Origin of the sequence: Curtobacterium sp. MCBA15_008, from assembly GCF_001865065.1 — a bacterium.
In the GTDB taxonomy this organism is placed as follows: Bacteria; Actinomycetota; Actinomycetes; order Actinomycetales; family Microbacteriaceae; genus Curtobacterium.
In genome coordinates this window covers 1-54,412 of the sequence record NZ_MJGN01000017.1, presented here as the reverse complement: position 1 = coordinate 54,412, position 54,412 = coordinate 1, and the positions used below count along the sequence as shown (strand labels likewise).

The 54,412-nt window shown below is 72.7% G+C and carries 61 protein-coding genes (1 of these 61 cut by a window edge); 33 read left to right on the top strand and 28 right to left on the bottom strand.

What is annotated here, in order from left to right:
* Window positions 1-323, top strand: the 3' portion of a protein-coding gene (locus BIU96_RS09400) for an MOSC domain-containing protein (RefSeq protein WP_071292339.1). Its footprint begins 241 nt before the window's first position; 323 of the gene's 564 nt are visible here — the last part of the coding sequence; the start codon falls outside the window, past its left edge; it ends in the stop codon at window positions 321-323.
* A 67-nt stretch (window positions 324-390) separates the two neighbouring features.
* On the opposite strand, the gene BIU96_RS09395 is transcribed toward BIU96_RS09400, so the two are convergent.
* Window positions 391-1,035, bottom strand: a complete 645-nt coding sequence (locus BIU96_RS09395) for an MOSC domain-containing protein (RefSeq protein ID WP_083402790.1) — start codon at window positions 1,033-1,035, stop codon at window positions 391-393.
* An 82-nt stretch (window positions 1,036-1,117) separates the two neighbouring features.
* Between BIU96_RS09395 and BIU96_RS19810 the strand changes: the two genes are divergently transcribed.
* Genes BIU96_RS19810 through BIU96_RS09380 form a run of 4 tightly spaced genes read left to right on the top strand, consistent with a single transcriptional unit; the run spans window position 1,118 to window position 2,797 of the window.
* Window positions 1,118-1,270, top strand: coding sequence for a hypothetical protein (locus BIU96_RS19810; RefSeq protein WP_175477502.1), 153 nt, complete (start codon window positions 1,118-1,120; stop codon window positions 1,268-1,270).
* A gap of 53 nt (window positions 1,271-1,323) precedes the next feature.
* The gene (locus BIU96_RS09390; RefSeq protein ID WP_071292338.1) at window positions 1,324-1,878 is read left to right on the top strand and encodes an RNA polymerase sigma factor; all 555 of its coding nucleotides are present in this window, start codon (window positions 1,324-1,326) and stop codon (window positions 1,876-1,878) included.
* A complete protein-coding gene (locus tag BIU96_RS09385) occupies window positions 1,875-2,492 on the top strand; it encodes an Asp23/Gls24 family envelope stress response protein (RefSeq protein WP_071292380.1) in 618 nt (205 codons plus the stop codon). The genes BIU96_RS09390 and BIU96_RS09385 overlap by 4 nt, the downstream gene beginning before the upstream one ends.
* Window positions 2,489-2,797: a hypothetical protein gene (locus BIU96_RS09380; RefSeq protein ID WP_071292337.1), complete on the top strand. Its 309-nt coding sequence runs from the start codon at window positions 2,489-2,491 to the stop codon at window positions 2,795-2,797. Before BIU96_RS09385 ends, BIU96_RS09380 begins: the two co-directional genes overlap by 4 nt.
* A 127-nt stretch (window positions 2,798-2,924) precedes the next feature.
* Here BIU96_RS09380 and BIU96_RS09375 read toward each other — a convergent pair whose 3' ends face one another.
* The 8 genes from BIU96_RS09375 to BIU96_RS09340 form a co-directional block, all read right to left on the bottom strand.
* On the bottom strand, window positions 2,925-4,073 hold the full coding sequence (locus BIU96_RS09375) for a low temperature requirement protein A (RefSeq protein ID WP_254786064.1): 1,149 nt from the start codon (window positions 4,071-4,073) through the stop codon (window positions 2,925-2,927).
* 99 nt (window positions 4,074-4,172) lie between these two features.
* Complete coding sequence (locus BIU96_RS09370; protein ID WP_071292336.1) at window positions 4,173-5,039, bottom strand: hypothetical protein; 867 nt, start codon at window positions 5,037-5,039, stop codon at window positions 4,173-4,175.
* Between the two features lie 286 nt (window positions 5,040-5,325).
* Window positions 5,326-5,796: a MarR family winged helix-turn-helix transcriptional regulator gene (locus BIU96_RS09365; RefSeq protein ID WP_071292335.1), complete on the bottom strand. Its 471-nt coding sequence runs from the start codon at window positions 5,794-5,796 to the stop codon at window positions 5,326-5,328.
* 175 nt (window positions 5,797-5,971) lie between these two features.
* Window positions 5,972-6,622, bottom strand: a complete 651-nt coding sequence (locus tag BIU96_RS09360; RefSeq protein WP_071292334.1) for a GntR family transcriptional regulator — start codon at window positions 6,620-6,622, stop codon at window positions 5,972-5,974.
* 117 nt (window positions 6,623-6,739) lie between these two features.
* On the bottom strand, window positions 6,740-7,174 hold the full coding sequence (locus BIU96_RS09355) for a DUF1810 domain-containing protein (RefSeq protein ID WP_071292333.1): 435 nt from the start codon (window positions 7,172-7,174) through the stop codon (window positions 6,740-6,742).
* The gene (locus BIU96_RS09350; RefSeq protein ID WP_175477501.1) at window positions 7,171-7,926 is read right to left on the bottom strand and encodes a YqjF family protein; all 756 of its coding nucleotides are present in this window, start codon (window positions 7,924-7,926) and stop codon (window positions 7,171-7,173) included. Before BIU96_RS09350 ends, BIU96_RS09355 begins: the two co-directional genes overlap by 4 nt.
* Window positions 7,927-7,952: 26 nt before the next feature.
* Window positions 7,953-8,351, bottom strand: coding sequence for a hypothetical protein (locus tag BIU96_RS09345; protein WP_071292331.1), 399 nt, complete (start codon window positions 8,349-8,351; stop codon window positions 7,953-7,955).
* An 84-nt stretch (window positions 8,352-8,435) separates the two neighbouring features.
* Entirely contained in the window at window positions 8,436-9,758 is a 1,323-nt protein-coding gene (locus BIU96_RS09340) for a phosphopantothenate--cysteine ligase family flavoprotein (RefSeq protein WP_071292378.1), read from the bottom strand.
* A gap of 65 nt (window positions 9,759-9,823) precedes the next feature.
* On the opposite strand from BIU96_RS09340, the gene BIU96_RS09335 reads away from it, so the two are divergent.
* Window positions 9,824-10,612 carry an NRDE family protein gene (locus BIU96_RS09335; protein ID WP_071292330.1) on the top strand — a complete coding sequence of 263 codons (789 nt, stop codon included), beginning with the start codon at window positions 9,824-9,826 and terminating at the stop codon, window positions 10,610-10,612.
* Between the two features lie 57 nt (window positions 10,613-10,669).
* Window positions 10,670-11,404: an SGNH/GDSL hydrolase family protein gene (locus BIU96_RS09330; protein ID WP_175477500.1), complete on the top strand. Its 735-nt coding sequence runs from the start codon at window positions 10,670-10,672 to the stop codon at window positions 11,402-11,404.
* Between the two features lie 159 nt (window positions 11,405-11,563).
* Here BIU96_RS09330 and BIU96_RS09325 read toward each other — a convergent pair whose 3' ends face one another.
* Window positions 11,564-12,472 (bottom strand): SDR family oxidoreductase, encoded by a 909-nt coding sequence (locus tag BIU96_RS09325; RefSeq protein ID WP_071292329.1) that lies wholly within the window; start codon window positions 12,470-12,472, stop codon window positions 11,564-11,566.
* Window positions 12,473-12,555: 83 nt separating this feature from the next.
* Between BIU96_RS09325 and BIU96_RS09320 the strand changes: the two genes are divergently transcribed.
* From BIU96_RS09320 to BIU96_RS09310, 3 genes are all read left to right on the top strand, one after another.
* A complete protein-coding gene (locus BIU96_RS09320; RefSeq protein ID WP_254786062.1) occupies window positions 12,556-13,665 on the top strand; it encodes an LLM class flavin-dependent oxidoreductase in 1,110 nt (369 codons plus the stop codon).
* Window positions 13,666-13,838: 173 nt separating this feature from the next.
* Window positions 13,839-14,468, top strand: coding sequence for a hypothetical protein (locus tag BIU96_RS09315; RefSeq protein WP_071292328.1), 630 nt, complete (start codon window positions 13,839-13,841; stop codon window positions 14,466-14,468).
* Window positions 14,469-14,893: 425 nt separating this feature from the next.
* Window positions 14,894-15,385: a pyridoxamine 5'-phosphate oxidase family protein gene (locus BIU96_RS09310; protein ID WP_071292327.1), complete on the top strand. Its 492-nt coding sequence runs from the start codon at window positions 14,894-14,896 to the stop codon at window positions 15,383-15,385.
* Between the two features lie 129 nt (window positions 15,386-15,514).
* Here the strand turns inward: BIU96_RS09310 and BIU96_RS09305 are convergent, their stop codons facing one another.
* On the bottom strand, window positions 15,515-16,759 hold the full coding sequence (locus BIU96_RS09305) for a hypothetical protein (protein ID WP_083402786.1): 1,245 nt from the start codon (window positions 16,757-16,759) through the stop codon (window positions 15,515-15,517).
* A gap of 270 nt (window positions 16,760-17,029) precedes the next feature.
* On the opposite strand from BIU96_RS09305, the gene BIU96_RS09300 reads away from it, so the two are divergent.
* Entirely contained in the window at window positions 17,030-17,419 is a 390-nt protein-coding gene (locus tag BIU96_RS09300; protein WP_071292326.1) for a RidA family protein, read from the top strand.
* Window positions 17,420-17,444: 25 nt separating this feature from the next.
* Here BIU96_RS09300 and BIU96_RS09295 read toward each other — a convergent pair whose 3' ends face one another.
* From BIU96_RS09295 to BIU96_RS09275, 5 genes are all read right to left on the bottom strand, one after another.
* Window positions 17,445-18,977, bottom strand: coding sequence for an amidohydrolase family protein (locus BIU96_RS09295; RefSeq protein ID WP_175477499.1), 1,533 nt, complete (start codon window positions 18,975-18,977; stop codon window positions 17,445-17,447).
* 98 nt (window positions 18,978-19,075) lie between these two features.
* Window positions 19,076-19,741, bottom strand: a complete 666-nt coding sequence (locus tag BIU96_RS09290; RefSeq protein ID WP_071292325.1) for a bifunctional 4-hydroxy-2-oxoglutarate aldolase/2-dehydro-3-deoxy-phosphogluconate aldolase — start codon at window positions 19,739-19,741, stop codon at window positions 19,076-19,078.
* Between the two features lie 49 nt (window positions 19,742-19,790).
* Window positions 19,791-20,768 carry a sugar kinase gene (locus tag BIU96_RS09285; protein ID WP_139199945.1) on the bottom strand — a complete coding sequence of 326 codons (978 nt, stop codon included), beginning with the start codon at window positions 20,766-20,768 and terminating at the stop codon, window positions 19,791-19,793.
* Window positions 20,765-21,607: an IclR family transcriptional regulator gene (locus tag BIU96_RS09280; RefSeq protein WP_071292324.1), complete on the bottom strand. Its 843-nt coding sequence runs from the start codon at window positions 21,605-21,607 to the stop codon at window positions 20,765-20,767. The genes BIU96_RS09285 and BIU96_RS09280 overlap by 4 nt, the downstream gene beginning before the upstream one ends.
* The gene (locus BIU96_RS09275; RefSeq protein WP_071292323.1) at window positions 21,607-22,836 is read right to left on the bottom strand and encodes an alanine racemase; all 1,230 of its coding nucleotides are present in this window, start codon (window positions 22,834-22,836) and stop codon (window positions 21,607-21,609) included. The genes BIU96_RS09280 and BIU96_RS09275 overlap by 1 nt, the downstream gene beginning before the upstream one ends.
* A gap of 157 nt (window positions 22,837-22,993) precedes the next feature.
* Between BIU96_RS09275 and BIU96_RS09270 the strand changes: the two genes are divergently transcribed.
* Both BIU96_RS09270 and BIU96_RS09265 read left to right on the top strand, forming a co-directional pair.
* Window positions 22,994-24,400, top strand: coding sequence for an MFS transporter (locus BIU96_RS09270; RefSeq protein ID WP_217642251.1), 1,407 nt, complete (start codon window positions 22,994-22,996; stop codon window positions 24,398-24,400).
* Window positions 24,401-24,635: 235 nt separating this feature from the next.
* Window positions 24,636-25,412 (top strand): endonuclease/exonuclease/phosphatase family protein, encoded by a 777-nt coding sequence (locus BIU96_RS09265; protein WP_083402783.1) that lies wholly within the window; start codon window positions 24,636-24,638, stop codon window positions 25,410-25,412.
* 262 nt (window positions 25,413-25,674) lie between these two features.
* Here BIU96_RS09265 and BIU96_RS09260 read toward each other — a convergent pair whose 3' ends face one another.
* From BIU96_RS09260 to BIU96_RS09250, 3 genes are read right to left on the bottom strand one after another with little or no spacing between them, the layout of a single operon-like run.
* A complete protein-coding gene (locus BIU96_RS09260; protein WP_071292322.1) occupies window positions 25,675-26,346 on the bottom strand; it encodes a methionine ABC transporter permease in 672 nt (223 codons plus the stop codon).
* Entirely contained in the window at window positions 26,343-27,383 is a 1,041-nt protein-coding gene (locus tag BIU96_RS09255) for a methionine ABC transporter ATP-binding protein (RefSeq protein WP_071292321.1), read from the bottom strand. Before BIU96_RS09255 ends, BIU96_RS09260 begins: the two co-directional genes overlap by 4 nt.
* Entirely contained in the window at window positions 27,383-28,339 is a 957-nt protein-coding gene (locus BIU96_RS09250) for a MetQ/NlpA family ABC transporter substrate-binding protein (protein ID WP_071292320.1), read from the bottom strand. The genes BIU96_RS09255 and BIU96_RS09250 overlap by 1 nt, the downstream gene beginning before the upstream one ends.
* 195 nt (window positions 28,340-28,534) lie before the next feature.
* Here BIU96_RS09250 and BIU96_RS09245 point away from each other — a divergent pair, with 195 nt between their 5' ends.
* On the top strand, window positions 28,535-29,032 hold the full coding sequence (locus BIU96_RS09245; protein WP_254786060.1) for a 2'-5' RNA ligase family protein: 498 nt from the start codon (window positions 28,535-28,537) through the stop codon (window positions 29,030-29,032).
* 54 nt (window positions 29,033-29,086) lie between these two features.
* On the opposite strand, the gene BIU96_RS09240 is transcribed toward BIU96_RS09245, so the two are convergent.
* The 3 genes from BIU96_RS09240 to BIU96_RS09230 all read right to left on the bottom strand — a co-directional run bounded on the left by BIU96_RS09240 (window position 29,087) and on the right by BIU96_RS09230 (window position 32,323).
* Complete coding sequence (locus BIU96_RS09240; RefSeq protein WP_071292318.1) at window positions 29,087-30,334, bottom strand: D-arabinono-1,4-lactone oxidase; 1,248 nt, start codon at window positions 30,332-30,334, stop codon at window positions 29,087-29,089.
* A gap of 97 nt (window positions 30,335-30,431) precedes the next feature.
* Window positions 30,432-31,910: an MDR family MFS transporter gene (locus tag BIU96_RS09235; protein ID WP_071292317.1), complete on the bottom strand. Its 1,479-nt coding sequence runs from the start codon at window positions 31,908-31,910 to the stop codon at window positions 30,432-30,434.
* 131 nt (window positions 31,911-32,041) lie between these two features.
* Window positions 32,042-32,323 (bottom strand): acylphosphatase, encoded by a 282-nt coding sequence (locus BIU96_RS09230; RefSeq protein ID WP_175477498.1) that lies wholly within the window; start codon window positions 32,321-32,323, stop codon window positions 32,042-32,044.
* Window positions 32,324-32,427: 104 nt separating this feature from the next.
* On the opposite strand from BIU96_RS09230, the gene BIU96_RS09225 reads away from it, so the two are divergent.
* From BIU96_RS09225 to BIU96_RS09195, 7 genes are all read left to right on the top strand, one after another.
* The gene (locus BIU96_RS09225) at window positions 32,428-33,147 is read left to right on the top strand and encodes an NUDIX domain-containing protein (protein WP_071292316.1); all 720 of its coding nucleotides are present in this window, start codon (window positions 32,428-32,430) and stop codon (window positions 33,145-33,147) included.
* A gap of 7 nt (window positions 33,148-33,154) precedes the next feature.
* Window positions 33,155-34,537 (top strand): quinolinate synthase NadA, encoded by a 1,383-nt coding sequence (nadA, locus tag BIU96_RS09220; RefSeq protein ID WP_254786058.1) that lies wholly within the window; start codon window positions 33,155-33,157, stop codon window positions 34,535-34,537.
* 16 nt (window positions 34,538-34,553) lie between these two features.
* Window positions 34,554-36,173 (top strand): L-aspartate oxidase, encoded by a 1,620-nt coding sequence (gene nadB, locus BIU96_RS09215; protein WP_071292369.1) that lies wholly within the window; start codon window positions 34,554-34,556, stop codon window positions 36,171-36,173.
* Entirely contained in the window at window positions 36,170-37,084 is a 915-nt protein-coding gene (gene nadC / locus BIU96_RS09210; protein WP_083402782.1) for a carboxylating nicotinate-nucleotide diphosphorylase, read from the top strand. Before nadB ends, nadC begins: the two co-directional genes overlap by 4 nt.
* A gap of 2 nt (window positions 37,085-37,086) precedes the next feature.
* Window positions 37,087-38,226 carry a cysteine desulfurase family protein gene (locus BIU96_RS09205; protein ID WP_071292315.1) on the top strand — a complete coding sequence of 380 codons (1,140 nt, stop codon included), beginning with the start codon at window positions 37,087-37,089 and terminating at the stop codon, window positions 38,224-38,226.
* Window positions 38,227-38,327: 101 nt separating this feature from the next.
* Window positions 38,328-38,594: a hypothetical protein gene (locus tag BIU96_RS09200; protein WP_139199943.1), complete on the top strand. Its 267-nt coding sequence runs from the start codon at window positions 38,328-38,330 to the stop codon at window positions 38,592-38,594.
* Window positions 38,595-38,829: 235 nt separating this feature from the next.
* Window positions 38,830-39,120, top strand: coding sequence for a hypothetical protein (locus BIU96_RS09195; RefSeq protein WP_071292367.1), 291 nt, complete (start codon window positions 38,830-38,832; stop codon window positions 39,118-39,120).
* On the opposite strand, the gene BIU96_RS09190 is transcribed toward BIU96_RS09195, so the two are convergent.
* On the bottom strand, window positions 39,080-39,556 hold the full coding sequence (locus tag BIU96_RS09190; protein ID WP_071292313.1) for an MSMEG_6728 family protein: 477 nt from the start codon (window positions 39,554-39,556) through the stop codon (window positions 39,080-39,082). The genes BIU96_RS09195 and BIU96_RS09190 overlap by 41 nt on opposite strands.
* A gap of 88 nt (window positions 39,557-39,644) precedes the next feature.
* On the opposite strand from BIU96_RS09190, the gene BIU96_RS09185 reads away from it, so the two are divergent.
* The gene (locus tag BIU96_RS09185; protein ID WP_071292366.1) at window positions 39,645-40,241 is read left to right on the top strand and encodes an NAD(P)H-dependent oxidoreductase; all 597 of its coding nucleotides are present in this window, start codon (window positions 39,645-39,647) and stop codon (window positions 40,239-40,241) included.
* 255 nt (window positions 40,242-40,496) lie between these two features.
* Here the strand turns inward: BIU96_RS09185 and aroQ are convergent, their stop codons facing one another.
* Window positions 40,497-40,940 carry a type II 3-dehydroquinate dehydratase gene (aroQ, locus tag BIU96_RS09180; protein WP_071292312.1) on the bottom strand — a complete coding sequence of 148 codons (444 nt, stop codon included), beginning with the start codon at window positions 40,938-40,940 and terminating at the stop codon, window positions 40,497-40,499.
* Window positions 40,941-41,078: 138 nt separating this feature from the next.
* On the opposite strand from aroQ, the gene BIU96_RS09175 reads away from it, so the two are divergent.
* The 5 genes from BIU96_RS09175 to BIU96_RS09155 all read left to right on the top strand — a co-directional run bounded on the left by BIU96_RS09175 (window position 41,079) and on the right by BIU96_RS09155 (window position 45,991).
* Entirely contained in the window at window positions 41,079-42,749 is a 1,671-nt protein-coding gene (locus BIU96_RS09175; RefSeq protein WP_071292311.1) for a sodium:solute symporter family protein, read from the top strand.
* A 36-nt stretch (window positions 42,750-42,785) separates the two neighbouring features.
* A complete protein-coding gene (locus BIU96_RS09170; protein WP_133518830.1) occupies window positions 42,786-43,115 on the top strand; it encodes a hypothetical protein in 330 nt (109 codons plus the stop codon).
* A gap of 962 nt (window positions 43,116-44,077) precedes the next feature.
* Entirely contained in the window at window positions 44,078-44,494 is a 417-nt protein-coding gene (locus BIU96_RS09165; RefSeq protein WP_071292310.1) for a VOC family protein, read from the top strand.
* 31 nt (window positions 44,495-44,525) lie between these two features.
* Entirely contained in the window at window positions 44,526-45,143 is a 618-nt protein-coding gene (locus tag BIU96_RS09160) for a DNA-3-methyladenine glycosylase I (RefSeq protein WP_071292309.1), read from the top strand.
* Window positions 45,144-45,181: 38 nt separating this feature from the next.
* Complete coding sequence (locus tag BIU96_RS09155; protein ID WP_083402780.1) at window positions 45,182-45,991, top strand: DJ-1/PfpI family protein; 810 nt, start codon at window positions 45,182-45,184, stop codon at window positions 45,989-45,991.
* Between the two features lie 26 nt (window positions 45,992-46,017).
* Here the strand turns inward: BIU96_RS09155 and BIU96_RS09150 are convergent, their stop codons facing one another.
* Window positions 46,018-46,818 (bottom strand): LysR family transcriptional regulator substrate-binding protein, encoded by an 801-nt coding sequence (locus BIU96_RS09150; protein WP_071292363.1) that lies wholly within the window; start codon window positions 46,816-46,818, stop codon window positions 46,018-46,020.
* A gap of 33 nt (window positions 46,819-46,851) precedes the next feature.
* Here BIU96_RS09150 and BIU96_RS09145 point away from each other — a divergent pair, with 33 nt between their 5' ends.
* Both BIU96_RS09145 and BIU96_RS09140 read left to right on the top strand, forming a co-directional pair.
* A complete protein-coding gene (locus tag BIU96_RS09145; RefSeq protein ID WP_071292308.1) occupies window positions 46,852-47,241 on the top strand; it encodes a DUF5997 family protein in 390 nt (129 codons plus the stop codon).
* Between the two features lie 40 nt (window positions 47,242-47,281).
* On the top strand, window positions 47,282-47,788 hold the full coding sequence (locus tag BIU96_RS09140; protein ID WP_071292307.1) for a hypothetical protein: 507 nt from the start codon (window positions 47,282-47,284) through the stop codon (window positions 47,786-47,788).
* Here BIU96_RS09140 and BIU96_RS09135 read toward each other — a convergent pair whose 3' ends face one another.
* The gene (locus tag BIU96_RS09135; RefSeq protein WP_071292306.1) at window positions 47,789-48,244 is read right to left on the bottom strand and encodes a phage holin family protein; all 456 of its coding nucleotides are present in this window, start codon (window positions 48,242-48,244) and stop codon (window positions 47,789-47,791) included.
* A gap of 311 nt (window positions 48,245-48,555) precedes the next feature.
* Window positions 48,556-50,031: an MFS transporter gene (locus tag BIU96_RS09130; protein ID WP_071292305.1), complete on the bottom strand. Its 1,476-nt coding sequence runs from the start codon at window positions 50,029-50,031 to the stop codon at window positions 48,556-48,558.
* A gap of 109 nt (window positions 50,032-50,140) precedes the next feature.
* Between BIU96_RS09130 and BIU96_RS20395 the strand changes: the two genes are divergently transcribed.
* Both BIU96_RS20395 and BIU96_RS09120 read left to right on the top strand, forming a co-directional pair.
* Complete coding sequence (locus BIU96_RS20395; protein WP_071292304.1) at window positions 50,141-50,713, top strand: TetR/AcrR family transcriptional regulator; 573 nt, start codon at window positions 50,141-50,143, stop codon at window positions 50,711-50,713.
* A gap of 9 nt (window positions 50,714-50,722) precedes the next feature.
* Window positions 50,723-51,250 (top strand): Lrp/AsnC family transcriptional regulator, encoded by a 528-nt coding sequence (locus BIU96_RS09120; protein WP_071292303.1) that lies wholly within the window; start codon window positions 50,723-50,725, stop codon window positions 51,248-51,250.
* A gap of 38 nt (window positions 51,251-51,288) precedes the next feature.
* Here BIU96_RS09120 and BIU96_RS09115 read toward each other — a convergent pair whose 3' ends face one another.
* Window positions 51,289-51,720, bottom strand: a complete 432-nt coding sequence (locus tag BIU96_RS09115) for a GNAT family N-acetyltransferase (RefSeq protein WP_071292302.1) — start codon at window positions 51,718-51,720, stop codon at window positions 51,289-51,291.
* A gap of 111 nt (window positions 51,721-51,831) precedes the next feature.
* On the opposite strand from BIU96_RS09115, the gene BIU96_RS09110 reads away from it, so the two are divergent.
* Both BIU96_RS09110 and BIU96_RS09105 read left to right on the top strand, forming a co-directional pair.
* The gene (locus BIU96_RS09110) at window positions 51,832-53,229 is read left to right on the top strand and encodes a hypothetical protein (RefSeq protein WP_139199942.1); all 1,398 of its coding nucleotides are present in this window, start codon (window positions 51,832-51,834) and stop codon (window positions 53,227-53,229) included.
* An 86-nt stretch (window positions 53,230-53,315) separates the two neighbouring features.
* Window positions 53,316-54,412 (top strand): hypothetical protein (locus tag BIU96_RS09105; protein WP_071292300.1); only part of this gene is annotated, 1,097 nt, incomplete at its 3' end.

Sequence of the window (54,412 nt, the reverse complement as noted above, 5' to 3'; positions counted from 1 at the left end):
CGGGGTTCACCGTGGCGCCCGGTCAGATGGGCGAGAACGTCACCACGCGTGGCGTGGACCTGCTCGGGCTGCCGGCCGGCACGCTCCTGCACCTGGGCGACGACGCGTGCGTGCGGGTGACGGGGCTGCGGAACCCGTGCCAGCAGATCAACGACTTCGAACCGGGGCTGCTCCGCGCGGTCCTCGGTCGGGCCGACGACGGGACGGTCGAGCGCAAGGGCGGCGTGATGAGCGTCGTGGTCGCCGGCGGCGTCGTCCGTGCGGGCGACCGCATCCGCGTCGAGCTGCCGGCGGGGGAGCTGCAGCCGCTCAGCCCCGTCTGACCGCAGCCCCGTCTGACCCCAGCCCCGTCTGACCTCAGAACCGGACGAGCAAAGGAAGCGCCCCGCGTCAGCGGTCGAGGACCCGTCCGCGCGCGAGGAACCGGGACACGTCGCGCACCACCTTCGGGGCCAGGCCCGTCCCCGAGTCGAGCACCGCGCGCGCCTGCTCCGGCGACAGCCCGGCGAAGATCTGCCCGATCGTGACGCCGTGGTCCGGTCGGTGCGTGACGACGACCGGATCACCGGCGGCGACCGGGCCGGAGCGCAGGACCCGGAAGTACGCCCCGGGCCGTCCCTCCTCGGCGAACCGCTTCACCCACCGGTCGACCTTCATTCGTCGGGCGAAGGTGCCGCACGGCGTGCGCGGGATGGTGACCTCGAGCTCGAGGGTCGCACCGATGCGCCAGCGCTCACCCGTGACGGCACCGGTGACGTCGACCCCGCTCGTGCGGAGGTTCTCCCCGAAGAGCCCCGGCGGGACGTCGCGCCCGAGCGACTCGGCGAAGTACGCGGCGTCCTCGTCGGCGTAGGCGTACACGGCCTGGTCCTCGCCGCCGTGGTGCTTGCGGTCGGCCTGCACGTCGGCGTGCAGCCCGAGCGGCCGCACCCGGACGGGGCCGTCGACGGGGCGCTTGTCGATCGCGGTGATCCCGATCGTGCCGGAGTCGCGGTGCAGGCGGTCGACGCGGCAGACGGCGGTGACGAGGGACATGCGACCACTCTGCCGCAGAAGTGTGACGAACTCCGTCCTCGTCACGTCTCACCGGTGCAGGACCACACCCGAGGAGACCACCATGACCGACACCGCCGCCCCGCAGCAGCCGTCGCACGCCCGCGTCGCCCCCGCACACCTCCTGGCGACGGCACGGGTCCGTTCCCTCGCGGCACGGCCCGCCGGTCCGTTCCGTGTGCGCCGCGCACCGGGCGTCCGCACCGGCCGGGAGTGACGCCCGAGACCGACGCCCAGCAGACCCCCATCCGCCACCAGTAGAAGGAATCCGTGCCACACCCGCCCCTCTCCGACCTCGACGACGCCGTCCTCGCGGATCGGTCGTCCGACGGCGACGTCCGTGCGTTCGAGGTGCTCATCCGCCGGTACACCCCGCTCCTGCGCGCCTACGCACGCCGGACGCTCGGGTCGACCGACGAGCTCGACGACGTCGTGCAGGAGACGTTCATCACCGCCTGGAACCGGATGGACCGCCTCGACGACGGGGCCCGCGTCAAGGCGTGGCTGATGCGCATCCTCAGCCGCAAGTGCCTCGACCGGATCCGCGCGCGACGCTTCCACGACGACGTGACCGAGCTCGAGGTCGAGGCGCCCGCCGACGACGCCCCCGACCGCGTCGCCGAGGCGCGCTCGCGTGAGGAAGCGGTGGAGACGGCGCTCGCCGAACTGCCCGAGGCGCAGCGGCGGTGCTGGCTGATGAAGGAAGTCCTCGAGTACTCGTACGACGAGATCGCGGAGGAACTCGACCTTCCCGCCTCGACCGTCCGCGGACTGCTGTCCCGGGCACGGAAGAACATGATCCGTCTCATGGAGGGATGGCGATGACCGAACCCGATCCCGTCCGGCTCGACTCCCTCGAACCCGACGACCTCGACGGCCACACGATCGACGAGCTGGCCGATTACCTCGACGCGGGCATGCAGCCCGCCGACCCGAGCATCGACGAGTCCGCCGCGTGTCAGAACGCGCTCGCGGCGATCGTCCGCCTCCGCCACTCGTCGCTCGGTTCCCTCGAGGCAGCCGCGGCGAACGAGGCCCCAGCCGACGAGTCGTGGATCAGCGGCGTGCTCGCGAACATCTCGATCGAGGCGCGGTCCGGTCGCGACGTCCCGCTCCGACCGGAGGCCCCGACCGAACGACCCGTCATGACCGAGGGCGCGATCCGCTCGCTGGTCCGCAGTGTCGGCGACGGCGTGCCGGACGCCCTCATCGCCCGGTGCCGGCTCGAGGGCGACGTCGTCGAGCTCGGCGCGCCGGTGCGGGTCGTGGTCGAGATCGCCGTCCGCGCGGGAGCGGCCATCCCGGCGGTGGCGTCCGAGGTGCGCGAAGCCGTCGCCGAGGTGCTCGCCACCCAGACCGACCTGCTGGTCGAGTCCGTGGACGTCGTGGTCCGCGACCTGCTGCCCCCGACGACCGACGACGAGGAGGACCGCGCATGAGCGCCGACGACGACGTCCTGACCGCCGTGGAGACCGCCGTCCTCGCGGTCCCCGGCGTGACCGAGATCTACCACGCACGGCCCACCCTGGGCGCCACGATCGACACCGCGAAGCGGCTCGCGACGCGCGCCGCCCTGGCCCGGGTCGTCCTCGACGACGACGTCCTGCGCGTCGTGATCGGCACCGACGGAGCACGTCCGGCACCGGAGACCGCCCGCGCGGCGCACCTCGCGGCCCTCGCGGTGGCCGAGGCCCACGGCCTCGCCCTCAGCCGGGTGGACGTCCGGGTCGCGCGCGTCGGCTGACGGATCCGCCTGACGGCCTGGAGGCGCGGTGCGGGCCCGCACCGCGCCTCCAGGCCGCGTTACGGTCGCCTGTTCGGACCGCCACCGGTGCGCAGACCGGGTCACGCTCTGCGGGTGCGGCCCCAGCTCATCCCCGCCGGTCCGCGACCTCGAGCACGACCACGATCGCCACGACCAGCGCCGCCGTCGCGACGAGCGACACCGCGGGCACGGCGATGCTCGCGAGCACCGCCAGGGCGAGCACCACGACCGCGACGTTCCACCCGGTCGTCAGCGACGGGCGGAGCGCGAGCCACCAGATCGCGAGCACGAACAGCGCGACGGGCACCGCGATCGTGCCGGCGACCGAGGCGTGGGACAGCTCGGCCTCACCCGCGTCCGCGCTGACGGCGACCTCGATGCCGGCGGGCAACGCGCCGGCTGCTGCGAACACGAAGTAGTGGCCGTAGCCGAACACGAGGGCGGTGGGGAGCGACCGGATGTGGGCGTGCTGCTCCCGCGAGAAGTAGATCCACCACATGCCGACGACGATGACGAGGCCGCACGCCGCGAGCACGAGGAGCGACGCCAGGTGGTCGGCGTGCGCGATGCCGTCGATGACCGCGTTCGCGGACGCGACGAGCCCCTCACCGAGGACGATGAGCGTGAAGAGGGAGTAGCGCTCGGCGATGTGCCGGGTGTGCCACGGCGTGGTGTGGGCGCCGGCCTCCGCGAACGGCGGGACCAGGACCTCGAGGAGGATGAGGACGGGGATGACGAACCGCTCGACCTCCCACGGCAGCAGCACGGCGAGCACCCACAGCGCCTGCACCACCACGATCCCCGCGGCGTAGCGGAGTGCCGTCCTCCGGTACTCGGGCGACGACGCCGCGACCCGCAGCCACTGTCCGACCAGGGCCAGGCGCATCACGACGTACCCGATGACGACGACGAGGGTGGAACCGTCGACCATCACGGCGTGCACGCCCGCGGCGAGGACGAGCACGCCCGCCATCTGCACGACCGTCATCACCCGGTAGAGCCAGTCGTCGGTGTCGAACGAGGTCGCGAACCAGGTGAAGTTGATCCACGCCCACCAGATCGCGAAGAACACGAAAGCGTACGCGACCACGGCGGAGGTGACGTGCCCCTCGGCCTCGATCTCGTGCAGGTTCGACGCGGCGAACCCGACGGCGACGACGAAGACCAGGTCGAAGAGGAGCTCGAGGGGGCTGGCGGCACGGTGCCCCTCGGTGGGGTCGCGGGGCGCCATGCGGCGGAGTCCGATGGTGGTCACCCGGTATGCCTACACGAAGAACGCAACGACGAACGAACGAAGAACGGCCCCGGGAGCGATCCCGGGGCCGTCGGCGTCACCTGCGTCGCAGAGCCGAACTCAGTAGAAGTTCGACGCCTGCGAGTGCGCCCAAGCAGCGCACGGCGTGCCGTACGACTGGCTGATGTACTGCAGCCCCCACGTGATCTGCGTGGTGGCGTTGGTGCGCCAGTCCGCCGCGATCGTGCCCATCTTCGAGCCGGGGAGTGCCTGCGGGATGCCGGTCGCGCCGCCGTTCGCGTTGACGGCCTGGTAGTTCCAGCCGGACTCCTTGGTCCAGAGGTTGTCGAGGCACTGGAACTGGTCGGAACCCCAGCCGTACTTCGACGCGGCGAGCGAGCTGGCCGTGGCCCTGGCCCCGGCCGGGGTGTTGGCTGCGGCCTGCTTCCGCGCGGCCTCGGCTGCGGCGGCCCGCTCGGCTGCTGCCTTCTGCGCTGCCGCCTCGGCTGCTGCCTTCGCGTCGGCGTCCCGCTTGTCCTGCGTGGCGCTGGCGTTCGCGACGTCGGTGCTCGCGTCGACCGTCGAGGAGATCCGCGAGGTCAGTGCCGCGCCGGACAGCTTCCGGTAGTCGCCGAGCGCGTCGATCCGACGCTCGAGCGCGGTGGTGTCGGTCTTCTCGTTCGCGGTCGAGATGACGGTCTGCGCCGTGGTGATGGTCGCGGCGGCCTGCGCCCGGTCGAGCGCGGTGCCGTCGAGGGCCGGTGCCGGGGTGGCGCTGGCCGTCGGCATGCCGAGCGCCTCGCCGATCGCGGGCTGCGTCCCGACGGTCGCGATGCCGCCGGCCACGGCGAGGACGGCGGCGCCACCCACGATGAACGTCGTGGGACGGCGGAGCGCCCGGCGGAGGCGCCGGTCGCGGGTGTTCAGGGCCTCACGTCGGGTCGAGGCAGTGGTGGTGGGGAGGTCGGTGGTGCTGTGTCCTGTCATCGATTCCGGTGGTCGGCCGGCTCGTGGTGCGTGGCTGTCGACGCTGCGCGCGGGGGTGGGGGAGCGCGCCGGTGTTCCGTGACGTGGGGACGTCCGTCGTCGAGAGCTCGCGAGCCGGGGGAGGACCGGACGGTGGTGTGGGGCCCGTCCGTCCGCCGGCCGGCAGCCGTGGGGTGGCCGCCGATGGGCGAAGCCGCCACGATGACTCCCGAGCCTGGACGGCGCGTCCAGGGAGGCTGGCAGAACCGTCCGTCCACCCGTCGGTAACGGTTCGGTAACGACGGGATCAGGCCTGCGCGCTGTGCGCTTCCTGGGAGCGATCGTGCCGCTCGCCCTGGGCCACGCGCTCGAGGGCTTCGAGTGCGGCGGCGATGGCGTCGACGTCGTGGTCGGGCAGCTCGGCGATGAGCTCGGCGACGATGCCGGTGCGGTCGGCGCGGGCGCGTTCGACGGCCGCGATGCCCTCGGGCGTCGCGGTCACCATGAAGGCCCGTCCGTCGCGCGGGTCGGCTTCGCGCTCGATGAACCCGCGCTGCTCGAGCTCGGTCAGGATGCGCGTCATCGTCGGCTTCGTGACCACCTCGATCCGCGACAGGTCGCCGGGGCGCAGGGGTCCCTCGCGCTGGATGGTCGCGAGCGCGGACACGATGCCGTACCCGAGGGCGGCCGAGTCGGTCCGGGCCCGGCGGTTGATGCGGCCGACGGCGGCGGCGAGGCGCGCGGCGATCTCGGTGCGGTCCGGCTGGCGGTGGCTCATGCGGTGCTCCGGGTGGTCCGACAGGTGGTCGGAGCGATGCTACCGGCTTCCGTCGGCACGTGACGGCGCGCGCCCGGCGCGGTCGGACGCGGACCGCCTGGAGGCACGGGGAACGCGGACCGCCCGCCTCGCGTGGACGAGACGGGCGGGTTCCTGTACGGCTGTTCAGCCGGGGTCAGCGCTTTTCCCCCGGGAGCAGGTGGATGGCTTCGGTCGCGAGCTCCGCGGCGACGTTGTCGCCCTGCTCGGTGGCCTCGCGCAGCAGGCGGAAGTCCGCCGTCATCCGGTCCCAGTCGACGAGCTCGTCGAGGTTCGGCAGGCGCAGTCGGAACGCCAGGCCGTCCATGGTGTCGCGGCACACCCGCTGCAGGTTCTCGTTGCCGCACTCCGCGACGTACAGGGCGAAGACCCCGAGGGCGTCGTGGTTGACCGCCGCGACGTCGTGCGCCTCGAAGTCCGCGATGGCCCTGTCGAGCTGGGCCAGGATCTTCTTCTTCGATGCGGCGCCGAGCCGCGGGACGGCCAGGCGCACCACGCCGCCGAACAGCACGCCGAGCGTCTGCATCGCCTCGACGACCTCGGACGGGTTCGGGGTGGTCACCCGGGTGTACCGGTTCGGTGCCATCTCGATGAGACCGGCGCGGGCGAGCTGGCTGAGGGCTTCGCGGATCGGGGTGCGGGAGACCCCGAGCCAGGCGATCAGCTCGTCGTCGTTCAGTCGTTCGCCCGGTTCCAGCGTGCCGTCCATGATCGCGTCGTGGATCTTCTCGCGGACGGTGTCGCGGAGCAGCTGGTGCTCGGTCGGTGCGCTGCTGGGGACCGGCATGCGGGTTCCTCCGGGTCGTGGTGGACGGGCGACGGGTTGCGCGGCCGACCGGTCGGTACGGACGCATGGTTCACCGTACCTGATATACGAACGGCGTTGCGATCGGATCGAGGCGTGTCAGTCGTCGAGGTGCAGCAGGCGCACCGTCACCGGGTCCTCGCGGCCGCCGTACCAGCGGTCGATCACCGCGCGGAAGGGGCCCGGATCGGCGGCGGCGTGCGCGAACAGGGTCATCGAGGGACGCAGCTTCAGCGCATCGATGCCACCGAGCAGGTCGTCGGCCGAGCGCGCGGGAGCGGCGGCCACCACGTCGGTCGCCTCGAGCAGCCGCGGGCCGAGCACCGGGTGGTCGAGGTACGCACGGGCCTCCGCCACGCCGTCGAGGGAGTAGTGCTGCGCGGTCGCGCTCCGTCCGAGCCCGGCCAGCTGCGGGAAGACGAACCACATCCAGTGCGAGGTCTTCCGGCCGGCCCGGAGCTCGGCGAGCGCCGTGTCGTGGACGCCCTCCTGCGCGTGGACGAAGCGGTCGAGGTGGTGCGGGTCGTCGGTCACCGGACCACGTCCCCCCACGCGTACCGGACCGTCGTGCCGTCGACCACGAGCAGCGAGTCCGGTTCACGGTCGAACAGCCCGGACATCCCGACGGCGTCCGGCAGGTCGCCGTCCAGGCGTTCGAGCCGCGCCGACCGGACCGTCAGCGGCGGGTGCTGCCGCTGCCAGAACAGCGTCTGCGCGAGCAGGCGGGCGTGGATGCCCTGTCGGGTCGTGAGCTCGGCGGCCAGCGGGCTGTCGACGACGTCGCCGGCCACCACCCGGACGGTGGCCGCGTGGCGGGGCTGCACCGCGCCTCCAGGCCGTGCCCGCAGCCACCGGACCGGGTGCAGCGCGCGTGCCCGGGCCGGGTGCCGGACCGAGTGGTGCGCGATGGTGTCCCCGCGCCGGCGCGCCCGAGCGTGCGCGAACGTGTAGGGGACGCCGAGGAGCGCGTGCGCGGCGACGATCGCCGGCACGTTCGCGGTGTCGACCGTGCGGTACGCGACGCCGCGCCGACCGCGGTCGTCGACGGTCAGGATCTCGATCGTGACCTCGGTCATCGAGCCGAGCCGGCCGGACGGCGGGAACGGCGGGACGCGGGTCTCGCGGAACACGTACGCCGACAGCCCAGCCCAGGCACTGCCGTCGACGACGTCGGGGCGGGTACCGGGCGGGACGAGCGCGGCCAGGGACTCCGGGTCGTGGCGCCAGTGCGCGAAGACGATGTCCTCCCAGGCGTGCACGGTCACCGGGCGGTGCAGCAGCGGCACCGCGGCACGGTCCCGCGTCGCCCCGGTCACCGCTTCGGCGCGTGCCGGCCGACGCGCACGGCCCAGGCGACGAGGGGTGCCTGCAGCGGCAGGCGGAGGACGGAGCCGAGCCGCATCCCGCGGGTCGACCGCGGGCTGTCGAGCAGGTCGTTCGCCATCTTGAGGTTCGCGGGGAACACCGCGAGGAAGAGCGCGGCCGCGGCCCAGCCGGCGCTCCGACGGGTCGACGGCACCAGCAGGCCGGCCGCGATGCCGAGCTCTGCGGCACCGGAGGCGAGGGTCGTGATCCGTGCGGGCAGGGCGTCCGGCACGATCCGGTCGTAGCCCCGCGGTCGGAGGAAGTGGGTCACACCGGCCCCGCCGAGCACGACGGCGAGGAGGGTGGCGGTCCGGGTGGCGCGTCGTGCACGCTCGCGTCGTCGCATGCCCCCATCGTGCCCGGCGGACACCGCGCACGCACGGAGACCGCTCAGGTCCGGTGGCTCGCGCCGGCTGCTCGGGCCGGCAGCTCAGGTCAGCGCGGTCGCCACGAGGTCGAGGACCGCCGTCGCCACCTCGGCCTTGCTGCCCGAGGTCTCGCGGACGACCTCGCCGCCCGGCACGAGCACCTCGATCGCGTTCTCCTCGCGCTCGAACCCCGCCGACCAGCCGACGTGGTTCACCACGAGCAGATCAGCGGGCTTCCGGGTGATCTTCGCGCGGCCGAGCTCGATCCGTGCGGCCCGGTCGGGTTCGGTCTCGGCGGCGAAGCCCACGATGATCTGTCCCGTCCGGCGCGCCGTCACGAGGTCGGCGAGGACGTCCGGGTTCCGCACGAGCTCGAGCGTCATGGTGTCGCCCTGCGACTCCTTCTTGAGCTTCTCGGCACGGACCTCGGCCGGTCGGTAGTCCGCGACCGCCGCCGTCATCACGACGACGTCGGCATCGGCGGCCGCGGCGTGCACGGCCTCGGCGAGTTCGAGGGCGGAGCCGACCGGCACGACGGTGGCGTCGAGTCCGGCGGTGAGCGACGACTCGACGTTCGCGGCGACGACCGTGACGGTCGCGCCGCGGCGGGCGGCGTCGGCGGCGATCGCGACGCCCTGGCGGCCGCTCGAGCGGTTGCCGACGAAGCGGACCGGGTCGAAGGGCTCGCGGGTCCCGCCGGCGCTGACGACGACGCGGACCCCGGCGAGGTCGCCCTGCTCGCCGCGTGCGCCGGTGCCGGCGATGTCCGTGGTGCCGGCCTGGAGGCGCGGCTCGGCCCCGGCGGACCGCTCGCCGTCGGTCCGTGGTGCGGTCCCGCCCGCGTGGCCGGCGGTCGGTCCGTGGTCCAGCACGGCGAGCGCCGCGGTGACGATGTCCTCGGGCTCCGCCATCCGGCCGATCCCCGCGTCGTCGCCCGTCAGGGCCCCGACCACGGGGCCGACGAAGCGGACGCCGCGCTCCCGCAGCGTGGCGACGTTCGCCGTGGTCGCGGGGTGCTCCCACATCTGCGGGTGCATGGCGGGAGCGACGACGACGGGGGCCTCGGTCGCGAGCAGGGTCGTGCCGAGCAGGTCGCCGGCCATGCCCGCGGCCATGCGGGCGAGGGAGTCGGCGGTCGCGGGGGCGACGACGACCAGGTCCGCTCGACGGCCGAGGGAGACGTGCCGCACCTCGGCGACGTCCTCGAACACGCTCGTGGTGACCGGGTTGCGGCTGAGCGCCTCGAGCGTCGGCAGGCCGACGAACCGGAGGGCGCCCTCGGTCGGCACGACGTGCACGTCGTGGCCGCGTTTGACGAGGTCGCGGACGACGCCCACGGCCTTGTAGGCGGCGATGCCCCCGGTGATCCCGACGACGACGGTCAGACGGCCCTCTGCTGCTGCGTTCACGTCGGTCACGCTACCCGGGGGCCCGTGCGAGGATCGACCCCATGTGCACCGTCGTCGTCCGCGTCGATCCCGGTTCCGACTGGCCCGTCACGATGCTCGCCCTGCGCGACGAATCGCCGGACCGACCGTGGGACCCGCCCGCCGCGTGGTGGCCGGAGCGCGACCCGTCGGTGCGCGGCGTCCGCGACCGCTCGGCGGGCGGTGCCTGGCTCGCCGCCTCGGACGACGCCGGACTCGCGGTGGTGCTCAACCGTGCCGAGCCGGTCGCGAGTGCCGACGGCACCTGGACCACCCGCGGGGTGGTCCCGCTCGACGCCGTCGACGGGGTGCTCCCGGGGCACGACGGCACGGTGCCGACCACGCGGGCGTTCAACCTCGTCCGCGCCACCGCCGACGGTGCCGAGGTCGTCACGTGGGACGGCGCAGCGGTGCGCACCACGGCCCTCGGCCCGGGCGTGCACATGGTCACGCACGGCGAACCGGACGACCCGACCGCGCCGCGCATCGGCCGCTGGCTCGAGGCGTTCCGCGGGGTCGCGGCGCCGGTCGGGCCGCCGGAGCTCGGGCCGTTCGACGAGCTCCGCGCCGCCGACGCAGGCGACGACGCTGGCGACGGGTGGAGCGGGTGGTTCGGGGTCCTCGCCGCGTCGGCCGCACTGCCCGCGGACGACCCCGACGCGATCCTGCGCGACGCCCACGAGCACGAGGGGCACGTCGCGACGCTCTCGATCGTCGCCGCTGCGGTCGGACCGTCCCGCACGGTGCTGCAGCACGCGCGCCTCACCGAACCCGGACGCCTCGACGGGTCGGTCGAGCTGCACCGCTCCTGAGCCAGGCCTCAGCGGGACCGCGGTCCGTCCATCGAGACGCGGCGTACCGTCCCCGTCGTGACCTCACCCCACCTGGTCAGCAGTGCCCGTGCGGCTGCGGCGACCGCTCTGGCGCTCGCCGTGTCGCTCGGGCTCGGCGCCTGCGCCGAGGGCTCCGCGTCGGCGGACGGCACCGCCACCACGAGCCGGGCGAGCACCGCCAGCGGCCGACCGTGGAACGCCGCCCCGGGTGCGCGGGTCGTCGTGGTCGGCGACTCGATCAGCGGCGGGCACGGCCTCCCCGCCGAGCAGGCGTGGCCCGCGGTCCTCGCCCGGACGGAGCGCTGGCAGCTGACGAACCTGTCGTGCGACGGCGCCGGCGTGCTCACCGAGGGTGACAGCGACTCGTGCGCGAGCGCGTACGAGGGGCTCGTCGAGCGGGCGGTCGCGCTCCGGCCCGCGGTGGTGCTCGTGCAGGCCAGCTCGAACGACCTCGGTCAGGACGAGGACGAGGTCGACGGCGCCACCGAGCAGCTCGTCGCCGACGTCCACCGACTGCTGCCCCGCGCGCGCGTCGTCGGACTCAGCGCGATCTGGAACGAGGACGCCCCGCCCGCGCAGCTCGGGGCGGTGTCCGCGGCGCTCCGGACCGCGATCGACGAGGACGGCGGTACCTACGTCGACATCGGCCAGCCGCTCCGCGGGCACGCCGACTGGATGCAGTCGGACGACGTGCACCCGACCGCCCGCGGGCAGCGCGCCGTCCTGGCGGCGGTGACCACGGCCTTCGAGCGCGACCACGTGCGGTTCTGACGGCCGGGCCGACGGGAGTGCGCCGCGCCTCCAGGCGGGATGCGCCGCCGTCGGGCAGGACGGTGGACCGGGCAGGACCGGTGGACCGGGCAGGACGGTGGACCGGGCCGGACCGGTGGACCGGGCCGGACCGGCCGGCCTCCGCCGCTCGGGCGGGTGTCAGACCGGCGGGCGCGTGCCGGTCAGGTCCTCGGCGACCGCCCACAGCGAGCGGGCCAGGTCGGCGCTCCGCGCGGACCGCGGGATCGACGCGACCGTCGTCGGTCCGGTCAGGCCGAACGCGCCGGACGGGCCGTAGTAGGCGCCACCGACCGCTGCCGGTCCGACCGCGGCGTACAGCAGCGGCTCAGAGCCCTGCTCGACCGCCTGCGTGAACGGCACCGCGCGCTTCATGGGTGCCGCCTGCTTCGCCTTCCCGAGGGACCGCCCCGACGACTGCAGGTTCGTGCGCGTGAAGCCGGGGTGTGCCGCCGTGCTCATCACGGGCCAGTCGAACTCGACCGACAACCGGTGCAGGTGCAGTGCGAAGAGCAGGTCCGCGAGCTTCGACTGCGCGTACGCGCGCCACGTGTTGAAGCCGTGCTCCCACTGCAGGTCGTCGAACCGGATCCGTCCGCCGACCGCGGCGATGCTCGACATCGTCGCGACGCGGGCGTCCGGCGACCGGAGGAGCGCCGGCAGCAGCAGGTTGGTGAGGGCGAACGGGCCGAGGAAGTTCGTGCCGAGCTGCAGCTCGAAGCCGTCGACCGTCTCGAACCGCTTCGGCGGCGCCATCACGCCGGCGTTGTTGACGAGGACGTCGAGGGAACGGTCGTCGGCCAGGATCCCGGCGGCGAACCGGCGGACGCTCGCGAGGTCGGCGACGTCGAGCTCACGGACCTCGACGTCGGCGCCGGGGTGGGCGGCACGGATGCCGGCGGCGGCCTCCTCGCCCTTCGCGATCGTGCGGACGGCGAGCACGACGGAGGCGCCCGCGGCGGCGAGCCGGGTCGCGGTCTCCTTCCCGGCCCCGCTGTTGGCTCCGGTGACGACGACGCGGCGTCCGGTCTGGTCGGGGATCTGCGGCATGCCGGCGACCGTACACGGGAGGCCTGGTCAGGGCGGGTCCGTCGTGCTATGTTTATGCAAACGCATCGATCTGGGAGAGCAGCATGAGCAACGCATTCGGCACCGACCGCCCCTCGGACGTGCCGCCGCCCGCACCCGAGCGGATCGGCCCCGTGCAGCTCGGCCTCGACACCTTCGGCGACGTCACCGAGCTCGCCGACGGCAGCCTGAAGTCCGACGCGCAGAGCCTCCGCGACGTCGTCGACCAGGCCGTCCTCGCCGACCAGGTGGGCGTGGACTTCATCGGCGTCGGCGAGCACCACCGCGCCGACTTCGTCGTGAGTGCACCCGAGGTCGTCCTCGCCGCGATCGCCGTCCGCACGGAGCGCATCCGGATGGGCTCCGCCGTCACAGTGCTGTCCTCGGACGACCCGGTCCGCGTCTACGAGCGCTTCGCCACCGTCGACGCGCTGTCGAACGGCCGCGCCGAGGTCATCCTCGGCCGCGGGTCCTTCACCGAGTCGTTCCCCCTGTTCGGCTTCGACCTGTCCGACTACGAGGTCCTGTTCGAGGAGAAGCTGCAGCTCTGGGCATCCCTCCGCGGCGGCGACGCCGTCACGTGGTCCGGCACGAAGCGCGCCTCCCTCACCGACCAGGACGTCTTCCCGAAGCTCGAGCACGGCGCCATCCCGACCTGGATCGGCGTCGGCGGCTCGCCCCAGTCGGTCATCCGAGCGGCCTCGTACGGGTTGCCCCTGTTCCTCGCGATCATCGGCGGCCAGCCCGCCCAGTTCGCCCCGTTCTCCCGCCTCTACCGGCAGGCACTCACGCAGCTCGAGCTGCCGCAGCAGCCGATCGCGATGCACTCGCCCGGGTTCATCGCCGCGACCGACGAGGAGGCCGCCGAGCGCTACTGGCCGTACCACAAGGCCGTCACCGACCAGCTCGGCCGGGAGCGCGGCTGGCCGCCCCTCGACGTCGCCGGCTACCGCGCTGGCCTGTCGGCCGGCGGGTCGCTGTACGTCGGGTCGCCCGAGACCGTGGCGCGGAAGATCGCGCGGAACATGCGGATCCTCGGCGCCTCGCGGTTCGACATGCGGTATGCGACGGGTCGCCTGCCGCACCAGGACATGATGCAGTCGATCGAGCTGTACGGCACGCAGGTGGCCCCGCGGGTGCGGGAGTTGCTGGCCGAGCCGGTCCCCGTCCCGTAGGCGGGGCTGGCCGTCGGCTCGCAGGCGTCGAGGGAGCAGGAATCGTCGAACGGCCTCGCGTCGCTCGACGATTCCTGCTCCCTCGATCACGTCCCCGGCTGGTCAGCGTCGGCCGGGAGGCACGACTCGCCTCGCCGACGCCCCTCACGGGAGCGCCGGGTACGGTCCACGGCATGCCGTCACGTCCCAGCACCCCGTCCGTCGAGCGCCGGTTCCGCGGCCGGATCGCGGGCGTCGGGACGACCTCCGGCGTGCGTCTCGTCGTCGGGATGTGGGAGCGCTCGCCGTTCGGGGCGTTCACCGACGTGTTCGTCGAGCTCCCCGACGGCTCGAGCGTGCTGCTCGCCCCGGACGAGATCGTCGCCGCCTACGTGTCCGGCACCTACCGGTTCGACACGGTCTCCGTCGTCGACGTCTCCGCCCGCCGCACGGCCGCCGGGATCGAGCTCTCCGCCGGGGCCCTGCAGGCGACGATCGACGTCGGCACGATCTCGCCGCTCGGCCGCGTGCTCCGGATCGTGCCGAAGTCGATCGCGCGCGACCCCCGCTGGCTCGCCGTCATCGACCCCGTCGCGCGGCTCGTGGCGCCAGGGTCGGGCACGGCGGGGTCCGCGGGCAACGGCCGCCGTGAGTACTACGGCGTGACCGGGGCGCACGACGTCACCGGTGTGCGCGGGACCTGGGCGGGGGAGTCCCTCGGTTCCCTGGCGCCGCTCGACCCACCCGTGGTGTTCGGCTTCGCGTCGATGCCGCGTGTCCCGCAGGTCGTCGACGTCGAGACCACGATCCGCGAACCCGCCTGAGACGCCGTTCCCTGCTCCGGCCCGCCGCCCGCCGCCCGCCGCCCGACGGCCCGCGCAGATCGGATGCACGTGCATCGGTCGACGAAGTACCCCGTGATCGACTCGTGGATCGTCGCTCGGTACGCACGCATCGGATACCCGTGCATGTTCCGACGAGCCAACTGTCGATCGACGCGTGGGGTGTCGCACCATGCACCCGCATGCGCGAGCCGGCGGTCCCTGCCCGGGGAGGGCGCGCCGTGGACGTGACCCGTTCGCGGTGCCGGCCCTGCGCGGCGGACCCTCGCCGCGCCTCCTGGCTGCTGATCACGGACCGCGGCGGACGTGCCCAGCGTCGAGGGGCAGACTGGCCGGAACGGACCGCGCCCCGGGGAGACCCGGCCGCACGTCGAGCACAACGGGGCGCACGACGCGAGAGGAGCACCATGACCGACACAGAGGCAGACCAGCGAGCAGCCATCTCGGACATCGTCCACGGAGCCCACACGGCCCTGCTGACGACCGTGAGCGAGGACGGGCACCTCCACGCCCGACCGCTCGCTGTGCAGGACAAGGCGTTCCACGGCACGCTCCGCTTCCTCGTGCAGGACGGCAGCGAGAAGGTCGAGGACATCGCCCGGAACCCGCACGTGAACGTCTCGATCGAGTCGCAGGGCGGCTACCTGTCCATCGCCGGCACGGCCACCGTCACGCAGGACGACTCCGTCATCGACGAGCTGTGGTCGCCGTTCGCCGAGGCGTGGTTCCCGGACGGCCGTGACGACCCTTCGATCCGCCTCCTCACCGTCGAGGGGGTCTCGGTCGAGTACTGGACGCAGGACACCGGGCCGGTCGGCAGTCTCGTGCAGACGCTCAAGGCCGCGCTCGGCAAGCAGAGCCAGCCGGACACCGGCGACCACGGGACCGTCGAGCTCTAGCGGACGCGGCGGGCACTCGCGCGCGCCGGGCGCTCGCGCGCGCGTCGAGGGCGCAGCAATCGTCGGGTTGCCGTGTGCGACCCGACGATTCCTGCTCCCTCGACGAGCGGGACGACCCCGCGCCGCGCGCTACGGCGGGCCGAGCAGCCACAGCACGGCGACGAGCACCGGCTGCCCGAGCACCGCGCAGGTCACCAGGGTCCACCGCATCCACGGCTTCGCCACGAGCTCCGGCGAACCGAACAGCGGCGCGAGCGGCATCAGGAGCCGCGGCGTCGACGCCATCGGCAGCGACACCGCGAAGATGTAGAGCGCGTACGACGCCGAGAACACCACGGTCGTGAACCCGAGCTTCCGGGTCGACTTCCGGAGGAGCCACACCGGGTACGACACGAGCAGGAACACCACGATGAGGACCCCGCCGACGCCGAGCCAGCGCGCCGCGATGAGGAACCACGGGGTGAGCGGCATGAAGTCGACCCGCCCGATGAAGTTCACCCACCACGACATCTCGGTCTCGAGGTACGCGTTCGGCAACCCCGTCACGTGCGACGCGATGACCGGCCAGGCGAACCCGGCCACGACCATCGTGAGGCCGGCGGCGACCACCCGCACGCGCTCGGCCACCGGGAACGCGTCGAGGGACCGCACCCCCTCGGTCCGTCGGGCACGGACGTACCGGACGAGCGCGATGACGCCGAGCACGAGCGGGATCGCCAGGGCTCCCGGCCGGGTGAACGCGGCGACGACGCCGAGGACCGTCAGCAGTCCGTACCGCCGCCGTTCGAGGGCCAGCAGCGCACCGAAGGTCAGCGCGAGGAACATGCTCTCCGCGTAGCCGACCTGCAGCAGGAACGACAGCGGACCGCACGTGAAGAAGAAGACCGCCCACATCGCAGCGGAGGACCCGGCCCGGTCGCGGACCAGCCGGTGCAACAGGTAGGTCGCGAGCAGTCCGGCCACGAGGGCGATCGCGGGCGCGCCGACGTCGAACGGCACCCCGGTGGACGCGGTGAGCATCCGGATCGTGAACGGGAACGCGGGCAGGAAGGCCCAGGCGTTCTGCGCGACGTTGCCCGTCGCGTCGAGCGGCAGCGTCGTCGGGTAACCGTGCACCGAGATCTGCTCGTAGTACTGGCCGTCCCACGCCGTCAGGAAGTTGAGGAAGCCGTGACCGTTGCCCCAGATCGCGTTCTCGGGCAGGGCGCGACCGATGAGCGGGAACGCCAGCGCCAGCCAGAACGTCGACACGATGCGCCCGCCGGTCCACACGAGCAGGACGGCGGCCCATGCGGGCAGGCTCGTCGCGAGGTCGAGGACCCTGCGACGGCCGCTGGCGATCGTCTCCGGGAGGGTCCCGTCCAGTCGACTCACCGCAGCACTCCGCGATGTTCGGGCAGGGCAGGGGGCACGCTGGCAGCGTAGTCGGGGCTGCCTGGTCGGAGCCTCACCGTCGCGGCGTGGTCGGGTGCCACGGCCTGGAGGCACGACTCGCGTTGTGCAGGACGGAACGGCTCCGGCGGGTGGACGGTTCACCGCCGCGTGCGCGCTTAGCCTGGAGGTCCCGTCCGGCGGGCGCTTCCGTGGACGCTTCTGCGGACGCTTCTGCGGACGCCGCAACCGCAACGACCCTCGAGGAGCACCGTGCCGAACAAGACCGCCATCGTGACCGACAACGCCCCGAAGCCCGCCGGCCCCTACAGCCAGGGCATCGTCGCGAACGGCTTCCTCTACACGGCCGGTTTCGGGCCGCAGGACCCGGCGACGGGTGCGATCGCCGACGACGTCGCGGGCCAGACCGCCCAGGTCCTGGCGAACATCGCGGCCGTGCTGGCCGAGCACGGCGCCACCCTCGACGACGTCGTGAAGTCGACCGTCCACCTCGAGCACTCCGACCGCGACTTCCCCGCCTTCAACGAGGAGTACGCGAAGCACTTCTCGCAGCCGTACCCGGTGCGTACGACCGTGCAGTCGCACCTCGCGAACATCCTCGTCGAGATCGACGTCGTCGCCGTGCTGCCCGCCGCCGCTTGATCGCGGCGGCTGGCTGAGTGAAGCCTCACCGACCCCCGGTGCCCCGGGACCCGCCTCGGCGGAGTCCGGCACCGGGGGTCGCGTGCGTCAGGGAGCCGTCGGCCAGCACGGGGACCCCGGCCACCAGGACGTTGTCGACGCCCTCCGCGAGCTGCATCGGGTGCTCGTAGGACGACCGCGCGGCGACCCGTGCGGGATCGACCACGACGAGGTCCGCGACCGCGCCCGGTCGGACGGTCCCGCGGTCGCCCAGCCGGTACCGCTCGACGCTCGTCGTGGACAGGTGCCGCACGGTCTCCGACCAGCCGAGCCGGCCGGTCGCGCCGTACTCCTGCAGGTAGCGCGCGAAGGTGCCGTACGCCCGGGGGTGCGGGTGGGTCCCGACGAAGATGCCGTCCGAGCCGGCCGTGTGCCCGGGCAACCGGAACAGGGGTGCGAGCTCGTCGGCCGTGCGCGGACGGGGGACCCGCATCACGACGGTGACCTGCAGCGCCGAGTCCACCAGGACGTCGAGCGCGAGGTCCACCGGGTCCGTCCCCGTGGCCGTCGCGGCCTCGTCGAGGGTGCGGCCCTGCAGCGCGTGGAACTCGGCGGCGGGCACGTGCGAGAGCGTGATCTGCTCCGCCCACCCGGTGCCGAGGTCTGCCCGGCCGAGGACCCGTTCGAGCACGGCGGCACGCACACGCCGTCGCCCCGGCTCGTCGGCCAGTGCCCGGGCGAGGTCGTCCGTGCCGGGGCGCGCCAGGTCGGCCGGCAGGAGCAGCATCGACAGGATCGTGCAGCCGCGCGAGTACGGGTAGGCGTCGAAGGACATCGGAGCGCCGGCGTCGGCGAGTTCGGCGAGGGCGGCGATCGCCAGCTCGACCGGGGCGTGCAGGTGCGAGACGTGCGCCCGGACCCCGGAAAGGCGCACGATCTCAGCGATCTCGTCCAACCCGGCCCGGGCGTTGCCCTCGTACCCGCCGCGCATGTGCGAGACGTAGAGCCCGTCGGCCGCGGCGACCTCCGTGCAGAGCGCCGCGAGCTCCGCGGTGTCGGCGTACAGCCCCGGCACGTAGTCGAGACCGGTGGCGAGGCCGACTGCTCCCTCGGACAGCCCCTGCCGGACCAACGCCCGCATGGCGTCGAGCTCCGCCGGGGTCGCCGGTCGGTCCTCGTCGCCGAGCACCTCGTGCCGCACGGTCCCCGCGGGCACCAGGGTCGCGACGTTCACCGGAGTCGCGCCGTCGTACGTGGCGAGCAGGGCATCGATCCCGCCGCCGCGGTGGCGGGGGTGCGGGCCGTCGATCGCGGCGAAGTACGTGTCGGCCCAGGAACCGTCGCCGGGAGCGGGCCCGACGCCGTCCTGCCCGGTGACGATCGTCGTGACGCCCTGCCGGAGGAGCGCGAGCTGCACGCCCTCGTCGAAGACGAGCGAGCCGGCGTGCGAGTGGCCGTCGACGAAGCCGGGCAGCACCAGGCGCTCGCCGCAGTCGATCGTCTCGATGTCGGACGGGGTGTCGAGGGCGGTCCCGACGGCGACGATCCGGCCGTCCGCGACGAGGACGTCCGCGCGCACGGGCTCGGTGCCCGGGGTGCTGCCCTGTCCGGAGCCACGTAGTTCCGAGCCCCCCAGTACCGAGCCGCCGCGCAGGAGCGTGGGCCGGGTCCGGCCGGTCACCGGGGGAGTCCGGCGACGAGCCGCTCGGCGCGGGTCCGGAGGGCGTCGAGGTCGCCGCTCGTCAGGGCGTCCCCGACCAGCGGTGATCCGAGCCCGACGGCGACCGCGCCGGCCGCGAGGTACTCGGCCGCGTCCTCGACGCCGATGCCACCGGTGGGGATCACGTCGACGAAGTCGAGCGGTGCGAGGACCTGCTTGAGGAACGCCGGTCCGCCGAGCTGCGCCGCCGGGAACACCTTGACCGCGCGGGCGCCGAGCTGCCAGGCGCGCACGATCTCGGTCGGCGTCGCAGCGCCGGGGTACCAGCCGAGGCCCCGTTCGTGGGCGCGCTCCCCGATGGCCGCGTCGAGGTGCGGACTGACGGCGAAGACCGCACCCGCGGCTGCTGCCTCGTCGAGCTGCCGTGGTTCGAGCACGGTGCCGACGCCGATCGACGCCGACGTGCCGTATTTCTCGGCCGCCCAGGCGATCCCCTCCCGCCAGCGCGGGGTGTTCGTGGTGATCTCGATCGCACGCACGCCGGTTTCGACCAGGGTGGCGATGACGTCCTCGACGTGGTCGCCGGTGCCGCCGCGGAGGATCGCGATCGCCGGCCCGGCGGCGTGCCGGTGCCGGACCGGGGCTGGCGTCACGGGGGTGTCGGTGCTGCTGGTGTTCGTCATGGGTTCGTTCCTCGTGCTCGGCGGACGTGGGTCGCGGTGCGGTCGCGCGTCAGCGGTCGACGCGGTCGTGGACGGCGTGGTCGACGTCCGCGGGGATGGTGGGGTCGTGCAGCGCGGCAGGGTCCGGACGCCGCCAGTCGCTCTCGACCGTGCAGGCGAGGGCCCCGGCATCGGCGGCACGGTCCAGCGCTTCGTCGGGCGACGCGCCGGTCAGGGTCGCCGCGAGCCACCCCGCGACGAAGGCGTCGCCCGCGCCGACCGGGTCGACGACGCGCACCGGGGTCGCCGGCCGCCGGAGGAAGCGTCCGTCGATCGACGCCACCGCTCCGCGCGACCCGAGCTTGACGACGGCGCGGCCCCGGCCGAGGGCTGCGAGCTCGTGCGCCAGTGTCTCGTCGTCGCCCTCGTCGTCGGTGAGTCCGAGCACGAGGCGTGCTTCGTCGTCGCCGGCGAACACCACCGACGAATGCGTCGCGGTGCTCCGGTACCGCTCCCGTGCGGTGTCGGCGTCGATGAGCTTCGGGCGGTGGTTGACGTCGAACGAGACCGGCACCCCGGCTCGGTCGGCCCGCTCGATCGCGGCGTCGACGGCGTCCCGCGCCGAGTCGGAGAGCGCGAGGGTGATGCCGGTGACGTGCAGGAGCGTCGCGCGCTCGACCACGCTGACGGGCAGGTCCTCGGCGCGGAGTGCGGACCCCGCCGAGCCCCGCCGGTGGTAGGTCACCCGCGTCCGTCCGTCGGTCAGACGCTCCTTCATCATGATGCCGGTGGAGTGGTCGGGGTCCGACACGGCGACGACGTCGACCCCCTCGCCCCGGACGTCCCGCGTCACACGGTCACCGGCGGGGTCGGTGCCGACGCGGCCGATCCACGTCGTCGGCACGCCCGCACGGACGAGCCCGATCGCGACGTTGCTCTCGGCCCCTCCGGTGTCGACGCGCATGTGCTCGAGGTCCGGGACGGCTCCGACGTCGCGCCCGGTGAGGAGCAGCATCGTCTCGCCGAACGTCAGGACCCCGCCGGTCACCGGGTGCCCTTCGACAGGGCGAGCTGGGCGGAGGACGACCCGAGTGCGACGGAGATCTCGAGCGCGGTCCGGACGACCCCGTCGCCGAGCTCGCGGACGGCCGCTGCCGGGAAGCGGGAGGCGAGTCCGGAGATGCTCATGGCCCCGACGACCTGGTTCGCGTGGTCGAGCACGGGAGCGGCGACGCAGCGGATGTCCGGCTCGTTCTCGCGGTCGTCGATGCCGTACCCGCGGCCGTGCGTCCGGTCGATCTCGGCACGCCACCGGTCGTCGTCGACGATCGAGTGCTCGGTCATCGCCGTCGCCGGTTCGGCCAGCACCCGGGCGAGCAGCTCCGGCTCGCCGAACGCCACCATCGCCTTGCCCGACGCGGTGTTGCGCATCGGCAGGCGGTTGCCGATCCGGGAGCCCATCCGGACGGTGCCGCGGGTCTCCACCTTGTCGACGTAGACGATGTCGGTGCCGTCCGGCACGACGAGGTGGCACGTGAGGCCGGTCTGCTCGGCGGTGCGGCGCAGGAACGGCGCGGCTGCGGACCGGAGGTCGATGCCCTCGAGGTAGCTCTGCCCGAGCAGCAGCGCACCGAGGCCGAGCGTGAAGCCCGCGTCGGCGGTGCGGCGGAGCAGGTCGTTCTCGAGCATCGGCGCCGTCAGTCGGAGCACGGTCGACTTCGAGGTGCCGAGCCCGTCGGCGAGCGTGGTGAGCGACACCGAGGACTCACCGTTCCGGGTGCGGTCGGCGATGCAGTCGAGCAGGCGGAGACCCCGGCGGAGGGAGAGCGCGGCGTTGCGCGCCGGGGCGTCGTCCTCGGCGGAGACGACCGGTGTCGTCGCACGCATCAGAACCACGTCGCGATCGTGTCGAGCACGCTGTCGTCGTCGTCGAGGACGACGACCTGCCGCCACTTGTCGAAGACCGTGCACGGGTGCGAGATGCCGAACACGACGACGTCGCCGGGCGTCAGCCCGGTCGGTCCGGCGGTGCCGTCGGCCCCGTTTGCCAGCGTGAGGTAGCAGTGCTGGTCGTCGAGGCGGGTGACGGTGACCGCCCCGGGCGGTGGGACGACCTGTGCGGCGTCAGCCGTGCCTCCTGGCCGGATCCCGCGAACCACCGGGAGCCCCTCGTCGAAGGAGATGTCGCGCTTGCCGACGGCGACGAGGGCGAGCCCCGGTTCCGGGCAGGACGTGACGCGGCCCCAGACCTCGATCGCGGGGACGAGTGCGCCCTCGTCGGGGTGGCGACCGAAGGGCGTGCGTTCGGCGTAGAAGCCGTCGTCGTGGGTGAGGTAGGCGCCGGAGCGGAGCAGGACGTCGAGGTCGTCCGGGCGCGCGGCGACCGCGTCGACGACGCCGTCGAACCAGGCGCTGCCTCCCATGCTGAGCAGGGCGCGCGGGCCGTCGACGAGCGGACGGACGGCGATCGCCACGTCGAGGACCCCCTCGACGTACGCGCGGGCCGCGTCCACTCCGGGCAGACCGCCCTCGTACCCGGAGACCCCGCGGAGCGAGAGCCCGTCGTCGTGGGCGGCCTGCGCGAGGTCGCGCGCGGCCGCAGCCGTGCGGACGCCGGTGCGGCCACCGGGGAAGCCGACCTCGACGAGCACGTGCAGGGCACCGTCGACCGCGTCCTGCGCCGCCCGTCCCGCCGCGACGCCGGCCGGTGAGTCGACGTAGCAGAGCACGTCGGCGTCGGGATCGACCGCCCGACGCGATGCGAGCCACGCGAGGCCCGTCGGGTCGAGGACCTCGTTCGCGACCAGGATCCGGTGGACCCCGTGCTCCCACGCGACCATCGCCTGCTGGACGGAAGCGACGGTGACGCCCCACGCGCCCGCGTCGACCTGGCGTGCGGCAAGGGCGGGCGCCATGTGCGTCTTCATGTGCGGCGCGAACAGCAGCCCGTGCCGGTCGACGTAGGACTGCATGACCGCGGTGTTGTTCGTCAGGGCGGACTCGCGCAGCGTCATCACCGGCAGGTACGCGTGGTCGAGGACGTGCCGCGTGGACGGCGCGGCCGGGTCCGGAGCGCCCTTCGCCGTGACCGTGCCGGGGACGGGTGTGGTCGTCATCGAGCCTCCTGGTGCGTCGTGTGCGGTCCAACGCTCCCCGAGCCGGGAGTGGCGGAGCAACGTCGTCGTCGTTCTCATTCTGCAATGCAGAAGTCGCGGGCGAGGGGGCGCTCGCCGGACAGTGCGCGCGTCGGCCGGGCATAGCATCGGACACGACATGGCGACGATGACGACGACACGACGACGGGGGAGCACGGCGGTGGCGGTGCTCGTCGCGGGCACCTTCTTCATGGAGCTCCTGGACGGCACGATCCTGGCGACCGCGGCCCCGGCGATGGGACGCGACCTCGGGGTCGACTCCGCGGCCGTCGGCGTCGCGATCACCGCCTACCTCGTGACGCTCGCGGTGTTCATCCCGGTCAGCGGCTGGCTCACCGACCGCATCGGCTCCCGCACGGTGTTCACCGGCGCGATCGCGCTGTTCACGATCGCCTCGGCGCTGTGCGCGCTCTCGACCGGGCTCGTCGACCTGACGCTCTGGCGCATCGTGCAGGGGCTCGGTGGGGCGCTCATGGTCCCCGTCGGCCGCCTGGTCGTGCTCCGGAGTGCCGGTCGCGAGCAGCTCGTCACCGCCATCGCGATCCTGACCTGGCCCGCCCTGGCGGCGCCGATCATCGCCCCGTTCGTCGGCGGCGTGCTCGTCGACACCCTGTCGTGGCACTGGATCTTCCTCATCAACATCCCGCTCGGGGTCATCGCGTTCGTCGCGGCCCTCGTGCTCGTCCCGCAGGAGCGGGCGGCCGAGCGCGTGCCGTTCGACTGGTTCGGCTCGCTGCTGGCGTGCTTCGGCCTCGGGTCGCTCGTCGTGATGGCGTCCCTGCTCGCCCTCGACACGGTGCCGGTGCTCGCGGTGGTGCTCTCCGGCGTGCTCGGCGCCGTGTGCTGCTGGCTCGCGGTGTGGCACTTCCGCCGCGCCCCGCACCCGATCATGGGGCTGGACTCGTTCCGGCTCGAGACCTTCCGGGTGTCCCACGCCGGCGGCAGCCTGTTCCGGCTGGCGGTGTCGGCGGTGCCGTTCGTCCTGCCCCTGCTGTTCCAGGACGCCTGGGGCTGGAGCGCCGTGCTCGCCGGCTCCGCCGTCCTCTGGGTCTTCGTCGGCAACCTCGGCATCAAGCCGATGACGACGCCGTTCCTCCGCTGGTTCGGGTACCGGCCGGTGATCGTCGTGTCGAGTGCGGTGGCGGCCCTCAGCGTCGTGGCGATGGTGTTCATGACCGAGGACACCCCGTTCTGGCTCCTCGCCGTGCTGCTCGTGGTGAGCGGCGCCGCGCGGTCGGTCGGCTTCACGGCGTACAACACCATCGCCTTCGCAGACGTCGAGCAAGCGGACATGACCCCGGCGAACACGCTGTCGTCCACGCTGCAGCAGACCGCGGCCGGGTTCGGCGTGGCGGTCGCCGCCGTCGTGATCCGAGCCGCCGCCGGGCTCGGCGGGACGGGGCCGTACGACGCCGCGTTCTGGGTCATCGCCGTCCTGCTGGTCGTGGCCTGTGTCGAGGGGCTCCTGATGAGTCGCACGGCGGGCGACACCGTGCGCCCGGCGCGGCGGGTCCGGGCCGCCTGACGCCCGCTCGCCGCCCGACTCCTCCTCGCAAGACGCAACCTCGGCGGATCCGCGCAGCGGTACGGCGCTGCGAGCTCTCGCCGACGTTGCGTTTTGCGGCCCGGCCCGGCCCGGCCGACCCGCACGGTCACACGCACGAAACCCGGCCCGCGCTACAGTCTCAGCAATCGTTTGCGATCGCCGAGTACGGTGACCGCGGCAGGGTGACCGGAAACACCCGGAACAGGAAGGCAGCATGGCCGCGCCACAGCAGCAGGGGACGATCGCAGCCGAGACGGCAGCGGAACCGACCGCGCTGCGTGTCGTCAGCTACAACCTCCGCGAGCACACCGCGAACGGCGAGCTCGCCGCCCTGGCCGAGGCCTCGGACGCCGACGTCATCTGCGTGCAGGAGTGCGACAGCAACGACCTCGCCCCGTCCGTCGCCGGGCTCTCCCTGGCGGCCTCCACCAAGGCGAACCGCCTCGGGCTCGCGATCTACAAGCGCGACGACCGGTTCGAGGTGCAGGACTTCAGCATCCACTCGCTGCAGAAGTCACTGCACGACCGGGTCCTGGCGCCCGCGCACGAGCGGCTGATCGCCATGCACCTGCGCGACACCGAGGCCGACGCCGAGGTCGTCGTCGCGTCTTTCCACGCCTCGCCGCTGACCGCCACGAACTCCCTGCGTCGCAAGCAGATCGAGGCCGCGCACCAGTTCCTCCGCGAGCTGGCGAAGGACGCCCCGGCGATCATGGTCGGCGACTTCAACTACCCGTGGTTCCAGACGAACCTCCGCCGGAAGATCGAGCAGCACGGCTTCGCCCTGTCGCTCTCCGACCAGCCGACGTACCTGCGGTACCGCAAGTTCACCGGACACTTCGACTTCGCCACGAGCGTGGGCCTGCACATCGCCGGCGTCGAGACGCTGCCGGCCGGCATCTCCGACCACCGGCCGATCCTCGTGCGCGCGCACTACGAGCACGACGGCGCGACCGGCACCGTCGCGACGGTCGAGTCCCCGGCCGCCTGACCCGCCGAGCGGGCGCAACGGCCGAGCGTGACGAACCGGGCTTGCTCGGGGAGCGCCCCGCGCCCGGCTGGCGACGCACTGGAGGCGCGGTGCCGGTCTCGTGGACCGGCACCGCGCCTCCAGGCGGTCGCGTCGACCACCGGGGCCGAGATCGCACTCCGGTGGCCGTTCACGAGACGGACCCGCGCCGGAGTGCGATCTCGAGCAGGCGAGCAGCCGGCGAGCGACCGGCGAGCGACCGGCGACCGGCGACCGCGCCGCGTCAGCGACGCAGGGTCGCGCGGGCCAGCCGGTTGCCGACGAACTGGCCGAGCTGCACGATGACGACGATCGCCGCCACCGACACGTACACGATCCACCAGTCGTAGCGCTGCGACCCGTAGGTGATCGCGTACTCGCCGAGGCCACCCCCACCGATGAGCGCACCCTGCGCCGTCATGTCGACGATGCCGATGTAGATGAAGGTGTAGCCGAGGATGAGCGGTCCGAGGCCCTCGGGGATGAGGACCGTCAGCAGGATCGACACCGGGTGCGCACCCGAGGCCCGCGCTGCCTCGACGACGCCCGGGTCGACCGCGAGCAGGTTCTGCTCCACGATCCGGGACACCGCGAACGCCGCCGCGAGCGAGATTGCGAACGTCACCGCCGGCACGCCGATCGTCGTCTGCACGACCACGCGGGACAGCGGTGCGATCGCGGCCAGGAAGATGACGAACGGGATCGGTCGGACCAGGTTCACGACCACGTTGAGGATCGTGTACGCCACCCGGTTGCCGAGCAGGTTGCCCGGTCGGGTGGCGTACAGCGCGAGGCCGAGCGCCAGGCCGATGATCCCGGCGATCACGAGGGAGACCAGCGACATCACGATGGTGTCGCGCACCGAGGCGAGGAAGACGTCGAACGTGTCGATCACGCTCTGGAACGAGTTGTTCACGCGGCGTCCTCCTCGTCGGTCGTGACACCTGCGGCGCGCAGGGCGGCGATCGCGGTGTCGATGGCTGCGGGTGTCGCGGCGCCGAGTTCGTAGGTGAGCGAACCGATCCGGCGCTCGCGGATCTCGCCGACCCCGCCGTACACGAGTTCGGCGGTGACCCCGGCCGCCCGGAAGGCGGCGTCGATCCGGTTCTGCAGCCCGGCCTCGTCGGTGATCTGCACCGTGACGAGGCGACCCGGGTGCCGTTCCCGCAGTCGCGCGAGCGTCTCGGGGGAGGGGCGGTCGTGCAGCGCGGTCCGGACGAAGCGCTGGGCGGCGTCCGTCTGCGGTGCGGAGAACACGTCGTAGACGTCCCCGACCTCGACGACGCGGCCCTGCTCCATCACGGCGACGCGGTCGGCGATCTGCCGGACGGCGTCCATCTCGTGGGTGATGACGATGATCGTGACGCCGAGCTCGCGGTTCACCCGGCGGAGCAGTCCGAGCACCTCGGAGGTGGTCTCCGGGTCGAGGGCGCTGGTCGCCTCGTCGGCGAGGAGCAGCTCGGGGTCGGCGGCGAGCGCACGGGCGATGCCGACGCGCTGCTTCTGCCCGCCGGAGAGCTGCTCCGGGTAGGCGTGGGCGCGTTCGAGCAGTCCGACGAAGTCGAGCAGTTCGGCGACGCGACGGTCGCGCTCGGCCTTGCCGACGCCGGCGACCTTGAGCGGGTACGCCACGTTGCCGGCGATGGTCCGGGACCGGAACAGGTTGAACTGCTGGAAGATCATGCCGATGTTGCGACGCGCCAGACGGCGGTCCCGCTCGGGGATCGCCGTCAGTTCCTTGCCGGCGACCGTGACCGAGCCGGAACTCGGCAGTTCCAGCGCGTTCACGAGACGCACCAGGGTGGACTTGCCGGCACCGGAGTACCCGATGACGCCGAGGACCTCTCCCTGGTGCACGTCCAGGGAGACGTCCTCGACGGCCACCACGTTCTCGCCGGTGTCGGCGCGGCGGTAGTGCTTCGAGACGCCGCGGAGTTCGACGAGGACAGCCACTACTGCTTGGCCGCCTTCGCGTCCTTCTCGACCGCTGCGAGCTCGGACTGCAGCTTCGAGGCGCTCTCGTCGCGGCTGACGGCCTCGGGCAGGTCCTTCTTGAAGGCCTTCTGCACCGAGTCGTCCTGGAACAGCTTCGCCAGAGCGAGGTAGGTCGCGTTGTCCTTGTCGGCCTTGCGGACCGCGAAGACGTTCACGTACGGGGCGGCGCTGGCGCTCGAGGGGTTGTCCTGGTAGATCGCGTCGGAGATCGGCAGGCCCGCGGCGGTCGCGTAGTTGTTGTTCACCACGGCGGCGGCGACGGAGCCCTGCTGCAGCGCGTTCGCGGTCTGCGAGGCGTTCAGCGGCTGGACGTCGACCTTCGACGACTCGATGTCCGTGGTGGTCGAGAAGGCCGAGCCGCCGTCACGCAGGGTGACGAGCTTCGCGGCCTGCAGGATGAGGAGCGCACGCGCCTGGTTGATCGAGTCGTCCGGGATCGCGACCTTGGCACCCTCGGGGAGCGCGGACGGCTTGTCGTACTTCGTCGCGTAGAGCGGCAGCGGGTAGACGGCGGTCGAGCCGATCGGCTGCAGGTCGTCGTCCGAGGTGACGTTGTAGTCGGCGAGGTACTGGATGTGCTGGAACTGGTTGAGGTCCAGCTGCTTGTCCTTGAGCGCCGGGTTCGGCAGCGAGTAGTCCGCGAAGTTCGTCAGCTTCACGGTGACGTCGAGCTTCGACTTCGCGAGCTTCGTGTAGGTGCTCCAGTACCCGAGGGACTTGTCGGCGACGCCGATCGTGACGGTCTTCGGGCTGCCCCCTGCGGCGCCGGCGCTGCCGTTGCCGTCGTCCCCGGAGCGGACGGCTCCGACGATCACGGCGACGACGATCGCGACGACGACCACCGCGGCGGCGATGATCCAGCCGATCGGACGCTTGCCCTTCGGCTTCTCGGGCAGTGCGGGTGCTGCGGTCATGGTGGTGCTCCTCGTGGGCCGTGCTGTGTGGGGGACCGCGGTGGCCGCGGCGTGCAGTCGAGTGTGACGGGCCGTCCGGCGCGGTGCGAGTTCCGTTCCGCTGTGTTACATCGCAACGGGCACGGCTACGGGCACGGGCACGGGCCCGGGCCCTGGCCCGTGCCCGTTGTCGGGCGCGCTTGGTTCACTCGGGGGGTGCGCAGCATCGAACTCCTCCTGGACCCCGCGTCGGACGCGGTCGTGCGGACGGCGTGGACCGCCCTCGTCGACGCCGACCTGCCGAGTCTCGGTCGGCACCCCTCACCGTCGAACGCTCCGCACGTGACCCTCGCCGCCGGCCCGGAGCTCCCCGTGCCGACCGGGTTCGCGGCACCGGTGCCCACCGATGTCCAGCTCGGCGGGCTGCTGCTGTTCCCCGCCGGCCCCGGACGGTCGGTGCTCGTGCGCGCGGTGGTCGTCGACGCCGCGCTCGCCGCCTTCCACGAGGCGGTGCACGCCGTGGCGCCCGGCGGCCTCGAGACGTCGTTGCCGGGTTCGTGGTCCCCGCACGTCACGCTCGCCCGGCGGGTGCGCGACGAGGACCTGCCCCGTGCCATCGCCGCGCTCCGGACGGCGCCGCTGCCTGACTCGCTCGGCGTCGCGGGCGTCCGGCACTGGGACGGCGAGACGCGGGCGATCACACCCGTCGGCTGAGCGCGCGAGGCGCGGACGGGGCCGTGGTCGGGACCGCGGGCCTGGAGGCGCGGGTCAGCTTCCGAGCACGCGCTCGCCGAACGCCGATGCGAACGTCCGGTCCGGGTCGGCCGCCGCCACCAGGGTGCGGAAGTCCGGCAGCCGCGGGTACAGCGCCTCGACGGCGTCGCGGTCGAGCGAGCTCATCTTGCCCCAGTGCGGGCGCCCACCGAACGGTGCGAGCCGTGCCTCGAGGTCGGGCAGCAGCGCGGCGACCTCGGCGGGGTGCTTCTGCCACGTGAAGGCGATGCAGAGCACGTCCTCGCCCTGCGTCGGGCTGAGCCAGAACCGGTCGGCGGCCATGGTGCGGAGTTCGCAGACGTGCAGGTGCGGCTGGATGCGCTCGGCCAGGCCCCGGACGGCCTCGAGCGCTGCGGCGGCGTGCCGGAGCGGGACGAAGTGCTCGCTCTGCACCTCGGACCCGTGGCTCGGCACCGACTCGATCGGGAAGTGCGGCAGCCGGTCCCACCACGGGCCGACGGACCCGTCGCGCGCGGTGTGGTGCTCGTCGCCGGGGGAGCCCGGCAGCCTGGGCGCGCCGACGAGGGAGTCCGGCACGGCCACGTCGTCGGCGCCGTCCGGCACGCGGGACTTCAACAGGACCTCGCCGATCTCGTCGCCGAACACCGTGTACGCGCACACCGAGTAGGCGGCTGCGTGGATCTCGGCGACGTGCGCGGTGAACGTGTCCCAGGGGATCGGGCCGTAGGAGTCCTGCCGCATCCGGTAGGTCGGCTCGACGTCGACGGTCACCCGGGTGACGATCCCGAGCAGACCGAGGTGCAGCACGGCGCCGTCGAACGACGGGTCCTGCCGGTCGATCGTGCGCGCGGTGCCGTCCGGCCCGAGCACCTCGAAGGAGCGCACGGCGGTGCTGAGCGAGCCGAGGGCTGTGCCGGAACCGTGCGTGCCGGTCGCGATCGCGCCGCCGAGGGAGATGTGCGGCAGCGACCCCTCGTTGTGCAGCGCGAACCCGGCGCGGTCGATCTCCGGCGCGACGATGCCGTACCGGGTGCCGGCGCCCATCGTGGCCGTGCGCTGCTCGGCGTCGACGTGCAGGTCGGTCGGGATCGCGGTGAGGTCGAGCAGGACTCCCGGCGCGTCGGCGGAGTCGTTGAACGAGTGCCGGGTACCGAGCCCGTGCACGCGGGGTTCGCGCGCGACGATCTCGGCCGCCTCGTCGATCGACGTCGGACGGAGGACCCGTTCGGCCGTGTAGGTGACCGTGCCGGACCAGTTCAGCTCGCTCGTCGTCGACCGCATGCCGCCCACGATGCCACGCGCCGCCGGGATCGCACCCCCGAACGCACATCGCGCCCCGTCGAGACGGGGCGCGATGTTCGTGGGTGGGTGCGATCGGTCAGTGCATCGCCGGCTTCGGCGCGCCCTCGGGCACGTCGGGCTTCCGGACGAGCGAGGACGTCGCGATGCCGAACAGGGAGATCACCGCACCGACCAGGAAGGCCGTCCGCACGCCGGAGGCGGTCGCCTCGGCGAGGCCGTCCGCACCCGAGCCGGCGGTCGCGGTGGCCGCGCCGATGGTCAGCAGCGTGACGAACAACGCCGTCCCCGCCGCACCGGCGAGCTGCTGGGCGGTGCCCAGGACGGCGCTGCCGTGCGAGTAGAGCTTCGGGGGCAGCCCGCCGAGCGCCGCGGTGAAGAGCGGCGTGAAGGTCAGGGCCAGACCGATGCTGAGGACGACGTGCGCGCCGAGCACGAACCACACGCTGGTGTCCACGCCGACGGTGGAGAGCGCCCAGAGCACGGCGCTGATGATGATCGAGCCCGGGATCAGCAGCACACGCGGCCCACGGCGGTCGTAGATCCGGCCGACGATCGGCGAGAGGAGCCCCATGATGAGGCCACCGGGCAGGAGCAGGAGCCCGACGTTCAGGACCTCGAGCCCGAGCACGCGCTCGAGGTAGATCGGCAGCAGGATCAGCGTGCCGAACATCGCCATGAAGCTGAGCCCCATCGCGACGATCGGGATCGTGAAGCCCTTCGTCTGGAACGTGCGGAGGTCGAGCAGCGCCCGGTCGGCGCGCTGGAGCCGCGTCTGCCGGACGATGAAGAGAGCGAGCGCGACGGCGCCGACGACGAGCGCGGTGATCGGCACGGCGGGACCCGTCGCGCCGGCTTCGCCGATGCTCGACAGGCCGTAGACGATCCCACCGAAGGCGAACGCCGACAGCACGACCGAGAACACGTCGAGCGGGGCCTTGCGCGGCGTCGACACGTTCCGCACCTTCACCATGCCGAGCACGAGGGCGGCGAGGGCGATGGGGAGGACGAAGCCGAACAGCCAGCGCCACGAGAACGCGTTGAGGATCAGGCCGGAGATCGTCGGGCCGATCGCCGGGGCGACGGAGATGACGATCGAGATGTTGCCCATCACGCGCCCGCGGTGCGCGGGCTCGACGAGGGTGAGCACGGTGGTCATCAGGAGCGGCATCATGATCGCCGTCCCGCTCGCCTGCACGATGCGGCCGAGCAGCAGCATCGTGAAGCCGGGAGCGAGCAGCGCGATCAGGGTGCCGGCGGAGAACAGGCTCATCGCCCAGACGAACACCGGACGCGTGTTGAAGCGCTGCAGCAGGAACCCGGTGATCGGGATGACCACCGCCATCGTGAGGAGGAAGCCGGTGGTGAGCCACTGCCCGGTCGCGGCACTGATGTCGAGGTCGTCCATCAGGCGCGGCAGGGCGACACCCATGATCGTCTCGTTGAGGATGACGACGAAGGCGGAGACGAGCAACAGCCCGATCACGAGCCGGGTCTCGCCGGGGGAGGGCTGCGAGACGCTCCCGGTGCGGGGTGCGGAATCGACGGCCTGGGTCATGCGGGGCTCCTGGTGGATCACGACTGGTGGAACGAGGGGGCGCAGGGCGCGCAGACAGGGCAACCGCCTGAGTGGATTCGATTATTCCGCTTCGGGCCGACATCCGCAGGTGAACGGTGGGTGCCGGGGCGTCAGTGCAGGATCGCGAACCCGTCGTCGTCGCCGTGCGGGACCACCGACCGGCACGCTACGTCGGTCACCGTCGCGGACGGGGGACCGGTGCGGATCCAGCTCATGAGCGCGTCGACCGCCGGAGCCGGTCCCTCCGCCTCGACCTCGACCGTCCCGTCGAACAGGTTCCGCGCGTAGCCCGCCAGGTCCAGCCCGTCGGCCTTCCGTGCGGTCCAGTACCGGAACCCGACCCCTTGGACCGTCCCCGACACCACGGCGTGCATCCTCGTCACCGTCGTCATGTCGCTCAATGTAGGCGCGCGGTCCGACCGGGAGTTTTCGGCGCTGTTTCGGTCTCGTGAAACCCGGTGATAGTGTCATCCCAACCCGAACACTTCGAGTCACCATGACACTATCTCCTGAACCCCACGAGCCAGCCATCCGCGTCGCGGTCTCGACCGTGATCGTGGCGCTGCGCCCGCACCCCGACACCGGCGCGCCGGCGCTCTGGATGCCGCTCGTGCGCCGCGTCGCGGAGCCGTACGAGGGGTCGTGGGCGCTGCCGGGCGGGTGGGTCCGCCCCGACGAGGGGCTCGAGGACTCCGCCGCCGCACGCCTCCGCGAGACGACGAACGTGCAGCCGCGATACCTCGAGCAGCTCTACGCCTTCGGTGACGTCGACCGTTCCCCGAGCCGCGTCGTCTCGATCGTCTACTGGGCCCTGGTGCACCCGGATGAGGCATCGTCGGTGCCGGACGACTGGAACGTCCGGTGGTTCCTCGCCGACGAGCACCCGCCGCTCGCCTTCGACCACGACCGCATCGTGGACTACGCGCTCTGGCGGCTGCGCAACAAGATGTCGTACTCCCGGATCGCGCAGGCGTTCCTGGGGGACCGGTTCACCCTCGCCGAACTCCGCGGGGTGTACGAGGCGGTGCTCGGGCGTGCGCTCGACCCCGCGAACTTCCGTCGGCAGGTCGAGAAGACCGACGCGATCCTGCCGACCGACGAGACCACGAGCGGCGGGCGGCACCGACCGGCCCGGCTCTACCGCTCGAACCCTGACCTGGCCTACGCGGACAACGGCCCGCTGCAGACCGGCACCCCCCAGCAGCGGAACCGATAGGAAAACCGTGTCCATCGCCACCACGATCGAACTGATCTCCAACGGCCAGGCGGCCGGCAGCACCTGCACGCCGGACCTCGCCGCTCCGACCTGGGACTTCGACTCCAGACCCGGCTACGGCCCCGGCTCGTCGATGTCCGACGTCATCCCGACCTCGGCACCGCGCCAGGGCGTCCTGCCGGACGAGTACAAGCACGCCCCGGTCGACGAGCTCCACGAGCGCATCGAGCGCGCGAAGGCCACCCTCGGCGACCGCGTCGTCGTGCTCGGGCACTTCTACCAGCGCGACGAGGTGGTCCGGCACGCCGACTTCCTCGGCGACTCGTTCCAGCTCGCCAACGCCGCGCTGACGAAGCCCGACGCCGAGGCGATCGTCTTCTGCGGCGTGCACTTCATGGCGGAGACGGCGGACATCCTGGCCCGGGACGACCAGCGCGTGATCCTGCCGAACCTCGCCGCGGGCTGCTCGATGGCCGACATGGCCGACATCGACAGCGTCGAGGCGGCGTGGGCCGAGCTCACCGCCCTCTACGGCACGGAGCCCGACGCTGACGGCCGCGTGCCGGTCATCCCCGTCACGTACATGAACTCGGCGGCGGACCTCAAGGCGTTCTGCGGCCGGAACGGCGGGATCGTCTGCACCTCGTCGAACGCCGCGACCGTCCTCGAGTGGGCGTTCGAGCGCGGGCAGCGCGTGCTGTTCTTCCCGGACCAGCACCTCGGCCGCAACACCGCCAAGGCCATGGGCATCAGCACCGACCTCATGCCGATGTGGAACCCGCGGCTCGCCGGCGGCGGCAACGAGGCGAGCGACCTCGAAGCGGCGAAGGTCATCCTGTGGCACGGCTTCTGCTCGGTGCACCGCCGCTTCACGGTGGACCAGATCGACCAGGCGCGTCGCGAGCACCCCGGCGTGCAGGTTATCGTGCACCCCGAGTGCCCGATGGCGGTCGTCGACGCCGCCGACCACGCCGGCAGCACCGACCTCATCCGGAAGACCGTGGCCGCGGCGACCGAGCCCACCACGTTCGCGATCGGCACCGAGATCAACATGGTGAACCGGCTCGCGGCCGAGTACCCGCAGCACACGATCTTCTGCCTCGACCCCGTGGTGTGCCCCTGCTCGACGATGTACCGGATCCACCCGGGCTACCTCGCGTGGGTGCTCGAGGCACTCGTCGACGGCGAGGTCCTCAACGAGATCGTCGTCCCCGCCGACGTGCAGGCCGACGCCAAGGTCGCCCTCGAGCGCATGCTCGCCGCCAAGCCGCGTCCGCTGGCCGGCCAGATCGACCCGAGCGTGCAGGCCGACCCGAGCGCACACGCCGACCAGAACCAGCATGCCGACCCGAGCGCGCAGCCCGCCCCGACCGCGCCCGCGGCCCGCTGACCGACAGGACCGCACCGTGCACGTCGTCATCGTCGGCTCCGGCATCGCCGGACTGACCGCAGCGATCCGCGCGAGCGCCCGCCACGACGTCACCCTGGTGACGAAGGGCGCGCTCGCCGACAGCGCGACCGCGTACGCCCAGGGCGGCGTCGCGGTCGCGCTCGGCGCGGACGACTCGTCGTCGCTCCACCAGGCAGACACGCACGTCGCGGCCGCGGGCAGCGCCGACGCCCGAGCCGTCGAGGTGCTGTGCACCGACGGACCGGCCCGGGTGCGCGACCTGCTCTCGCTCGGGGTGCCCTTCGACCGCACGGCGGACCCCTCGAGCCTCGACCGGTACGGCGACGACCTCGCCCGCGGTCGTGAGGCCGCCCACGGACGCTGGCGGGTCGTGCACGCGGACGGCGACGCGACCGGAGCCGCGATCGAGCGCACCCTCGTCGACGCGCTGCACCGCCGGCACGTCACCATCCTCGAGCGCACCTGCCTCACCGACCTCGTCGTCCGCGACGGAGCGGTCGTCGGGGTCGACGTCCTCGACCTGCTCGGTGAACCCCGGCGCATCGACGCGGACGCAGTCGTGCTCGCCTCCGGCGGCGCCGGCCACCTCTACCGCGAGACCACCAACCCGCTCGTCGCGACGGGCGACGGGGCCGCCGCGGCCTGGCGTGCCGGTGCCGTCCTCGCGGACCTCGAGTTCGTCCAGTTCCACCCGACACGCCTCGCCGTGCCGGACGGCGGACTGGTCTCCGAAGCCGTCCGCGGCGAGGGCGCGGTCCTCCGCGACGCCCACGGACGCCGCTTCATGACCGCGGTGCACCCGGACGCCGAGCTCGCCCCGCGCGACGTCGTCGCCCGGGGCATCGCGAGCGCGGTGCGCGACCAGGGCGGGGAACCCGTCCTCCTCGACGCGACCGGCCTCGACCCCGCGTTCCTCGTCCGACGCTTCCCCGGCCTCACCCGCGCCACCCGAGCGGCCGGCTTCGACTGGACCCGCGAGGGCGTCCCGGTCGCACCCGCAGCCCACTACTCGATGGGCGGTGTCGCCACCGACGCCGAGGGCCGCACCAGCCTGCCGGGCCTCCTCGCGATCGGCGAGGTCGCCTGCACCGGCGTGCACGGCGCCAACCGCCTCGCCTCCAACTCGCTCCTCGAGGGACTCGTCTTCGCGGTCCGCGCCGCCGACGCCCTGGACGCACCGCGTCCCGACCGGCTGCGCCTGCGGGGCGACGCAGGCCTCCACCCGACCACCGTGACCGATGCGGCGGACGTGATCCGCGCCTCCCGTCCGACACCGTCTGGAGGCGCGGCTCACCGCACCGACGTCGTCGACGTCCGACAGGCGGTCCAGTCCGTCATGACGGACCGTGTCGGGCTGCTGCGCGACGCGACCGGACTCGCGAGCGCCCGCTGCGACCTCGCCGCCCTGACGCTGCCGGAGCCGACCGGGGTGCGCGACCACGAGGACCGCGCCCTCCTCGACCTCGCCCGGATCACGGCGCTCGCCGCCGAGACCCGCACCGAGTCCCGTGGCGCGCACGCCCGCACCGACCACCCCGACACCGACCCGTCCGCTCCCGCGTCGTACGCGTGGGTCGCACAGCACGCACCCGTCCCGCAGGAGGTACCCGCATGACCGTCACCGCAGCCCCGACCGAGACCGCCCCGACCGACCCCGGCACCATCGCCCCGCACGCCCTGCGCCGCGTGATCGAGACCGCGCTGGAAGAGGACGCGCCGTGGGGCGACGTCACCAGCGAGACGCTCATCCCGGCCGACGCCGTGGCCACCGCCACCCTCGGCGCCCGTGAGCCCGGCGTGCTGAGCGGCGGCGGGGTCTTCGCCGCGGTGGTGCACGCGGTCGACCCCTCCGTCGACGTCGTCCTGCACGTCCCCGACGGGTCCTCGTTCGCGGCGGGCACGCTGCTGGCGACGGTGACGGGCAACGCCCGCTCGGTGCTCCGTGCCGAGCGGGTCGCGCTCAACCTCGTGCAGCGCATGTCCGGCATCGCGACCGCGACCGCCACCTACGTCGCGGCCGTCGAAGGCACGCGTGCGCGCATCGTCGACACCCGCAAGACGACGCCGGGGCTGCGCGCGCTCGAGCGGTACGCCGTCCGGTGCGGCGGCGGACACAACCACCGCACGTCCCTGTCCGACGCCGTGCTCGCGAAGGACAACCACCTGGCCGTGCTGCTCGCCGGCGGGATCGGGATCGGCGACGCGATCGCGGGCGCACGGCACCGACTCGGGCACACCGTGCACGTCGAGGTCGAGGTGGACCGCATCGACCAGATCGAGCCCGTCGTCGCAGCCGGGGTCGACACGATCATGCTCGACAACTTCACCCCGGAGATGCTCGAGACGGGCGTCGGGATCGTCGCCGGGCGCGCGCTCGTCGAGGCCTCCGGCGGGGTCTCGCTCGACACCGTCGCCGCGATCGCCGCCACCGGCGTCGACGTCATCTCGGTCGGTGCGCTGACGCACTCGGCGCGGGCACTCGACCTCGGGCTCGACGTGTCCGTGGTGGCGCCCGCCGGGTCCTGACCGTGTTCTACCTCGACCGCGCCGCCACGACCCCCGTCCGCCGCGAGGTCCTCGAGGCGATGTGGCCGTACCTGACCGGCACCTTCGGCAACCCCTCGTCGACGCACGGGGTCGGCGACGCCGCGGCCCGGGGGCTCACCGACGCCCGAGCCTCCGTCGCCCGGGTGCTCGGGTGCCGACCTGGCGAGGTCGTCTTCACCACCGGCGGCACCGAGGGCGCCAACACGGCCGTCAAGGGCATCGCGCTCGCCGCAACCCGGGGACGGCATGTCGTCACCAGCGCGATCGAGCACGAAGCCGTGCTGGAGAGCTGCCGGTACCTCGAACGGTTCCACGGCTTCGACGTCACGGTGCTGCCGGTCGACGCCGACGGCCGCGTCGACCCGACGGTGCTCCGCGCGGCGCTGCGGCCGGACACCACGCTCGTCTCGATCGCGCACGCCGACAACGAGATCGGCACCGTGCAGGACGTCCCGGCGCTCGCCGCGGTCGCGCACGAGGTCGGTGCGCGCTTCCACACCGACGCCGTGCAGTCCGCACCCTGGCTGCCGGTCGGCCTCGACGTGCTCGGCGTCGACGCGGTGTCGCTGTCGGGACACAAGCTCGGCGCCCCGAAGGGCACCGGGGTGCTCGCGGTCCGCGCGGGGGTGCAGCTCGAACCGCTGCTGCACGGTGGGGGACAGGAGCGGGGTCGACGTTCGGGTACCGAGGACGTCGCGGGAGCCGTGGCGGTCGCGACGGCGATGACACTGGCGGACGCCGGTCGGGCCGCCGCCGCGTCGACCGCGACCCGCACCCGTGATGCCCTGATCGACGGGGTGCTCAGCGCCGTCCCCGGCGCGTTCGTCACCGGGTCGAGGACCTCGCGCCTGCCCGGGCACGCGTCGTTCTGCTTCCCCGGTGTCAACGGCGAGACGGTGCTGCTCGAGCTGGAGCAGCGGGACGTCGTGTCCTCGTCGGGGAGCGCCTGTGCCGCCGGCAGCACCGAGGCGTCGCACGTCCTCACCGCGCTCGGGCTACCGGAGGACGTCGCCCGGACGGCCGTCCGCCTGACCTTCGACGCGGGTCTCACCGACGAGGACGTCCCCGTCGTCGTGCGGGCCGTGGCGGACGCCGTCGGGGCCGTCCGCGCGCTCGCCTGAGCAGCGGTCCACCGCTCGCAAGGGTGTACTAGACGTTCTACTCCATGAGTGGGGACGTGTCCCCCCTTTTGCGGACCGGAGAAGTGCGCCAGAGTGTTCACATGGCAAACGCGATGACGACTCGGGTCCGGCAGGAGGACCGCTTCCGGGCGGTCCAGCTCCTCCCGGCACCCGCGACCGTCGTCGCGCTCGTCCTGGCCGCACAGCACGACCTCGGCACCGCCCCGCTCGGGCTGATCGCCGTCGTCGGGGCCCTGGCGACCATCGGGAGTGCCCTGCTCCCCATGGTCCGACCCGCGGCGGCTCGACGGTCGATGCCCGCACCGACCGAGACAGACCGGTACCGAGAGGACACCGAACACCCTTGAGGACCAGCACCGACGGGACCGTCCCCTGCGGACCCGACGGTGCGACGACCGGACGCGACCCCCTGATCTGCGTCCGGCGCGGGGCACGACACCCCTGATTCGTCGTGTCCCGCAGCACTTGTGACCCGTCGTGGGCGCGAGCGTTGCTGCCCCTGCGCGACGCCCTGTCCCCCTCAGCCCACGACGGGTCCGGTGCACCGGGCCGTCGCCGTGCCCGCTGCGTTACGGTGTGGCGGTGCCCTCGTACCGCGTGACCCTCGCCGTCGGCGCACTCGCCGCGGGGACCAGCCCCGACGCCGTCCTGCCCGAGGCGGCCCGACTCGTCGCCGAGCTCACCGTGGTCGAGGCGAAGGACGTGCAGCTGCTCCGCGGTGTGCCCTGTGCCGTGGTCCGGTACGAGGCGCCGTCGGACGATGTCGCCGAGGCGGTCGCCGAGCACGCCGTCGACGGACTGACCGGTGTGGTCGAGGTCCGCTCCGCCGTCGTCACCCGTCGCGACGGGCCGCGGTGGACGCGCGTCCGCTGACCGGCCAGACGTAGTCGAGGTCGTCGGGCACGTCCGGGAACAGCGGTCGGTAGTGCTCCGGGGCCTTCTGCACGAGCTTCGACCGGTGCGAGCGGTGCACCGCCGGGTCCTCGTTCCAGGCCGGCACGACGTAGTCGCCGCGCTCGTAGGCCTCGAGGTCCTCCTGCACGAGCGCCAGGTCCGCCAGGGTCTTCTCGAGGCACGTGTCCGCGTGGCCGCGCTCCGCCCACACCCGGCACGTGGCGTCCTGGTAGGCCATCAGCGCGGGCCGGTAGCCGCGCCACATCGCCACCACCGGGTGGTGCTGCCACCCGTAGTCCGGCAGGGTCAGCGCCCGCATCACCTGCAGCGTCTCGACCCGCTGCTTGCCGAGTCGCCGGTCGTCGAGCACCTCGGCCGAGGCGCGGAAGTCCGGGTACGGCAGGAACGTCTGCATGCCGCGGACGGTACGCGGGAGCGCTGGCACCCGACACATGTCGTCACACGCGCACCGTGCCGTCCGTGGTCGTGTGAGCATCGACGGCATGAGCGGAGAACTCGTCGTCGGTGTCAGCGGCAGCCCCTCGGACCCCTCGCGGACGTCCACCCTGGTGGCTGCGACCGTGGCGCGCCTCGGGCAGGAGATCGAGGGCTCCCGGACGGAGACGATCGAGATCGGGCCGCTGCTGGCCGACCTCGGAGCGTCGCCGTCCCGGGCCGCGATGTCCGACCGCACCCGCCGGGCCCTCGAGACCGTCGAGTCGGCGGACGTCCTCGTCGTGGGCAGCCCGGCGTTCCGCGCCGCGTACTCCGGCGCGTTCAAGCTCTTCTTCGACTGGGTCGGGCAGTACGACCTGGTCGACACCCCGGTGCTCCTGACCGCGACGGGCGGCAGCGACCGGCACGCCCTGCTCGTCGAGCACCAGATGCGCCCGCTGTTCGGCTTCTTCCAGTCGACGACGCTGCCGATCGGCGTGTTCGGCAACGAGCGCGACTTCACCAAGCGCGAGGGCGGCTACGACATCACGAGCGTCGACCTCGAACTCCGGATCGACCAGGCCGTCGTGCGGGCGCTGCCGCTGATCCGCGGTGGTTTCGCGACCGCCGGCGCCCACGAGGTGCGTCGCCCCGCCGAGTTCTGACCGGCGGGCGCCTGCGCGTCGGAGGTCGAACTGCGCGTCGGAGGTCGAACGGCGCGTAGGAGGATGATCCGCGCGTAGGAGGTCGAACCGCGCGTAGGAGGTCGCGAATTCTGTCTCACGACGCGCGATTCCTCCTCCCATGTCACGCGCGATGGGCAGGAACGTGCGAGCCCGGCGCGACCAGCTGACGGACTGGAGGCGCGTGGCGGCGCCGCCACGCGCCTCCAGCCCGGACCGACCCAGCCCGGCCGCGACTCAGGCCAGCAGCGACGCGACGTGCGCGACTGCGAGCCGGTAGCCGTCCGGCCCGGCACCCGCGATGACCGCCGTCGCGGCGGTCGCCACGTGGTCGACGTGCCGGAACGGCTCCCGCTTCCACGTGTTCGACAGGTGTACCTCGACGACGGGGACCGACAACGCCTCGACCGCGTCGTGCAGCGCGACCGAGGTGTGCGCGTACGCGGCGGGGTTGATCACCACGCCGACGAAGTCGTCGAGCGCCTCGTGCAGCCACTCGACGAGCTCGCCCTCGCGGTTGGTCTGCCGGAAGTCGGCCTCGAGCTCGTGGGCCGCGGCCTCGGTGTGGACGATCGCCTCGATCTCGGCGAGCGTCACCGTGCCGTACTGCGTCGGGTCGCGCCGACCGAGGATGTCGAGGTTCGGGCCGTTGAGGACGAGGATGCGCGACTGCTCGGTCATGCAGCGAGCCTAGCGAGGGGCATCGCGCCGTCGGGTTCGTGATGCATACCCCGGCTATGTGAACGGTCACAATTCGGTGTAACGTCTCCGTCCGGGTCGGCGGAGTTGTCGACTGCAACACATCGACGGAGAGTGTCAATGGTTCTCGCGGCAGCGAACAACGGGATCCGGCTCGACTTGGGCTGGGTCGACTACCTGATGATCATCGTGTACTTCGCGGTGGTGATCGGGATCGGGTTCACGGCTCGGCGGCAGGTCCGCACGAGCATGGACTTCTTCCTCTCGGGCCGCAGCATGCCCGCGTGGATCACGGGGCTGGCGTTCGTGTCCGCGAACCTCGGTGCGACCGAGATCCTCGGCATGGCCGCCAACGGTGCCCAGATCGGCATGGCGACCCTGCACTACTACCTCGTCGGCGCCGTGCCGGCGATGGTGTTCCTCGGGCTCGTGATGATGCCCTTCTACTACGGCTCGAAGGTCCGTTCCGTGCCGGAGTTCATGCTCCGACGGTTCGGCAAGGCCCCGCACCTCGTGAACTCGATCGCGTTCGCGGTGTCGAACGTCCTCATCGCCGGCATCAACCTCTACGCGATGGCGATCGTCATCGAGGCCATGCTCGGCTGGCCGGAGTGGCTCGCGATCATCGTCTCGGCCGGCTTCGTCCTCGTCTACATCACCCTCGGCGGCCTATCGAGCGCCATCTACAACGAGGTCATGCAGTTCTTCGTGATCATCGCCGGGCTCATCCCGCTGACGATCGTCGGTCTGCACCGCGTCGGCGGCTGGGACGGCCTCACCAAGGCGATCACCGAGACGCAGGGCGTGCAGCACCTGCAGGCGTGGGCCGGCACCGGCTTCGGCGACGTGACGAACCCGATCGGTGCGAACTGGCTCGCCATCGTGCTCGGCTTGGGCTTCGTGCTCGGCTTCGGCTACTGGACGACCAACTTCACCGAGGTGCAGCGCGCGTTCTCGGCGAAGAACATGTCCGCGGCTCGCCGCACCCCGCTCATCGCCGCGATCCCGAAGCTCTTCATCCCCGCGATCGTCGTCATCCCCGGCCTCATCGCCGCGGCCGTCGTCGGCAACCAGTTCGCGTCCGGCGCGCTCGACTACAACGACGCGATCCCGAAGCTCATCCAGATGTACCTGCCGACCGGTGTGCTCGGCGTCGCGGTGACCGGACTCCTCGCCTCGTTCATGGCGGGCATGGCGGCGAACGTCTCGTCGTTCAACACCGTCTTCACGTACGACATCTGGCAGCGCTACATCAAGCCGAACATGCCCGACGTGCACTACCTCACGACCGGCCGCTGGGTCACCGTCGTCGGCGTGGTCGTCGGCATCGCGACCGCGTTCATCGCCGCGCAGGCGTCGAACATCATGACGTACATGCAGACGCTGTTCTCGTTCTTCAACGCGCCGCTGTTCGCCGTGTTCATCCTCGGTCTGCTCTGGAAGCGGATGACCACCCAGGGCGCCCTCTGGGGGTACGTGCTCGGGATCGTCACGCCGACGATCACGTGGATCGCCTACCTGGTGAACCCCGACCTCTTCGCCACCGCGACGGCGGAGACCCTGTACGGCGCGATCATCTCGTTCGTCACCGTGCTCGTGGTCGGGTTCGTCGTCTCGATGGTCACGAAGCCGAAGGCCGAGAAGGAGCTCAGCGGCCTGGTCTACGGCATCGGGAAGATCGACCTGCACGGCGACTCGGTCGCGACGGACACCGCCTGGTACCGCTCGCCGGCGCTGCTCGGCACCGTGGCGCTCGTGCTCTGCGTCGTCCTCTACCTCCCGTTCCTCTGAGCCATCCCGCGAGATCCGCGAAGGAGATCACCACGCATGAGTGACACCACCACCGGCATGACGGACGAGCAGAAGGCCGCACTCGTCCGCTCCACCCGCCGCCTCGACCTGCGCCGCATCCTCGGCGGCCTGTTCGTCCTCTACGGCGTCATCACGACGATCGTCGGCATCGTGCACTGGAACACCGACCCCGAGAAGACCGGCGGCATCCACATCAACCTGTGGGTCGGGCTCTCGATGCTCGTCGGCGGGCTGCTGTTCTTCCTCTGGGACCGCCTGAACCCGGTGCCGGCCGAGGACATCATCGGCCAGGCCGAAGCCGAGGCGCACCAGAAGGCCGCCGGCGAAGGGCGCGAGCTGGCCTGACCCGCGCGCGTCGCTGCGCTCCGGGCGCCGACCCGGACGACGAAACCGCTGTCGGACGACGGCGGTTTCGTCGTTCCCGGGCGGTCGCAGCTGCTGGTGCCCGCGACGAGTGACGAGGCCGCCGTCGGCACTCACGGTTCGGCTCGCGTCGACCAGGCGGGCAGCGTCAGCCTGGAGGCACGGTGCAAGTCGGTCGAGTGACTCCTGCCCGCCTCGCCGCCGGTTGACGGCCTCTCCGCGCGGCTCCTAGTATTGATATGTCGATCGGGTGCTCTCGGTCGAAAGTGATCCCCGGACGACCTGCAGCCAGCGCGGGGCCCGGGGATTTGCGCTGGTCGGGGCTGTCGTCAGCTACTCGACCGAGATGTCCGTCGTTCCCGACGCGCCGGCCGCAGGCGATGTCTGCGAGTGCCAAGAGTGGCTCGTCTGGCCCTCGGACGTGTTCGTGCCGGAGGCCGCGGCCGAGTCCTCGGTCGCGGATCGCATCGAGCAGGCGACGGTCATTGCGGTCCGCGTGCGGCCCGCGGGACTCGAGGACGAGGTGCCGCACACCGCGCACGTCGAGTTCGAACACGAGTCGCTCGAGGCACCGCCGCCGGCGCCGCTCGGGTCGGGCTGGGACACCGTCGTACCGGATGACGAGCACCTCGACGGCGTACCTGAGGAGTTCCAACCACGAAAGCCGTTGCGTCGCGAGTGCTTCGTACCAGTGGAGCTTTCGCATGCGCATGGGACGCACCGCTTCGACTGCGCTCCGTGCGTCCGGCCGTGCGTCCGGGCCGACGATGACCGCCGAGATCAGGTACGCGCTGTGGTCTCGCCCACCGCCGGGCTCGGACTCGTCGACGTACGCGCGCATCGAGCCAGCACATTGCGTATCACTGGCTCGGAGTGGTACCGGGAAGGAACGGTTGCGGCCCGCGGGTGGGTGGGCCAGGTTGATCCTGACGAAAGGACCTCCCATGGACACGATGGTCTTCATCAACCTGCCGGTCGACGACCTCGAGCGCTCGAAGGCGTTCTACGAAGCGCTCGGCTACTCGATCAACCCGGACTTCACCGACGAGACCGCGGCGTGCGTGGTGGTCAGCGACACGATCTACGTGATGGTGCTGACGAAGGCGAAGTTCGCCGAGTTCACCGACAAGCCCATCGCCGACGCGGGCACGATCGAGGTGATCAACTCCCTCAGCGCACCGTCGAAGGACGAGGTCCACCGTGTGGTCGACGCCGCGGTGATGTCGGGCGGGAACGAGGACCGGCCGGAGATGGACCTCGGGTTCATGTACCAGCGGAGCTTCACCGACCCCGACGGCCACCGCTGGGAGTACGTGTGGATGGACTCCGAAGCGATGCAGGACGGCCCGCCCACGGAGTGACGCTGTCGGCCGGGGCGGCCATGATGAGGGGATGAGCCCCGAACCCGTCGCCGTGCCCACGTCCGACCTCGTCGTGGGGGACGACGGGCTCGCCCGACCGGTGTGGGCCTCGACGGACGCGCTGCTCCGCGACTACTACGACACCGAGTGGGGCATGCCCGTCCGCGACGAACGGGGTGTGTTCGAGCGACTCTCGCTCGAGGCCTTCCAGTCCGGGCTCTCCTGGCGCACGATCCTGGCGAAGCGGCCGGCCTTCCGAGCGGCCTTCGCGGACTTCGAGGCCGACACCGTGGCGCAGTTCGGCGAGGACGACGTCGCACGGCTGATGGCTGACGCCGGGATCGTCCGGAACCGCGCGAAGATCCTGGCGACGATCACCAACGCGAACGCCACGATCGCCCTGCGCGAGGACGGCGGCCTGAGCGACTTCGTGTGGTCGTTCCGGCCCGCGTCGACGCCCGAGCCGCGGTCGTACGCCGAGGTCCCGACGAAGTCCGACGAGTCCGTCGCGCTGTCGAAGGCGCTGCGGAAGCGCGGGTTCGCCTTCGTCGGCCCGACCACGATGTACGCGCTGATGGAGGCGCTCGGCATCGTCGACACGCACCTGGTCGGCAGCCACCGGCGGGGGACCTCGGGCGTCTGGGGCTGATCGAGACCGGGCCGGTCGGGCAGGGCTATGGTCGCGACATGACCTCCGAGAACCCGCGCGTCCACCCCGTCCACCCGGTCGACGCCGACGTGGTCGAGGTGCCGGTCGACGCCGAGGTCCCGACCCCCGACCCCGTCGACGACGGCGACGCGGTCACCCCGGAGCACGACCCGGACGAGGTCCGGATCTCGTTCCTGCTCTTCCCGCACCTGACCCAGCTCGACCTGACCGGTCCGGCGCAGGTGCTGTCGCGGGTGCCCGGAGCGCGCGTCGAGTACGTCGCCGCCACGCTCGAGCCCGTCCCGAGCGACTGCGGGCTCGCCCTCGTGCCGACCACGACCATCGACGACGCCGGCCCCGCGGACGTGCTGGTCGTGCCCGGCGGGGACGGAGCCTTCGACGCGATGCTCGACCCCGCGGTGATCGCGTTCGTCCGGCGCGAGGCTGAGCGTGCGACCTGGGTGACCTCGGTGTGCACCGGCGCGTTCGTGCTCGGAGCGGCGGGGCTGCTGGCGGGCAAGCGTGCGACGACGCACTGGGCGTCGAAGCCGATGCTCGAGGCGTTCGGAGCACAGCCGGTGGAGGACCGCGTGGTCGCCGACGGGTCGATCGTCACCGCGGCCGGGGTGAGCGCCGGCATCGACATGGCGTTGTGGCTGGCGGCCGAACTCGTCGGTCAGCCCGTGGCCGAGGCGATCCAGCTGCAGATCGAGTACGACCCGCAACCGCCGTTCGACGCCGGGTCCGTTCTCCGGGCGGACACCCGGGTCGTGGCCGACGCTCGCGCGGCAGCCGAGGACGCACGAGGCGCACGGGTCGCGCGAGCGGCGGCCGCCGTCATGCGCTGAGCGCGTCGGTCAGGGTGACGGCGTCCTCAGCGGTTCCCCTTGGACCCGCGCTTCGGTTTGCCCTTCATCCCGCGCTGCGTCCGGCCGCGGCCGGATGAGTTCTTCCCGCCGCCGCTCTTCGCGCCGGTGCCCTTCGTGGCGGAGCGCTTCGCGACGGTCTTCCCGTTGGCGGGTTTCGCCTTCCCGCCGCCGCCCCCACCGCCGGTCGACGAGCGCGAGCCGTCCCCGCCACCTGACGGACGCGAGCCGTCCTCGGCGTCGCGATCCGCGCCTCCAGGCTGGTCCGCCTGGTTCCGGGAACTGTTGGCGGTGCGTCCACGCACCACGCCGATGAACTCCTCCGTCGTGTCGGAGGCGTCCTCGTCGCGCCAGGCGAGCACGATCTGGGTTCCGGGCGCGCCGACGAGCGGGCGGCCGACCAGGTCCTTGCGGCTGGCGGCGCGGAACAACGACTGGGGGAGGACCGCCACGCCGACGTTCGCCTCGACCAGGTCGAGCGTCGCGTCGATGTCGGCGGGGACGGGGCCGGCGTCGATGACGTGCACCTCGGCGTCGGTGAGGTCGACCTCGGCGAGGTCGGCGAGCGGGGAGTCCTTCCGCATCGCGACTACGGCGGTCTCGGTCCACAGCGGAATCGCGTTGTGGGCGTCCGAAACGGGCACGCGGGCGAAGACCATGTCGACCTCGCCGGCGAGTGCGTCGTCCACCTCGTTGGCACCGATCGGGCGGAGGAGGAGCTCGACGGAGGGGAAGCGTTCCCGCCAGACGCGAGCCCACTTGGCGGGGGAGACCCCGGGCACGAAGGCGATGGTGAGAGCCGCGGTCATGCAGACGAGCATAGGGGCCGTACCCTTGTCGGTATGGCGCAGGAACAGACCATGAAGCCCGAGACGGCCGCGAAGAAGCTCGGCATCCTGCTGGCGGCCGCCCCGGAGACCTTCCAGAGCGCGCCGATCAGCCGGACCGCGTTCGACGAACTCCGTACGGAACCCCCGACCTGGCTCGAGGACCTCCGTCGCGACGGACCGCACCCCCGACCCGTCGTGGCGCAGAAGCTCGGCATCTCGATCTCGGGGTTGACCCGAGCCGGGATCGACGATCCGCTCACCACGACCGAGATCAAGACGCTGCTCGAGCAGAAGCCCGAGTGGCTCGTCCGCGAGCGTGCGACGCAGGCAGCGGTGCACGCCGAGAACGCCCGCGTGAAGCAGGAGCGCGCCGCCAAGGCCGCTTCCCGCGCCCAGGACTGACCACCGCGCGCCACCCAGCGCTCCCGCCCGAGGAACCGCCGTGCACGAGACCGTCGCCGACGCCATGCTCGTCGTGCCGCAGTTCGCGTCGGTGTGCTGCATCGTCGGAGACCGGTACCGCCCAAGACCTACGGTGATCGTCCCCGCCGCGGTGATGCTCGTCGCCATGCTCATGCCCGTGGTGCACGCCGGTGCGTCGTGGACCCTGCTGGCGGCGACCGTGCTGCTGCTCCTCGCACCGCTGCCGGTGATGCGTCGACGGCGCGCCGACGGACGTCGCGCCGAGCCGATGGACGTCCACCGGGCGCTGTCGGCGGTGGTGATGGCGGGCATGCTGCTGATGGGGCACGCGACCGGACTCGCCGACGGACACGCCGGGCACGGCATCGCGCTGACCGCGGTCCTCGGGGCCGGGGTGATCGGCTACTGCGCGTTCAGCGGGTGGCTGCTCCGGTACGAGTGGGGGCGCGACGACCGTCGTGCGATCCGCAGCGGCGAGGTGTTCGCGATGACGGTCGCCGTGGTCGGCATGACGCTCGCGATGTAGTCAGACCGCGGCGGTGTCGGTGTCGGTGTCGGCGTCCGTGCTGCTCGCGGAGTGGACCCGCTCCTTCGTCGCCTGGATCGTGTCGCGCGGCACCGGCGGCACGCCCCGACGGATCCCGCGCACGCCGACGGCCAGCAGGATCGCGGTCATGATCCCGAAGCCCACGAAGGTGATGCCCGTCGCCGCCCAGAGCGGCAGCGCCAGCGCGAGCAGTGCGACCACGAAGCCGGCCAGCGCCACGAGGGTGGTCAGCGCGAAGGCCACGCCGACGCCGGTCAGCACCAGCCCGGTCTTCGCGCCGCTCACCCGCTCGCCGACCTCGCGTCGGGCCGACGCGACCTCGTCGCGGACGGCGCGGAGCACCGGCTCGAGCGCCTTCTGCACCAGTCCGGCGGTCATCGTGTCGCGGAACGACGGCTTGCTGCTGCGGCTCTCGTCGTGGTCGGTGCTGCTCATGGGGTCTCCTGTCCGGGGCGCGGCGTTCGCGCCCTCGGGGTGGACGCAGTGGAGTCGATGATCGTCACGGCACCGGCGACGGTGCTCGGCGGGTTCGCAGGTTCAGCGGCGCTCGCGAGACGCACGCCGCGCGGTGCCGGGCGCATCGCACCCCCGCACGGTCGTCGCGCCCCCGCACCCGGGGGCGCGATGTCCGCGTCGGGGTGCGATCCGCGCGCGTGACGACCGCGGTGGGCCACCGCAACGGCCTGGAGGCCCGCCCCGCGTCGACGACGCAGGGCGGGCCTCCAGGGACGGTGGCGTTCAGGGCGTCAGGAAGCGACCTCGTCGAGGTCGTCGATCCCGCGGGCCTCGGCCGCTGCGCGGCGGGCGCGCATCGACGGAGCGATGAGGGCTCCGACAACCGCGAGGACCGCCACGCCGGTGCAGGCCCAGAACCCGATCGTGAAGGCGTCGTCGGTCGGCAGTCCCTGCAGCGTGCTGTGCGAGGTGATGAGCGCCGCGATGACGGCGGTACCGACGCTCGAACCGATCGTCCGGACGACGGTGTTGGCGCTGATCGCCTCGCCGGTCTGGTTCGCGGGGACGCTCTCGATGATCGCGTTCGAGCACGCCGCGAGGGCCATGCCGATGCCGACACCGGTCAGGACGCCGGAGACGACGACCTGCCAGAGCTCGGCGTGGCTGATCGCCGGGATCACGAACGCGGCGACGATCGCGACCCCGCCGATGAGCATCGGCGGCTTCGGGCCGACCTTCCGGACGAGGATGCCGGCGATGGGCCCCGCGATGACCATCATGATCACGGTCGGCAGGAGGAAGAGTCCGGCTTCGGTGACGTCCTTGCCGAAGCCGTACCCGACGGCGGACGGCAGCTGCAGCAGGGTCGGGACGAGGACGAACGTGCCGAACATCGCGAAGCCGAAGACGAGGGCGACGACGTGGGCGGTCCAGACCCCGCGGACCGCGAAGAGCCGGACGTCGATCAGGGGTTCGCTGACCCGGAGCTCGACGAACACGAAGGCGATGAGCGCGACGGCGCCGAGCACGAGCAGGCCGACGGTCTTCACGTCGCCCCAGCCCCAGGTCTCGCCCTCGCTGATCGCCAGCAGGATCGCGACCAGGGAGACGCCGAGCACGAGGGTGCCGACCATGTCGAGGCGCCCGGGCTTGCGGACGGGGGACTCGGGCATGCCGAACACCGCGCCGAGCAGGGCGATCACGACGAGCACGGCGGGCAGCCAGAACAGCCAGTGCCACGACAGGTGCTCGACGATCGGGCCGGCCGCGACGATGCCGACACCGGCGCCGATGCCGAAGATCGCCGAGAGCAGGCCGATGGTGACGCTGACCTTCTCCTTGGGGAGCTCGTCGCGCACGATGCCGATCGACAGCGGCATGACCGCACCAGCAGCACCCTGCAGCGCACGGCCGACGATGAGCGTGCCGAGGTTCGGGGCGAGGGCCGCGAGGACGGCCCCGACGAGCAGGATGGACAGCACGACGATGAGGACCTTGCGCTTGCCGACCATGTCCCCGAGACGGCCGAGGATCGGCGTGAGCACGGAGGCCGACAGCAGGTAGGCGGTCAGGACCCAGCTCGTCGCGCTCGTGGAGGCGCCGAGGTCCTGCCCGATGGTCGACAGCGCCGGGGCGACGAGCGACTGCAGCACCGCGAAGGACAGGCCGCCGAGGGACAGGTAGACGATGATCGCCGTGCTGTTCGGTCGCCGGCCGTCGGTGGTGGGGTGGGACCCGGTCCGCGGGGTCGCCATGGTCTCGGTCATCGTGCTCCGTACGATCGATGTAAACGCTTGCTGACTTGATGAGGGTACGCGGTTGCCGGACGATGTCAACACTTGCTTACATCACCGCGCGGACCGGTACGCTTCGACCATGAGCAAGGACGCCGAGGCCACCCGCCTGCTGCTCGTGCAGGCCGCTCGTCGTCGGTTCGCCTTCGACGGCTACCGGGCCACCACGGTGCGCGACATCGCCGCCGACGCCGGCGTCAACGTCGCGCTCATCAACCGGTACTTCGGGTCGAAGGAGGGGCTCTTCCGCGCGTGTCTCGACCGCGTCGTGCGGGACCTCGGCACCGAGGAGCGCTCCGTCGGCGACGCCGAGCGGGCGGTCCGCGGCCTGATCGGGCACGTCGTGCGGTCCCCGACGGACGAGGACTCGCTGCAGCTCATGCTCCTCTTGCGGTCCTCCGGCGACGACGGCGCCGACGCCATCCGCCGCGAGACGCTCCGCCGCTACGCCGAACGGCTGGCCGGCGCCGTCGCGAGCGAGGTCACCGACGACCTGCTCGTCCGCGCCGAGATCGCGCTCGCCGTGGTGCTCGGCATGACCATGCTGCGGACCTCCACGCAGGTCGAACCGCTGGCGTCCGCCGACCACGAGGCCGTCGCGGTGCCGCTCGAGGACGCCCTGCGCGCACTGCTCACCGGCGGCACGGCACGGTAGCGTCGAGCCGTGTCCGAACGCTCCGTCCGCCGCCCCGACCCCGCCCCGCGCCTCGACGAGGTCGACGAGCGGATCCTCTGGACGCTCGCGGCCGACGCCCGGATCCCGAACAACCGGCTCGCCGCCGCGGTGGGCATCGCCCCGTCGACGTGCCTGACCCGGGTGCGGGCGCTCGAGGACGCCGGGGTCATCCGGGGCTACCGCGCCGAGGTCGACGTCGCCCGGCTCGGGTTCGCGATCGAGGCGATGGTCTCGGTGCGCGTGCACGCCGCCGCCCGGCACGAGCTCCGGGACTTCGCGAAGCGCCTGCTGCGGGTGCCCGTCGTGCAGGACGTGTCGTTCCTGGCCGGCGACAAGGACTTCCTCGTGCACATCGCCTGCACGTCGACGGAGCAGCTGCGGGACTTCGTGGCCGACGAGCTCAGCGGCGACCCCTCGGTGGCGACGACGCAGACGAACATCGTGTTCGAACGGCTCGTCGCGGACCGGGCGCACCAGGGCCGCTCGTTCGACGAGCTCCGCCGCTGGCGCGCCTGACCGGCGGAGCCCCTGGCGAGCCCGACGGCCGCCGCACCTCAGCGCGTGCGGGTCATCGGGAGGTGCGTGATCCCGTCCTCGACGAAGTCCTCACCGGAGCGCACGAACCCGAACCGGCCGTACCACTGCTCGAGGTGCGCCTGGGCATCGATCGCGATGCTCGGCGAGCGGGTCTCGGCGATCGCGGCCTCGATGAGCTGCGCGGCCAGACCCTGACCGCGGGAGGCCCGAGCGGTGGCGACCCGACCGATGCGCTCGGTGCCGTCGGGCTCGCGGAGGAGCCGAAGCGTCGCGTCGACCGACCCCTGCCCGGCCCAGAACTGCACGGTGCCCGGCTCGAGGTCGCGGCCGTCGATGTCGGGGTAGGCGCACCCCTGCTCGACGACGAAGACGTCCTGCCGCAGACGGAGGATCTCGTGCAGCGTGACGACGTCCAGATTGCGGGTCGGAGCGTTGAAGATCGAGACCAAGACCGGCCTTTCCTGACGAATTCTTGAGAAAACTGGTGCATTCGGGAACGGACGGGCGTACCGTGCCGACCAACCACTCTACGTGCGCAGCCGAGATCAGGAGGTGAGCGCATGGACCAGCCGTTGCGCGCACCCTGGCGCGCGATGACCCGGTACGCGCTGTACGGCATCGTCGTCGCCGCGGCCCTCGTGCTGCTCACCCTCGTGCTCGGTGCCCGTCCTGCCTCCGCGGCGACGAACGCACCCCAGCCGTCACAGCAGCGCGGCCTCGTCGGTGGCCTGGTCCAGGGCCTCGGCGACACCGTGCAGGGTGTGACGAGTGGTGTCGGGCACGTCGTCGAGCGTGCCGTCGACCCGGTCCGGACCGCGGTCGCGCCGCCCGCGGCACCCGCACCCGCAGCGCCCGCTCCTGCCCCTGCAGCTCCGGCTCCGGCAGCGCCCGCTCCCGCCCCGGTCTCGTCCGCCCCTGCGGCGCCGGCCCCCGCAGCGTCGACACCCGCGGCCTCGAGCCCCGCACCGTCGTCCCCGACGCCGTCGAGCCCCGCCCCCGCGGCACCGGCTCCGGCGCCCGCGACGACCCCCGCAGCTCCCACCGGCAGCGCCCCGACCGGCGCCACCGCCGGCTCGAAGCCGGCCACCGGGACCATCCCGGCCACCGGGACCATCCCGGCCACCCCGGCGACCGCCGCGGACGCGACCGGGGCGAGCAGCGCCTCCAGGCCCGTCACGGAAACCCTCGTCACCGTTCTCCGCCCCGTCACGGGAGCCGTCGAGCACCTCACCGGCGCACGCCCGGTGACCACCGTCGTCGGTGCCCTCGACCAGGTCGTCGGCTGCCTGCCGGTCCTCGGGACCGTGCTCGGCGACGACACCCTCGGCACCGTCACCCGCCCGGTCACCGGGCTGGTCGACGACACGCTCGGCGGCGTCGGTTCGACCGTCGGGTCCGTCCCGGGCGTGGTCGCCGGCCTGCCCCCGGTCGTGGGCGGCGTCCTGCCTGGAGGCACGGATCCCGTCGTCGACGTCCCCGGCGCCCCGGTGGGCGGCGGCTCCACGGCCCCCGTCGGCTCGGCACCCTCCGGCGTGCGTCCGGACGGCGCGACGTCAGTGGCCGGCACGGCGGCCCAGTCCGCACCGGCCTCGAGCGCGGCTGCGACCGCCGCCGAGCGCTCGGCGCGTGCGGACGCGGTGTCGTCCGAGACCGCGACGGTCATCGCCGGCGACCAGACCACCCGGGCCGGCCTCGCCGCCGAGGACGTCACCGTCGGCGGCCGGGCGCTCCTCGTCCCGCAGGGCAACGGCACCGGGAACGGCGACGGCCCCCTCGACGGCCCCGTCGCGGGCGTCCTCGGCAGCAGTGCCACCGGCTCCACCGGCTCGGCCGCAGCCGTCGGCATCGTCGGTTCCACCGGCGGACAGATCTCCCTCGCCGCGGGGTCACGCGGCACCCTCTCCGACGACGCGGTCCCCGCATCGGTCGTCGGCGAGCACGACGTCGCCCCTGACTGAGATCGGTGCTCCTGTCCACCACGGCAGGCACGCACCACCGGCCGCCATCGCGGTCGGCCAACGATCTCGATCAGTGAGGAACGACCATGAACAAGTACGTCTCCAGAGGGCTGTGGTTCACCCTCTTCGTCGGCGGGCTGACGCTCGGAGGGGCATGTGCCGCGAACGCAGCCACGACCTCCGGCGCGGACGGCACCGTCTCGGGTACACAGGTTGCCCCGTCCGTCTCCGCCCCGGTGTCGGCCTCCGGCAACGCGCTCGGCGTGCTCGGCGACGCGGTGTCGTCGGTCACGTCGGCCGTCACGGGCGCTCCGACGGCTCCCGCATCCACGCCGGCAGCTCCGGCCGCGGCGCCCTCGACCTCAGGGTCGGACGGCGTCGCCTCGGGTACGCAGGTCGTGCCGGAGGTTGCCGCTCCCGTGCAGGTCTCCGGCAACGCCATCGCCGTCGGCGGGGACGCCGCGTCGACCTCGGCGGCGCCGGCCGCTCCTGCCGCGCCTGCTCCGGCGGCTGCTGCACCTGCCGCTGCTGCTCCGGCGACCTCCGGGTCGGACGGGGTGGCCTCGGGCACCCAGGTGGCCGGTGACGTGACCGCTCCGGTCACGGCGACCGGCAACGCGATCGCCGTCGGTGGGGACGCCACGTCCTCGACCCCGGCGACGGCGGTCGCTCCGGCGGCGCCGGCGTCCTCCGCTCCGGCTGCGAGTGAGTCGGCTCCGACGACGTCGGGCTCGGACGGGACGGCCTCCGGCACGCAGGTCGCGCCGGTCGTGTCGATCCCGGTGACGGTGACCGGCAACGGCATCGGGCTGCTCGGGGACGGCTCCTCGAGCGGTGCCACGGCGGGTTCGGCAACGACCACGCCGGCAGCGGGTGGTTCGACCTCGGGGTCGGACGGCATCGCGTCGGGTTCGCAGGTGTCCCCGGTGGTGTCGCTGCCGATCACGATCGGTGGGAACGGCATCGCTCTGGTCGGTGACGGGACTTCGACGGGGTCGACGACCCCGGCCACGGGCGCCGGCACCGGCACGACGACGCCGGTTGCGGGTGGTTCGACCTCCGGGTCGGACGGCACGGCCTCGGGCACGCAGGTGTCCCCGGTGGTCTCCGTCCCCGTGACGGTGTCGGGCAACGGCATCGGTCTGCTGGGTGACGGGACCTCGACGGGGTCCACGACCCCGGC

Coding starts and splice junctions, on each gene's coding strand:
- BIU96_RS09165 (WP_071292310.1), top strand. CDS start 44,078: ATGGACACGATGGTCTTCATCAACCTGCCGGTCGACGACCTCGAGCGC.
- BIU96_RS09225 (WP_071292316.1), top strand. CDS start 32,428: ATGACACTATCTCCTGAACCCCACGAGCCAGCCATCCGCGTCGCGGTC.
- BIU96_RS09290 (WP_071292325.1), bottom strand. CDS start 19,741: ATGACGAACACCAGCAGCACCGACACCCCCGTGACGCCAGCCCCGGTC.
- BIU96_RS20395 (WP_071292304.1), top strand. CDS start 50,141: ATGAGCAAGGACGCCGAGGCCACCCGCCTGCTGCTCGTGCAGGCCGCT.
- BIU96_RS09365 (WP_071292335.1), bottom strand. CDS start 5,796: ATGAGCCACCGCCAGCCGGACCGCACCGAGATCGCCGCGCGCCTCGCC.
- BIU96_RS09280 (WP_071292324.1), bottom strand. CDS start 21,607: ATGCGTGCGACGACACCGGTCGTCTCCGCCGAGGACGACGCCCCGGCG.
- BIU96_RS09395 (WP_083402790.1), bottom strand. CDS start 1,035: ATGTCCCTCGTCACCGCCGTCTGCCGCGTCGACCGCCTGCACCGCGAC.
- BIU96_RS09345 (WP_071292331.1), bottom strand. CDS start 8,351: ATGCGACGACGCGAGCGTGCACGACGCGCCACCCGGACCGCCACCCTC.
- BIU96_RS09270 (WP_217642251.1), top strand. CDS start 22,994: ATGGCGACGATGACGACGACACGACGACGGGGGAGCACGGCGGTGGCG.
- BIU96_RS09235 (WP_071292317.1), bottom strand. CDS start 31,910: ATGACCCAGGCCGTCGATTCCGCACCCCGCACCGGGAGCGTCTCGCAG.
- BIU96_RS09265 (WP_083402783.1), top strand. CDS start 24,636: ATGGCCGCGCCACAGCAGCAGGGGACGATCGCAGCCGAGACGGCAGCG.
- BIU96_RS09185 (WP_071292366.1), top strand. CDS start 39,645: ATGAGCGGAGAACTCGTCGTCGGTGTCAGCGGCAGCCCCTCGGACCCC.
- BIU96_RS09145 (WP_071292308.1), top strand. CDS start 46,852: ATGGCGCAGGAACAGACCATGAAGCCCGAGACGGCCGCGAAGAAGCTC.
- BIU96_RS09155 (WP_083402780.1), top strand. CDS start 45,182: ATGACCTCCGAGAACCCGCGCGTCCACCCCGTCCACCCGGTCGACGCC.
- BIU96_RS09150 (WP_071292363.1), bottom strand. CDS start 46,818: ATGACCGCGGCTCTCACCATCGCCTTCGTGCCCGGGGTCTCCCCCGCC.
- BIU96_RS09190 (WP_071292313.1), bottom strand. CDS start 39,556: ATGCAGACGTTCCTGCCGTACCCGGACTTCCGCGCCTCGGCCGAGGTG.
- BIU96_RS09335 (WP_071292330.1), top strand. CDS start 9,824: ATGTGCACCGTCGTCGTCCGCGTCGATCCCGGTTCCGACTGGCCCGTC.
- BIU96_RS19810 (WP_175477502.1), top strand. CDS start 1,118: ATGACCGACACCGCCGCCCCGCAGCAGCCGTCGCACGCCCGCGTCGCC.
- BIU96_RS09310 (WP_071292327.1), top strand. CDS start 14,894: ATGACCGACACAGAGGCAGACCAGCGAGCAGCCATCTCGGACATCGTC.
- BIU96_RS09325 (WP_071292329.1), bottom strand. CDS start 12,472: ATGCCGCAGATCCCCGACCAGACCGGACGCCGCGTCGTCGTCACCGGA.
- BIU96_RS09380 (WP_071292337.1), top strand. CDS start 2,489: ATGAGCGCCGACGACGACGTCCTGACCGCCGTGGAGACCGCCGTCCTC.
- BIU96_RS09370 (WP_071292336.1), bottom strand. CDS start 5,039: ATGACAGGACACAGCACCACCGACCTCCCCACCACCACTGCCTCGACC.
- BIU96_RS09135 (WP_071292306.1), bottom strand. CDS start 48,244: ATGAGCAGCACCGACCACGACGAGAGCCGCAGCAGCAAGCCGTCGTTC.
- BIU96_RS09175 (WP_071292311.1), top strand. CDS start 41,079: ATGGTTCTCGCGGCAGCGAACAACGGGATCCGGCTCGACTTGGGCTGG.
- BIU96_RS09170 (WP_133518830.1), top strand. CDS start 42,786: ATGAGTGACACCACCACCGGCATGACGGACGAGCAGAAGGCCGCACTC.
- BIU96_RS09360 (WP_071292334.1), bottom strand. CDS start 6,622: ATGCCGGTCCCCAGCAGCGCACCGACCGAGCACCAGCTGCTCCGCGAC.
- aroQ (WP_071292312.1), bottom strand. CDS start 40,940: ATGACCGAGCAGTCGCGCATCCTCGTCCTCAACGGCCCGAACCTCGAC.
- BIU96_RS09275 (WP_071292323.1), bottom strand. CDS start 22,836: ATGACGACCACACCCGTCCCCGGCACGGTCACGGCGAAGGGCGCTCCG.
- BIU96_RS09320 (WP_254786062.1), top strand. CDS start 12,556: ATGAGCAACGCATTCGGCACCGACCGCCCCTCGGACGTGCCGCCGCCC.
- BIU96_RS09385 (WP_071292380.1), top strand. CDS start 1,875: ATGACCGAACCCGATCCCGTCCGGCTCGACTCCCTCGAACCCGACGAC.
- BIU96_RS09250 (WP_071292320.1), bottom strand. CDS start 28,339: ATGACCGCAGCACCCGCACTGCCCGAGAAGCCGAAGGGCAAGCGTCCG.
- BIU96_RS09230 (WP_175477498.1), bottom strand. CDS start 32,323: ATGACGACGGTGACGAGGATGCACGCCGTGGTGTCGGGGACGGTCCAA.
- BIU96_RS09130 (WP_071292305.1), bottom strand. CDS start 50,031: ATGACCGAGACCATGGCGACCCCGCGGACCGGGTCCCACCCCACCACC.
- BIU96_RS09110 (WP_139199942.1), top strand. CDS start 51,832: ATGGACCAGCCGTTGCGCGCACCCTGGCGCGCGATGACCCGGTACGCG.
- BIU96_RS09240 (WP_071292318.1), bottom strand. CDS start 30,334: ATGCGGTCGACGACGAGCGAGCTGAACTGGTCCGGCACGGTCACCTAC.
- BIU96_RS09200 (WP_139199943.1), top strand. CDS start 38,328: ATGGCAAACGCGATGACGACTCGGGTCCGGCAGGAGGACCGCTTCCGG.
- BIU96_RS09160 (WP_071292309.1), top strand. CDS start 44,526: ATGAGCCCCGAACCCGTCGCCGTGCCCACGTCCGACCTCGTCGTGGGG.
- BIU96_RS09315 (WP_071292328.1), top strand. CDS start 13,839: ATGCCGTCACGTCCCAGCACCCCGTCCGTCGAGCGCCGGTTCCGCGGC.
- nadC (WP_083402782.1), top strand. CDS start 36,170: ATGACCGTCACCGCAGCCCCGACCGAGACCGCCCCGACCGACCCCGGC.